This window comes from Streptomyces sp. WMMC1477 (assembly GCF_027460245.1).
GTDB lineage: Bacteria > Actinomycetota > Actinomycetes > Streptomycetales > Streptomycetaceae > Streptomyces.
On the sequence record NZ_JAPZBD010000003.1, the window covers coordinates 3,247,814 to 3,301,524 of the forward strand.

Annotated in this window: 62 protein-coding genes and 3 pseudogenes (2 of these 65 running past the window's edge); 55 read left to right on the plus strand and 10 right to left on the minus strand. The window is 70.9% G+C overall.

Going from position 1 to position 53,711, the window contains the following annotated elements; genetic code table 11:
* From O7609_RS14860 to O7609_RS14900, 9 genes are all read left to right on the plus strand, one after another.
* Positions 1-958, plus strand: partial view of a DNA-directed RNA polymerase subunit beta' gene (locus tag O7609_RS14860; RefSeq protein ID WP_269737251.1) — the 3' portion only. Its footprint begins 2,942 nt before the window's first position; the window shows 958 of its 3,900 coding nt (coding positions 2,943-3,900); the start codon falls outside the window, past its left edge; the stop codon is at positions 956-958.
* A gap of 254 nt (positions 959-1,212) precedes the next feature.
* Positions 1,213-1,782, plus strand: coding sequence for a DUF1707 and DUF4190 domain-containing protein (locus tag O7609_RS14865; protein ID WP_332328081.1), 570 nt, complete (start codon positions 1,213-1,215; stop codon positions 1,780-1,782).
* A 366-nt stretch (positions 1,783-2,148) separates the two neighbouring features.
* Positions 2,149-2,520, plus strand: coding sequence for a 30S ribosomal protein S12 (rpsL, locus tag O7609_RS14870; RefSeq protein ID WP_003948652.1), 372 nt, complete (start codon positions 2,149-2,151; stop codon positions 2,518-2,520).
* A 2-nt stretch (positions 2,521-2,522) separates the two neighbouring features.
* Positions 2,523-2,993, plus strand: a complete 471-nt coding sequence (gene rpsG / locus O7609_RS14875) for a 30S ribosomal protein S7 (protein WP_219091037.1) — start codon at positions 2,523-2,525, stop codon at positions 2,991-2,993.
* Positions 2,994-3,032: 39 nt separating this feature from the next.
* Entirely contained in the window at positions 3,033-5,156 is a 2,124-nt protein-coding gene (gene fusA, locus O7609_RS14880; RefSeq protein WP_269736472.1) for an elongation factor G, read from the plus strand.
* A 229-nt stretch (positions 5,157-5,385) separates the two neighbouring features.
* Positions 5,386-6,579: an elongation factor Tu gene (gene tuf, locus O7609_RS14885; protein ID WP_219091039.1), complete on the plus strand. Its 1,194-nt coding sequence runs from the start codon at positions 5,386-5,388 to the stop codon at positions 6,577-6,579.
* A gap of 191 nt (positions 6,580-6,770) precedes the next feature.
* Positions 6,771-8,138, plus strand: a complete 1,368-nt coding sequence (locus O7609_RS14890) for a rhodanese-like domain-containing protein (RefSeq protein ID WP_269736471.1) — start codon at positions 6,771-6,773, stop codon at positions 8,136-8,138.
* 49 nt (positions 8,139-8,187) lie between these two features.
* The gene (locus O7609_RS14895; protein WP_269736470.1) at positions 8,188-8,547 is read left to right on the plus strand and encodes a rhodanese-like domain-containing protein; all 360 of its coding nucleotides are present in this window, start codon (positions 8,188-8,190) and stop codon (positions 8,545-8,547) included.
* Positions 8,544-9,311, plus strand: a complete 768-nt coding sequence (locus tag O7609_RS14900; RefSeq protein ID WP_269736469.1) for a sulfite exporter TauE/SafE family protein — start codon at positions 8,544-8,546, stop codon at positions 9,309-9,311. The genes O7609_RS14895 and O7609_RS14900 overlap by 4 nt, the downstream gene beginning before the upstream one ends.
* A 31-nt stretch (positions 9,312-9,342) precedes the next feature.
* On the opposite strand, the gene O7609_RS14905 is transcribed toward O7609_RS14900, so the two are convergent.
* Positions 9,343-9,624 carry a metal-sensitive transcriptional regulator gene (locus tag O7609_RS14905; protein ID WP_219091043.1) on the minus strand — a complete coding sequence of 94 codons (282 nt, stop codon included), beginning with the start codon at positions 9,622-9,624 and terminating at the stop codon, positions 9,343-9,345.
* 78 nt (positions 9,625-9,702) lie between these two features.
* Here O7609_RS14905 and O7609_RS14910 point away from each other — a divergent pair, with 78 nt between their 5' ends.
* Positions 9,703-10,263 carry a rhodanese-like domain-containing protein gene (locus O7609_RS14910; RefSeq protein ID WP_443072129.1) on the plus strand — a complete coding sequence of 187 codons (561 nt, stop codon included), beginning with the start codon at positions 9,703-9,705 and terminating at the stop codon, positions 10,261-10,263.
* 21 nt (positions 10,264-10,284) lie between these two features.
* Here the strand turns inward: O7609_RS14910 and O7609_RS14915 are convergent, their stop codons facing one another.
* On the minus strand, positions 10,285-10,725 hold the full coding sequence (locus tag O7609_RS14915; protein ID WP_269743696.1) for an SDR family NAD(P)-dependent oxidoreductase: 441 nt from the start codon (positions 10,723-10,725) through the stop codon (positions 10,285-10,287).
* A gap of 73 nt (positions 10,726-10,798) precedes the next feature.
* Between O7609_RS14915 and O7609_RS14920 the strand changes: the two genes are divergently transcribed.
* Both O7609_RS14920 and O7609_RS14925 read left to right on the plus strand, forming a co-directional pair.
* Positions 10,799-11,137: an ArsR/SmtB family transcription factor gene (locus tag O7609_RS14920; RefSeq protein ID WP_269743697.1), complete on the plus strand. Its 339-nt coding sequence runs from the start codon at positions 10,799-10,801 to the stop codon at positions 11,135-11,137.
* A gap of 118 nt (positions 11,138-11,255) precedes the next feature.
* Positions 11,256-11,432, plus strand: a pseudogene (locus O7609_RS14925) (RNA polymerase subunit sigma-24); the annotation flags it as partial.
* A 66-nt stretch (positions 11,433-11,498) separates the two neighbouring features.
* On the opposite strand, the gene O7609_RS14930 reads toward O7609_RS14925, so the two are convergent.
* The gene (locus O7609_RS14930; RefSeq protein ID WP_269743698.1) at positions 11,499-12,380 is read right to left on the minus strand and encodes a peptidase S1; all 882 of its coding nucleotides are present in this window, start codon (positions 12,378-12,380) and stop codon (positions 11,499-11,501) included.
* Positions 12,381-12,611: 231 nt separating this feature from the next.
* On the opposite strand from O7609_RS14930, the gene O7609_RS14935 reads away from it, so the two are divergent.
* The 5 genes from O7609_RS14935 (at position 12,612) to O7609_RS14955 (ending at position 16,282) form a co-directional block, all read left to right on the plus strand.
* Positions 12,612-13,322, plus strand: a complete 711-nt coding sequence (locus tag O7609_RS14935) for a DUF4232 domain-containing protein (protein ID WP_269743699.1) — start codon at positions 12,612-12,614, stop codon at positions 13,320-13,322.
* Between the two features lie 21 nt (positions 13,323-13,343).
* Positions 13,344-13,742 carry a RidA family protein gene (locus tag O7609_RS14940; RefSeq protein WP_269743700.1) on the plus strand — a complete coding sequence of 133 codons (399 nt, stop codon included), beginning with the start codon at positions 13,344-13,346 and terminating at the stop codon, positions 13,740-13,742.
* A gap of 65 nt (positions 13,743-13,807) precedes the next feature.
* Positions 13,808-14,380, plus strand: coding sequence for a TetR/AcrR family transcriptional regulator (locus O7609_RS14945; RefSeq protein ID WP_269736463.1), 573 nt, complete (start codon positions 13,808-13,810; stop codon positions 14,378-14,380).
* A gap of 117 nt (positions 14,381-14,497) precedes the next feature.
* Entirely contained in the window at positions 14,498-15,673 is a 1,176-nt protein-coding gene (locus tag O7609_RS14950) for an acyl-CoA dehydrogenase family protein (protein ID WP_269736462.1), read from the plus strand.
* Positions 15,674-15,895: 222 nt separating this feature from the next.
* Positions 15,896-16,282 carry a VOC family protein gene (locus O7609_RS14955; RefSeq protein WP_269736461.1) on the plus strand — a complete coding sequence of 129 codons (387 nt, stop codon included), beginning with the start codon at positions 15,896-15,898 and terminating at the stop codon, positions 16,280-16,282.
* A gap of 261 nt (positions 16,283-16,543) precedes the next feature.
* On the opposite strand, the gene O7609_RS14960 is transcribed toward O7609_RS14955, so the two are convergent.
* Together O7609_RS14960 and O7609_RS14965 are read right to left on the minus strand one after the other, a co-directional pair.
* Positions 16,544-17,341, minus strand: coding sequence for a hypothetical protein (locus O7609_RS14960; RefSeq protein ID WP_269736460.1), 798 nt, complete (start codon positions 17,339-17,341; stop codon positions 16,544-16,546).
* A 74-nt stretch (positions 17,342-17,415) separates the two neighbouring features.
* Positions 17,416-18,402, minus strand: coding sequence for a LuxR family transcriptional regulator (locus O7609_RS14965; RefSeq protein ID WP_269743701.1), 987 nt, complete (start codon positions 18,400-18,402; stop codon positions 17,416-17,418).
* 202 nt (positions 18,403-18,604) lie between these two features.
* Here O7609_RS14965 and O7609_RS14970 point away from each other — a divergent pair, with 202 nt between their 5' ends.
* Positions 18,605-20,017 carry an aminopeptidase P family protein gene (locus O7609_RS14970; RefSeq protein WP_269736458.1) on the plus strand — a complete coding sequence of 471 codons (1,413 nt, stop codon included), beginning with the start codon at positions 18,605-18,607 and terminating at the stop codon, positions 20,015-20,017.
* Between the two features lie 16 nt (positions 20,018-20,033).
* On the opposite strand, the gene O7609_RS14975 is transcribed toward O7609_RS14970, so the two are convergent.
* From O7609_RS14975 to O7609_RS14985, 3 genes are all read right to left on the minus strand, one after another.
* Positions 20,034-20,297 carry a type II toxin-antitoxin system RelE family toxin gene (locus O7609_RS14975; RefSeq protein WP_269736457.1) on the minus strand — a complete coding sequence of 88 codons (264 nt, stop codon included), beginning with the start codon at positions 20,295-20,297 and terminating at the stop codon, positions 20,034-20,036.
* Positions 20,290-20,556 carry a type II toxin-antitoxin system Phd/YefM family antitoxin gene (locus O7609_RS14980; RefSeq protein ID WP_269736456.1) on the minus strand — a complete coding sequence of 89 codons (267 nt, stop codon included), beginning with the start codon at positions 20,554-20,556 and terminating at the stop codon, positions 20,290-20,292. Before O7609_RS14980 ends, O7609_RS14975 begins: the two co-directional genes overlap by 8 nt.
* Before the next feature lie 332 nt (positions 20,557-20,888).
* Complete coding sequence (locus O7609_RS14985) at positions 20,889-21,401, minus strand: GNAT family N-acetyltransferase (RefSeq protein ID WP_269736455.1); 513 nt, start codon at positions 21,399-21,401, stop codon at positions 20,889-20,891.
* Between the two features lie 91 nt (positions 21,402-21,492).
* Between O7609_RS14985 and O7609_RS14990 the strand changes: the two are divergent.
* The 7 genes and pseudogenes from O7609_RS14990 to O7609_RS15020 all read left to right on the plus strand — a co-directional run.
* Positions 21,493-21,810: pseudogene (locus O7609_RS14990) on the plus strand (Scr1 family TA system antitoxin-like transcriptional regulator); the annotation flags it as partial.
* Between the two features lie 82 nt (positions 21,811-21,892).
* A pseudogene (locus tag O7609_RS14995) lies at positions 21,893-22,413 on the plus strand (DinB family protein).
* Between the two features lie 95 nt (positions 22,414-22,508).
* Positions 22,509-22,745 (plus strand): hypothetical protein, encoded by a 237-nt coding sequence (locus tag O7609_RS15000; RefSeq protein WP_269736453.1) that lies wholly within the window; start codon positions 22,509-22,511, stop codon positions 22,743-22,745.
* Between the two features lie 262 nt (positions 22,746-23,007).
* On the plus strand, positions 23,008-24,132 hold the full coding sequence (locus O7609_RS15005; RefSeq protein WP_269736452.1) for a UDP-glucuronic acid decarboxylase family protein: 1,125 nt from the start codon (positions 23,008-23,010) through the stop codon (positions 24,130-24,132).
* A 105-nt stretch (positions 24,133-24,237) separates the two neighbouring features.
* Positions 24,238-26,121 carry a glycosyltransferase family 2 protein gene (locus tag O7609_RS15010; protein WP_269743702.1) on the plus strand — a complete coding sequence of 628 codons (1,884 nt, stop codon included), beginning with the start codon at positions 24,238-24,240 and terminating at the stop codon, positions 26,119-26,121.
* 41 nt (positions 26,122-26,162) lie between these two features.
* On the plus strand, positions 26,163-27,185 hold the full coding sequence (galE, locus tag O7609_RS15015; RefSeq protein ID WP_269736450.1) for a UDP-glucose 4-epimerase GalE: 1,023 nt from the start codon (positions 26,163-26,165) through the stop codon (positions 27,183-27,185).
* A 142-nt stretch (positions 27,186-27,327) separates the two neighbouring features.
* The gene (locus O7609_RS15020; protein ID WP_269743703.1) at positions 27,328-28,842 is read left to right on the plus strand and encodes a UDP-glucose dehydrogenase family protein; all 1,515 of its coding nucleotides are present in this window, start codon (positions 27,328-27,330) and stop codon (positions 28,840-28,842) included.
* A 1,934-nt stretch (positions 28,843-30,776) separates the two neighbouring features.
* Here O7609_RS15020 and O7609_RS15030 read toward each other — a convergent pair.
* Entirely contained in the window at positions 30,777-31,733 is a 957-nt protein-coding gene (locus O7609_RS15030; RefSeq protein WP_269736448.1) for an esterase/lipase family protein, read from the minus strand.
* A gap of 397 nt (positions 31,734-32,130) precedes the next feature.
* Between O7609_RS15030 and O7609_RS15035 the strand changes: the two genes are divergently transcribed.
* Complete coding sequence (locus O7609_RS15035; RefSeq protein ID WP_269743704.1) at positions 32,131-32,394, plus strand: hypothetical protein; 264 nt, start codon at positions 32,131-32,133, stop codon at positions 32,392-32,394.
* A 21-nt stretch (positions 32,395-32,415) separates the two neighbouring features.
* Here O7609_RS15035 and O7609_RS15040 read toward each other — a convergent pair whose 3' ends face one another.
* The gene (locus O7609_RS15040; RefSeq protein ID WP_269736446.1) at positions 32,416-32,784 is read right to left on the minus strand and encodes a YybH family protein; all 369 of its coding nucleotides are present in this window, start codon (positions 32,782-32,784) and stop codon (positions 32,416-32,418) included.
* A gap of 103 nt (positions 32,785-32,887) precedes the next feature.
* Between O7609_RS15040 and O7609_RS15045 the strand changes: the two genes are divergently transcribed.
* The 29 genes from O7609_RS15045 to rpmD form a co-directional block, all read left to right on the plus strand.
* Entirely contained in the window at positions 32,888-33,763 is an 876-nt protein-coding gene (locus O7609_RS15045; RefSeq protein ID WP_269743705.1) for a LysR family transcriptional regulator, read from the plus strand.
* 47 nt (positions 33,764-33,810) lie between these two features.
* Complete coding sequence (locus O7609_RS15050) at positions 33,811-34,353, plus strand: hypothetical protein (protein ID WP_269743706.1); 543 nt, start codon at positions 33,811-33,813, stop codon at positions 34,351-34,353.
* A 114-nt stretch (positions 34,354-34,467) separates the two neighbouring features.
* Positions 34,468-38,244, plus strand: a complete 3,777-nt coding sequence (locus O7609_RS15055; protein ID WP_269743707.1) for an RHS repeat-associated core domain-containing protein — start codon at positions 34,468-34,470, stop codon at positions 38,242-38,244.
* Entirely contained in the window at positions 38,225-38,824 is a 600-nt protein-coding gene (locus tag O7609_RS15060) for an SMI1/KNR4 family protein (RefSeq protein WP_269736442.1), read from the plus strand. Before O7609_RS15055 ends, O7609_RS15060 begins: the two co-directional genes overlap by 20 nt.
* A 191-nt stretch (positions 38,825-39,015) precedes the next feature.
* The gene (locus O7609_RS15065; RefSeq protein ID WP_269743708.1) at positions 39,016-40,365 is read left to right on the plus strand and encodes an AAA family ATPase; all 1,350 of its coding nucleotides are present in this window, start codon (positions 39,016-39,018) and stop codon (positions 40,363-40,365) included.
* Positions 40,366-40,388: 23 nt separating this feature from the next.
* The gene (locus O7609_RS15070; protein ID WP_269743709.1) at positions 40,389-40,871 is read left to right on the plus strand and encodes a hypothetical protein; all 483 of its coding nucleotides are present in this window, start codon (positions 40,389-40,391) and stop codon (positions 40,869-40,871) included.
* Positions 40,872-40,962: 91 nt separating this feature from the next.
* A complete protein-coding gene (locus tag O7609_RS15075; RefSeq protein ID WP_269736439.1) occupies positions 40,963-41,361 on the plus strand; it encodes a hypothetical protein in 399 nt (132 codons plus the stop codon).
* Positions 41,358-42,701 (plus strand): hypothetical protein, encoded by a 1,344-nt coding sequence (locus O7609_RS15080; RefSeq protein WP_269743710.1) that lies wholly within the window; start codon positions 41,358-41,360, stop codon positions 42,699-42,701. The genes O7609_RS15075 and O7609_RS15080 overlap by 4 nt, the downstream gene beginning before the upstream one ends.
* 152 nt (positions 42,702-42,853) lie before the next feature.
* Entirely contained in the window at positions 42,854-44,050 is a 1,197-nt protein-coding gene (locus O7609_RS15085; protein WP_269743711.1) for a hypothetical protein, read from the plus strand.
* 494 nt (positions 44,051-44,544) lie between these two features.
* Positions 44,545-44,853 (plus strand): 30S ribosomal protein S10, encoded by a 309-nt coding sequence (gene rpsJ, locus O7609_RS15090; protein WP_016473429.1) that lies wholly within the window; start codon positions 44,545-44,547, stop codon positions 44,851-44,853.
* Between the two features lie 13 nt (positions 44,854-44,866).
* Positions 44,867-45,511: a 50S ribosomal protein L3 gene (rplC, locus tag O7609_RS15095; protein WP_219091090.1), complete on the plus strand. Its 645-nt coding sequence runs from the start codon at positions 44,867-44,869 to the stop codon at positions 45,509-45,511.
* A 5-nt stretch (positions 45,512-45,516) separates the two neighbouring features.
* Complete coding sequence (gene rplD / locus O7609_RS15100; RefSeq protein ID WP_219091091.1) at positions 45,517-46,191, plus strand: 50S ribosomal protein L4; 675 nt, start codon at positions 45,517-45,519, stop codon at positions 46,189-46,191.
* Positions 46,191-46,532: a 50S ribosomal protein L23 gene (gene rplW, locus O7609_RS15105; protein WP_269736435.1), complete on the plus strand. Its 342-nt coding sequence runs from the start codon at positions 46,191-46,193 to the stop codon at positions 46,530-46,532. Before rplD ends, rplW begins: the two co-directional genes overlap by 1 nt.
* Positions 46,533-46,572: 40 nt before the next feature.
* Positions 46,573-47,409, plus strand: a complete 837-nt coding sequence (gene rplB, locus O7609_RS15110; RefSeq protein WP_219091093.1) for a 50S ribosomal protein L2 — start codon at positions 46,573-46,575, stop codon at positions 47,407-47,409.
* A 12-nt stretch (positions 47,410-47,421) separates the two neighbouring features.
* Positions 47,422-47,703 carry a 30S ribosomal protein S19 gene (rpsS, locus tag O7609_RS15115; protein ID WP_143616895.1) on the plus strand — a complete coding sequence of 94 codons (282 nt, stop codon included), beginning with the start codon at positions 47,422-47,424 and terminating at the stop codon, positions 47,701-47,703.
* A gap of 43 nt (positions 47,704-47,746) precedes the next feature.
* Positions 47,747-48,094, plus strand: a complete 348-nt coding sequence (rplV, locus tag O7609_RS15120) for a 50S ribosomal protein L22 (protein WP_219091126.1) — start codon at positions 47,747-47,749, stop codon at positions 48,092-48,094.
* Positions 48,094-48,912 carry a 30S ribosomal protein S3 gene (rpsC, locus tag O7609_RS15125; protein ID WP_219091094.1) on the plus strand — a complete coding sequence of 273 codons (819 nt, stop codon included), beginning with the start codon at positions 48,094-48,096 and terminating at the stop codon, positions 48,910-48,912. The genes rplV and rpsC overlap by 1 nt, the downstream gene beginning before the upstream one ends.
* 5 nt (positions 48,913-48,917) lie before the next feature.
* A complete protein-coding gene (rplP, locus tag O7609_RS15130) occupies positions 48,918-49,337 on the plus strand; it encodes a 50S ribosomal protein L16 (RefSeq protein WP_219091095.1) in 420 nt (139 codons plus the stop codon).
* Entirely contained in the window at positions 49,337-49,561 is a 225-nt protein-coding gene (gene rpmC, locus O7609_RS15135; RefSeq protein WP_219091096.1) for a 50S ribosomal protein L29, read from the plus strand. The genes rplP and rpmC overlap by 1 nt, the downstream gene beginning before the upstream one ends.
* Positions 49,561-49,845 carry a 30S ribosomal protein S17 gene (rpsQ, locus tag O7609_RS15140; RefSeq protein WP_191209737.1) on the plus strand — a complete coding sequence of 95 codons (285 nt, stop codon included), beginning with the start codon at positions 49,561-49,563 and terminating at the stop codon, positions 49,843-49,845. Before rpmC ends, rpsQ begins: the two co-directional genes overlap by 1 nt.
* A 153-nt stretch (positions 49,846-49,998) precedes the next feature.
* Positions 49,999-50,367: a 50S ribosomal protein L14 gene (gene rplN / locus O7609_RS15145; RefSeq protein ID WP_219091097.1), complete on the plus strand. Its 369-nt coding sequence runs from the start codon at positions 49,999-50,001 to the stop codon at positions 50,365-50,367.
* A gap of 2 nt (positions 50,368-50,369) precedes the next feature.
* Complete coding sequence (gene rplX, locus O7609_RS15150) at positions 50,370-50,693, plus strand: 50S ribosomal protein L24 (RefSeq protein WP_269736434.1); 324 nt, start codon at positions 50,370-50,372, stop codon at positions 50,691-50,693.
* Positions 50,693-51,253 (plus strand): 50S ribosomal protein L5, encoded by a 561-nt coding sequence (gene rplE, locus O7609_RS15155; RefSeq protein WP_219091099.1) that lies wholly within the window; start codon positions 50,693-50,695, stop codon positions 51,251-51,253. The genes rplX and rplE overlap by 1 nt, the downstream gene beginning before the upstream one ends.
* Position 51,254: 1 nt before the next feature.
* On the plus strand, positions 51,255-51,440 hold the full coding sequence (locus tag O7609_RS15160) for a type Z 30S ribosomal protein S14 (RefSeq protein WP_003948630.1): 186 nt from the start codon (positions 51,255-51,257) through the stop codon (positions 51,438-51,440).
* Between the two features lie 235 nt (positions 51,441-51,675).
* Positions 51,676-52,074, plus strand: coding sequence for a 30S ribosomal protein S8 (gene rpsH / locus O7609_RS15165; RefSeq protein ID WP_219091100.1), 399 nt, complete (start codon positions 51,676-51,678; stop codon positions 52,072-52,074).
* 23 nt (positions 52,075-52,097) lie between these two features.
* The gene (rplF, locus tag O7609_RS15170; protein ID WP_269743712.1) at positions 52,098-52,637 is read left to right on the plus strand and encodes a 50S ribosomal protein L6; all 540 of its coding nucleotides are present in this window, start codon (positions 52,098-52,100) and stop codon (positions 52,635-52,637) included.
* A gap of 3 nt (positions 52,638-52,640) precedes the next feature.
* On the plus strand, positions 52,641-53,024 hold the full coding sequence (gene rplR, locus O7609_RS15175) for a 50S ribosomal protein L18 (RefSeq protein ID WP_269736432.1): 384 nt from the start codon (positions 52,641-52,643) through the stop codon (positions 53,022-53,024).
* A 43-nt stretch (positions 53,025-53,067) separates the two neighbouring features.
* On the plus strand, positions 53,068-53,673 hold the full coding sequence (gene rpsE / locus O7609_RS15180; RefSeq protein ID WP_191209731.1) for a 30S ribosomal protein S5: 606 nt from the start codon (positions 53,068-53,070) through the stop codon (positions 53,671-53,673).
* Positions 53,673-53,711: the 5' end (the start) of a 50S ribosomal protein L30 gene (gene rpmD / locus O7609_RS15185; protein WP_219091103.1), read on the plus strand. 144 nt of this gene lie beyond the right edge of the window; the window shows 39 of its 183 coding nt (coding positions 1-39); its start codon is at positions 53,673-53,675; its stop codon lies beyond the right edge, outside the window. Before rpsE ends, rpmD begins: the two co-directional genes overlap by 1 nt.

The window sequence follows — 53,711 nt, forward strand, 5'->3', positions numbered from 1 at the left end:
GCTGGTGGACATCGGCGAGGCCGTCGGCATCATCGCCGCCCAGTCCATCGGTGAGCCTGGCACCCAGCTGACGATGCGTACCTTCCACACCGGTGGTGTGGCCGGTGACGACATCACCCAGGGTCTGCCGCGTGTCGTCGAGCTGTTCGAGGCGCGCACCCCGAAGGGTGTCGCCCCGATCACCGAGGCGGCCGGCCGGGTGCGCATCGAGGAGACCGAGAAGACGAAGAAGGTCGTCGTCACGCCGGACGACGGCAGCGACGAGACGGCCTACCCGGTCTCCAAGCGCTCCCGTCTGCTGGTGGGCGAGGGCGACCACGTCGCCGTCGGCCAGCCGCTGACCGTCGGTGCGGCCAACCCGCACGACGTGCTGCGCATCCTCGGCCAGCGCGCCGTCCAGGTCCACCTGGTCGGCGAGGTGCAGAAGGTCTACAACAGCCAGGGCGTGTCGATCCACGACAAGCACATCGAGATCATCATCCGGCAGATGCTGCGCCGTGTGACGATCATCGAGTCCGGTGACGCCGAGCTGCTGCCCGGTGAGCTGGTCGAGCGCTCGAAGTTCGAGGGCGAGAACCGCCGCGTCGTGCAGGAGGGCGGCCACCCGGCCTCCGGCCGTCCGCAGCTCATGGGTATCACCAAGGCCTCGCTGGCGACCGAGTCGTGGCTGTCCGCGGCCTCCTTCCAGGAGACGACCAGGGTCCTCACCGACGCGGCGATCAACGCCAAGTCGGACTCCCTGATCGGCCTCAAGGAGAACGTCATCATCGGTAAGCTCATCCCGGCCGGTACGGGCCTGTCCCGCTACCGCAACATCCGGGTCGAGCCGACCGAGGAGGCGAAGGCCGCGATGTACTCGGCCGTCGGGTACGACGACATCGACTACTCGCCGTTCGGCACCGGCTCCGGCCAGGCCGTTCCGCTGGAGGACTACGACTACGGCCCCTACAACCAGTAAGGCGCCCGGGTCCCTCCGCGCGAGCCGCGCGGCGGCTCGCAGGGCCTCGCAGAACCATCCGCAGGGCGGTACCCCGAACGGGGTGCCGCCCCGCGGCGTTTCCCGCACCCCGCCGGGCCGTCCGGTCCGGGGGCCGGGGATCATGGCCGGACAGCAGGAGCGCGATCCGTGGAACTCGCGCGGCGGCCCGAACGTCGTGGATGATGGGGAGTGTTGCTCCGGGACACGTTCCGGACGCGGGGAGGAGTCGGGCGATGTCACTGAACTGGCAGGGCGGTAACCAGCCCTTCGCAGGCCAGCCGTACGGTGCCCAGCCCTACGGCGGGCAGCCGTTCATGCGCGCCTCCGACGCGGACCGGGAGCGTGCCGCCGACGTGCTGAAGGCCGGGTACGCCGAGGGCCGGCTGGGCAAGGACGAGTACGACGCCCGGCTGAACCGGCTGCACCAGGCGTTGACGTACGCGGAGATCCAGCCCGTCATCGCCGATCTCCCGCAGGGCCCGGTGCCGGCGCAGCCGGCGGTGCGGCACCCGGAGCCGATGGTCCACATCACGCCGCCGCGCTACGTCGCGCCGATGCCCCCGCCCCCGGCGCCGCCGTACAGCGGGGTGGCCGTCGCGGCCCTGGTCCTGGCCATCCTGACGCCCATGACGTACGGGGTGTGCGCGATCCCGTCGGTCATCCTGGGCCACATCGCCAAGGCGGACGTCCGCAAGACGGGCAAGCAGGGCGACGGCTTCGCCACGGCCGGGCTGGTCGTGGGGTACCTGGCGCTCGGCCTGATCGCCCTGGTCGTCCTTCTCGGGGTCACCCTGGCGGGGTAGCCGTGCCGAGCCCGGGCAGGGTCTCTCCAGCGCGCGTCCGCAGGCCCTCTGGTCGTCGTCGGCGACGGCGGCTACCGTGAGGGCAGCCGGGTGAGGGCGCCCGGTTTTCCGTGCCACCGCCCGCGTGCCGTTCGCTTTTGACCGGAGCGGATGCGGTAGGTACGCTCTGACCTTGTGCCTGGGGTGTCCCCTGCGCTGCTTCGGCCGCTCGTGTGACACCAGGATCTGCACACGCTTCTCCCTCCAGAGGAGTCACCCCGTCCCCGTGACGGGGGTCTGCAGCCTCCGACACACCCGACCGCGTGGGTCGGACAATGTGGCCCAGGTTAGCTTTACCGAGACTGGCACACAGAAACCGGAGAAACTGTGCCTACGATCCAGCAGTTGGTCCGCAAGGGCCGACAGGACAAGGTCGAGAAGAACAAGACGCCGGCACTGGAGGGCTCTCCCCAGCGTCGTGGCGTCTGCACGCGCGTGTTCACCACCACTCCGAAGAAGCCGAACTCGGCCCTGCGTAAGGTCGCGCGTGTGCGTCTGACCAGCGGGATCGAGGTCACGGCCTACATTCCGGGTGAGGGTCACAACCTGCAGGAGCACTCCATCGTCCTCGTGCGCGGTGGCCGTGTGAAGGACCTGCCGGGCGTTCGCTACAAGATCATCCGTGGCTCGCTCGACACCCAGGGCGTCAAGAACCGCAAGCAGGCTCGCAGCCGCTACGGCGCCAAGAAGGAGAAGTAAGCATGCCTCGTAAGGGCCCCGCCCCGAAGCGCCCGGTCATCGTCGACCCGGTGTACGGCACTCCTCTGGTGACCTCCCTGATCAACAAGGTGCTGCTGAACGGCAAGCGCTCCACCGCCGAGCGCATCGTCTACGGCGCCATGGAGGGCCTGCGTGAGAAGACCGGCACCGACCCGGTCATCACGCTGAAGCGCGCTCTGGAGAACATCAAGCCGACGCTTGAGGTCAAGTCCCGCCGCGTCGGTGGTGCGACCTACCAGGTTCCGGTCGAGGTCAAGCCCGGCCGTGCCTCCACGCTCGCTCTCCGCTGGCTCGTCGGCTACTCCCGCGCCCGTCGGGAGAAGACGATGACCGAGCGTCTGATGAACGAGCTGCTCGACGCCTCCAACGGTCTCGGTGCGGCCGTGAAGAAGCGCGAGGACACCCACAAGATGGCCGAGTCCAACAAGGCCTTCGCGCACTACCGCTGGTAGTCGCTACCCCTATCGAGACCGAGAGAAGACTGAAGCCTTATGGCTACCACTTCACTTGACCTGGCCAAGGTCCGCAACATCGGGATCATGGCCCACATCGACGCGGGCAAGACGACCACCACCGAGCGGATCCTGTACTACACCGGCGTCAGCTACAAGATCGGTGAGGTCCACGACGGCGCGGCGACGATGGACTGGATGGCGCAGGAGCAGGAGCGCGGCATCACCATCACGTCCGCCGCGACGACCTGCCACTGGCCGCTGGACAACATCGACCACACGATCAACATCATCGACACCCCGGGCCACGTCGACTTCACCGTCGAGGTGGAGCGCTCGCTGCGCGTGCTCGACGGTGCCGTGACCGTGTTCGACGGTGTCGCCGGTGTGGAGCCGCAGTCCGAGACGGTGTGGCGTCAGGCGGACCGCTACGGCGTGCCGCGCATCTGCTTCGTCAACAAGCTGGACCGGACGGGCGCCGAGTTCCACCGCTGCGTCGACATGATCGTCGACCGGCTGGGCGCGACGCCGCTGGTCATGCAGCTGCCGATCGGTGCCGAGGCCGACTTCAAGGGCGTCGTGGACCTGGTCCGCATGAAGGCCCTGGTCTGGTCCGCCGAGACGAAGCTGGGCGAGGCCTACGACGTCGTCGACATCCCCGACACCCACCAGGAGGCCGCCGAGGAGTACCGCGGCAAGCTCCTGGAGGCCGTCGCGGAGAACGACGAGGAGATGATGGAGCTGTACCTGGAGGGCCAGGAGCCCACCGAGGAGCAGCTCATCGCCGCCATCCGTCGCGTCACCCTGGCGTCCACGGGCGCCGAGGGCACCATCACGGTCACCCCGGTGTTCTGCGGTACCGCGTTCAAGAACAAGGGTGTGCAGCCCCTGCTCGACGCGGTCGTGCGGTACCTGCCGTCGCCGCTGGACGTCGAGGCCATCGAGGGCCACTCGGTCAAGGACAGCGAAGAGGTCATCAAGCGCCGCCCCTCCGAGGAGGAGCCGCTGGCCGCTCTCGCGTTCAAGATCGCGAGCGACCCGCACCTCGGCAAGCTGACCTTCGTCCGGGTGTACTCGGGCCGCCTGGACGCCGGCACGCAGGTGCTGAACTCCGTGAAGGGCAAGAAGGAGCGCATCGGCAAGATCTACCGGATGCACGCGAACAAGCGTGAGGAGATCGCCTCGGTGGGCGCCGGCGACATCGTCGCCGTCATGGGTCTGAAGCAGACCACCACCGGTGAGACCCTCTGCGACGCGGGCAGCCCGGTGATCCTGGAGTCGATGGAGTTCCCGGCTCCGGTCATCCAGGTCGCCATCGAGCCCAAGTCGAAGGGCGACCAGGAGAAGCTGGGCGTCGCGATCCAGCGGCTGGCCGAGGAGGACCCGTCCTTCCAGGTCAACACCGACGAGGAGACCGGCCAGACGATCATCGCGGGCATGGGCGAGCTGCACCTGGACGTGCTGGTCGACCGCATGAAGCGCGAGTTCAAGGTCGAGGCGAACGTCGGCAAGCCGCAGGTCGCCTACCGCGAGACCCTGCGCAAGTCGGTCGACAAGCACGACTACACGCACAAGAAGCAGACTGGTGGTTCCGGCCAGTTCGCCAAGGTGCAGATCCAGATCGAGCCGCTGGAAGGCGACGGCTACGAGTTCGTCAACAAGGTCACCGGTGGCCGCATCCCCCGGGAGTACATCCCCTCGGTGGACGCCGGCTGCCAGGAGGCCATGGAGTTCGGCGTCCTGGCGGGCTACCCGCTCACCGGCGTCCGCGTGACGCTGCTCGACGGTGCCTTCCACGAGGTCGACTCCTCCGAGATGGCCTTCAAGATCGCCGGTTCCATGGCCTTCAAGGAGGCCGCCCGCAAGGCCAGCCCGGCCCTGCTGGAGCCGATGATGAAGGTCGAGGTCACGACGCCCGAGGACTACATGGGCGACGTGATCGGCGACATCAACTCGCGCCGTGGTCAGATCCAGTCCATGGAGGACCGCGGTGGCGCCAAGCTCGTCACGGGCCTGGTGCCGCTCTCGGAGATGTTCGGCTACGTCGGCGACCTGCGGAGCAAGACCTCCGGTCGCGCGAGCTACTCCATGCAGTTCGACTCCTACGCCGAGGTTCCCAAGAACGTCAGCGAGGAGATCATCGCGAAGGCCCGGGGCGAGTGACGACGGTTCGCCGTCGTAATCTCACCCCTTAGGCTGTAGCACAACGGCATTCCGGGGCATCCGGCGCAGATCGCTGCAAAGCGGTCTGGGCCGGGCCCCGGTGGCCAGCCCTTAAGAACGAACGGGTCAAGGGCGTCCCCCTCGGGGTCCTGGCTTGTTCGGTACGACCACCTGAACCCTTCCCGCAGAGTGCGGGGGGCGTACAGCACCAGTCCACAGGAGGACCCCAGTGGCGAAGGCGAAGTTCGAGCGGACTAAGCCGCACGTCAACATCGGCACCATCGGTCACATCGACCACGGTAAGACCACCCTCACGGCGGCCATTACCAAGGTGCTGCACGACGCGTACCCCGACCTGAACGAGGCGTCGGCGTTCGAGAACATCGACAAGGCTCCCGAGGAGCGCCAGCGCGGTATCACCATCTCCATCGCGCACGTCGAGTACCAGACGGAGTCCCGTCACTACGCCCACGTCGACTGCCCGGGTCACGCGGACTACATCAAGAACATGATCACCGGTGCCGCCCAGATGGACGGCGCCATCCTCGTGGTCGCCGCCACCGACGGCCCGATGCCGCAGACCAAGGAGCACGTGCTCCTGGCCCGCCAGGTCGGTGTTCCGTACATCGTCGTCGCCCTGAACAAGGCCGACATGGTGGACGACGAGGAGATCCTGGAGCTCGTCGAGCTCGAGGTCCGTGAGCTCCTCTCCGAGTACGAGTTCCCGGGCGACGACGTCCCGGTCGTCAAGGTCTCCGCGCTGAAGGCGCTGGAGGGCGACGCCGAGTGGGGCAAGTCCGTCGTGGACCTGATGAAGGCCGTCGACGAGGCGATCCCGGAGCCGGAGCGCGACGTCGAGAAGCCGTTCCTGATGCCCATCGAGGACGTCTTCACCATCACCGGTCGCGGTACGGTCGTCACCGGCCGCATCGAGCGTGGTGTCCTCAAGGTCAACGAGAACGTCGACATCATCGGCATCAAGCCGGAGAAGACCTCCACCACGGTCACCGGCATCGAGATGTTCCGCAAGCTGCTCGACGAGGGCCAGGCCGGTGAGAACGTCGGTCTGCTGCTCCGCGGCATCAAGCGCGAGGACGTCGAGCGCGGCCAGGTCATCATCAAGCCGGGCTCGGTCACCCCGCACACGGAGTTCGAGGCCACGGCGTACATCCTGTCGAAGGACGAGGGCGGCCGCCACACCCCGTTCTTCAACAACTACCGCCCGCAGTTCTACTTCCGTACGACCGACGTGACCGGCGTCGTGACCCTCCCCGAGGGCACCGAGATGGTCATGCCGGGCGACAACACCGACATGAAGGTTGAGCTCATTCAGCCTGTCGCCATGGAAGAGGGCCTGAAGTTCGCCATCCGTGAGGGTGGCCGGACCGTGGGCGCCGGCCAGGTCACCAAGATCCTCAAGTGACCTGACGGTTCCTGGCGGAACCAGCTCCACGTGAGGGGCCCGTACGACCACCCGGTCGTACGGGCCCCTCACGCGTGTCCGGGGCCTGGGTGCCGGAGGCTCGCCGTGTGGTTCGGATACCCCCCTAGGTATGTCTGCTACGGTGGAGGCAACCGATACCCCCCGGGGTAAACACCCGAAGGAGAGTGACCGTGTACTTCGTCGACACCTTCGAGACCGAGGGGCTGGGCAACCGCAGCTATCTGGCCGGCGGGCCCGGCGGCGCGGTGGCGGTCGATCCGCCGCGCGACATCGAGCGGGTGCTCGCCGCTGCCGCCCGGCGCGGCGTGCGCGTCGTGTTCGTGGCGGAGACGCACGTGCACAACGACTACGTCACCGGCGGCCTGGAGCTGGCCCGGCTGACGGGAGCCCGCTACCTGGTCCCGGCCGGTGCCCACGTCTCCTTCGCCCGCACCCCCGTCGCCGACGGTGACGCCGTCACGGTGGACGACGGCCTGCGGCTGCGGGCCCTGGCCACTCCGGGGCACACCCCGCACCACACCTCCTACGTGCTGGAGGACGAGGGCCGGGCCGTGGCCGCCTTCACCGGCGGCTCGCTGCTCATCGGTTCGGTGGGCCGTCCCGACCTCGTCGAGCCCCGGCTGACCGAGCGGCTGGCCCGCGCCCAGCACGCCTCCGCCCACCGTCTCGCCGAGACCCTGGACGACGAGGTGCCGGTGCTGCCCACCCACGGGTTCGGCAGCTTCTGCGCCTCGGCCCAGTCCGACGGCGACGCGACGACGATCGGCAAGGAGCGCACCGCCAACGAGGCCCTCACCCTGGACGTGGACACCTTCGTCGAGCGGATGCTGGCCGGGCTGGACGACGTCCCCGCGTACTACGCGCACATGGGCCCGATCAATGCCGCGGGGCCCGCCCCCGTCGACCTCACCCCGCCGGAACCGGCCGACGCCGAGCGGATCGCCGAGCGGCTGGCCGCCGGTGAGTGGGTGGTGGACCTGCGCAGCCGCGTCGCCTACGCCGCGGGCCACGTGGCCGGCTCGGTCAACTTCGAGGGCGAGGGCAAGCTCGCCACCTACCTCGCCTGGCTCATGCCGTGGGGCAAGCCCGTCACCCTGCTCGCCGACACCCCGGAGCAGCTCGCCGAGGCGCAGCGCGAGCTGGCCCGCGTCGGCATCGACCGCCCGGCCGCGGCCGCCACCGGCGACCCGGCCGGCTGGGTCCGCGAGGGCGAGACGCTCGCCTCCTTCCCGCGCGCGACGTTCGCCGAGCTCGCTCAGGCCCGTGGGCGGGGCGAGGACCTGGTGGTGCTCGACGTGCGGCGCGACTCCGAGCGCGCCGGCGAACACGTCCAGGGGTCGGTGCACATCCCGATCCACGAGCTGCACGCCCGTCTCAAGGAGGTCCCGGACGGCACGGTGTGGACGCACTGCGCCAGCGGGATGCGTGCGGCGATCGCCGCCTCCCTCCTCGACGCCGCCGGCCGCCGCGTCGTCGCCGTCGACGACCCGTTCGACGCCGCCGCCCGGGCCGGGCTGACGGCGGCCTCCCGCTCCTGAGCGGCCCGTCCACTCGCCCCTGACCACCCCGTACAGCGAAGGCAGAGCCATGTCCCTCTTCCGGCGCGGCCGAGACCGCCTCACCCCCGAACAGGCCCACGCCCGAACCGGCGACGGCGCCGCCGTCCTGCTGGACGTGCGGGAGGCGCCCGAGTGGGCCGCCGGGCACGCTCCCGCCGCCGTCCACCTGCCGTTGACGCGGCTCACGACCGGGGCCGCCCTGCCCGACGAGGCGCGGGGCCGGCCGGTGGTGGCGATCTGCCGCTCCGGGAACCGCTCTCAGCAGGCCGCCGAGCTGCTCGCCGCCCGGGGCGTCGACGCCGTCGACGTCGCGGGCGGGATGGCGGCCTGGGCGCGTGCCGGACTGCCCGTCGTCGACGCGCGTGGGCGGGACGGCCGGATCGCGTGAGCTCCCTGGTCCTGGCCCTGCTGGCGGGGGCCGTGGTCGGTCTGGCGCTCGGGGCGCTCGGTGGCGGCGGGAGCGTCCTGGCCGTGCCGGCGCTGATCTACCTGCTGGGCTTCAGCCCGGTGGCGGCGACGAGCGCCAGCCTGCTGATCGTCTCCGCCACCTCGCTGACCGCCCTGTACGCCCACGCCAGGGCGGGCAACGTCCGGTGGCGGGCGGGTGCGGCGTTCGCCGCGGCGGGCCTGCTGCCGGCGGCCCTCGCCGGGGCCGCGGCCGCCCGGCTGCCGCAGGTCGCGCTCACGCTGGCGTTCGCCCTCGTCGCGGCCCTCGCCGCGCTGCGCATGCTGCGCCCGGCCCCGGCCGAGACCGGTGCCGGTACGCCGCCGGTGCGGCCGGTGAAGGCGGCGGGAACCGGCGCGGGGCTGGGCGCGCTGACCGGTCTGCTGGGCGTGGGAGGTGGCTTCCTCGCCGTCCCGGCCCTGGTCACGGTGCTGGCCTTCGAGATGCAGGCAGCCGTGGGCACGAGCCTCCTGGTGATCTCGGCGAACTCCCTGACGTCCCTGGTCACCCGCGCGGGCGTCGCCGTCCCCCTGGACTGGGCCGTCGTCGCCCCGTTCACCGCGGCCGCCGTCCTGGGCGCCTGGGACGGCAGGCGGCTGGCGGCCAGGGTCTCGGTACCCCGGCTGCAGCGGCTGTTCGCGGTGGTGCTCCTGGCCGTGGCCGCCTTCATGCTCGTCGACGTCGTCCGCGTCGGCGTCTTCGGCTGAGCGGGAGGGACGTGTCGTGCGCCGGGGCGGGTCAGGCCAGGGAGAGGAACAGTTTCTCCAGCCGGGCCCGCATCTGCTCGCGGTCACCGGACTCGGCCATGTCCGCGTCGGTGAGGCAGTGCTGAAGGCCCGTCGCGATGATCGCGAACCCCGCCCGGTCCAGCGCACGGGAGGCCGCGGCGAGCTGGGTGACCACGTCCTCGCAGTCCCGCCCCTCCTCGATCATCCCGATCACACCGGCGATCTGGCCCTGCGCCCGGCGCAGCCGGTTGACCACCGTCTTCAGTTCCTCGGCTGCCATCGCCAGCTCCATGATCCACTCCTGTCCGTATATACCCCACTGGGTACCCTATCCAGGGTGCCACCCGAAATGAAAAGCGGAGAAATCACCATGACCAGCGCCATCGCCCCCGAGCAGGTCCACAGCCGACTCGCCGAGCTGACCGTCATCGACGTCCGCACGCCCGGCGAGTACGCCTCCGGCCACCTGCCGGGCGCCCACAACATCCCCCTCGACGACCTCGACCGCGCCCTGCCCGCGCTCAAGACCGCCGCCGGGCGCGGGGACCTGCTCGTGGTGTGCGCCTCCGGCGCCCGCTCCGCGACGGCCTGCCGGCGGCTGGCCGAGAACGGCGTCACCGCCGCCAGCCTCACCGGGGGCACCACCGCCTGGACCCAGCTCGGCCACGACGTGCACCGCCCCGTCGGCGTCCGCGCCCCCTGGGCCATGGAACGGCAGGTGCGCCTGGCCGCCGGCGGACTCGTCCTGACCGGGCTGCTCGCCGGCCTCCGTGCGCCGCACGCCCGGTGGATCTCCGCCGGGGTCGCGGGCGGTCTGGTGTTCTCCGCCCTCACCGACACCTGCGGCATGGCCCGCGTCCTCGCCAGGCTTCCCCACAACCGGCCGCGCGGCACCGACCTCGACGCGACACTCGCCGCCCTCGAAGGCTGACCCCGGAGGCGGCCGGGGCGCTCAGGCCAGCTCCAGGCCGCCGTCGACGGTGAGGACCTGCCCGGTGAGCCAGCCCGCCTCCGGACCCGCCAGGCGCACGATCCAGGCGGCGACGTCCCCGGCCTCGCCACGGCGGCCCAGGGGTACGCGCTCGGCCTCCCGCGCCGTGATCTCCGCCACGGCCTCCCCGGGCAGGCCGGACGCCGTCAGCGCCTCGCTCTCCGTCGGGCCGGGCGCGACGGCGTTGACGCGGACGCCCTCCGGCGCCAGCTCCAGTGCCCAGCTCCGGGTGAGGCTCTCCAGGGCCGCCTTCGAGGCGCCGTAGTACCCGGCACCCGGTGCCGGGCGGTGGCCGAAGGTGCTGGACACGTTGACGACGGCCCCGCCCGAGGCCGCGAGGTGCGGCAACGCCGCCCCGGCCAGCAGGCCCGGCGCCGTGACGTTGACGACACGCTCGCTCATGCGTGGTTCCCCCCTGTTCGATGTGCGAAATGTTCGAAGTTCGCCGAACATCGAATCACGGTAGCATGGGCCCATGAAGGACCCGCGGCACCCCGCCACCGACGAGATCGTCCTCACCCGGGTCCTGGCCGCCCTCAGCGACCCCGTCCGGCTCGGCGTCGTCCGCCTCCTCGCCGGCGGCGGCGAGCGCGGCTGGGGCGAACTCCGGGCCCCCGTAGCCAAGTCGACGCTCAGTCACCACATGAAGGTGCTGCGGGACGCGGGCATCACCCGCACCCGCCAGGAGGGCACCCGCTGCTACGTCCGGCTCCGCCGCGCCGACCTCGACGCCCGCTTCCCGGACCTGCTTCCGGCCGTCCTCGCCGCCGCCGGCACCGACGACGTCGGCGCCGAGGTCACCGCGGCACCCTGAGCCCCTCCCGCGTCAGTCGACGGTGAACAGGGTGCCGGTGAGCGTCGGGCCCAGCTCGTCGCCGGTGTCCGTGAGGAACGCGAGCAGCATCGGCGAGGCTCCGGCCAGGGCCGTGTCCTTGGTCGAGTTCAACGGCGGTCCGGGCCTGGTGTTCCGCGGCCCGGACCGGGTGATCGCCGCGGTGACGTTCGACTTCGACGCGGAGGGCCGCATCGCCGCCATCCACAACGTGGCCAACCCGGACAAGCTCCGGGCCGTCACCGGCGGCACCGCCCACGCCGTCGGGACGCGGTGAGCCCGGTTCCCGCTTCCGGTGGGCCGGGCCGCGTGCGGTTCAGCGCGCGGCCCGGCCCACGGGACGTCAGGAGAGGGACAGCTCGGTGACGTCGGTGGCCTCCAGGACCCACCTCGCGCTGAGCCCGCCCTCCTTCACGTGGGCGTCGCCGTTGGCCTTGAGGACGCCGATGCGGTCGCCGGAGAGGGCGATCTGGATGATGTCGGTGGCTTCCTTGACCCACCGGGCGCTGAGGCCGCCCTCCTTGACGTAGGCGACGCCGTCGTCCTTCAGGACGCCGATCCGGTTCTTGGACAGTTCGAGCTGGATGATGTCGGTGGCTTCCTTGACCCACGTCGCGCTGAGCCCGCCCTCCTTGACGTGGGCCACGCCCCGGCCGGTGAGGACGCCGATCCGCTTGCCCGCGAGGTCGATGTCGGTGACGTCGCGTGCCTCCAGGACCCAGTTCGCGCTGAGGCCGCCCTCCTTGACGTACGCGTCGCCGTTGCCCTTGACGATGCCGATGCGGTCACCGGAGAGCTCCAGCTCCTTGACCTTCGTGGCTTCCTTGACCCACGTCGCGCTGAGCCCGCCTTCCTTGACGTAGGCGTCGCCGTTGGCCTTGAGGACGCCGATGCGGTCGCCGGAGAGGGCGAGCTGCTTGATGTCGGTGGCTTCCTTGACCCACCGGCCGCTGAGGCCGCCTTCCTTGACGTAGGCGTCGCCGTCGACCTGGAGGATGCCGATGCGGTCGCCGGCCAGCACGATCTGCTTGACGCCGAGGGCCTCCTCGACCCACGTCGCGCTGAGGCCGCCCTCCTTGACGTAGGCGGTGCCGTCGGCCCGCAGCGTGCCGATGCGGTCGCCGCCGTCGCCCGACACCGTCGCGCTGGCGGTGGTGGCGGTGCCGACGCCCACCAGGCTCGCGGCGGCCAGCAGGGCGATGGCGGACGGGATCTTGCTGTGCATTCGATGCTCCGTTCTGGCAGTTCTGGCATATGCCCGAGGATGATTCCGATCGGCCCCAACACCGCCCTGCCGGCGATGGTCACGCAGTGTCACCCGGATGCCCGACGCGGTGTACCGGAGTGGCGGCGTCGCCCCTCACCGCGCCTCTCCGGCGGCAGGGGTCTGGTGTTCGCTCGGGCGTACGTGCGAACATCCCGCGATGTGGACACCAAGCGGGCCGGGCGCGGCCGAATGACGATCCAGCGGCTGGGCGTGCTGCTCGCCGCCGGCGCACTGCTGGCGGCCGGGTGCAGCAGCGAGGACGCCGGGAAGCCGAAGGCCGAGGGCGGCGGCTCGTCGCAGGACGAAGGCTCCGCCACGGGCGGCGGTGACGGCTCCGATGCCGAGGGCGGCGAGGGCGGCGAAACCTCCGGGGGCGGCGGCGAGAGCGGTGACGGCGGCACGGGGGGCGAGGGCGACGGCGGTGACGGTGGCCAGGACGGCGACGGCGAGCCGGCCACCCCGGGCGACGCCCCGGCGGACCCCGACTGTCCGGAGCCCGGGGTGCGCGTCATGCCCGGGCCCGTGGACGGCGACGACGGGCTGCGCCTGGTGCGGCTGATGATGATCAACTGCGGAACCGAGGACTTCCCGGTGAGCGGGTACCCGGACGTCCGGGTCCTCGGTGAGGGTGGCAAGGAGCTGGACGTCGAGCTGCACCAGGGCGTCTCCGCCGTGTACGACGTGCGCGGCCACACGGGCAAGCCGCAGCGGTTCACGTTGAAGCCTGGGCAGACGGTGGAGTCCGTCGCCGTGTGGCGTCCCGCCGGCGGTTCCGGCGGCCGGGCGCTGAAGGTGGCGCCGTCCGAGGGCGACCCGTGGCAGAAGCTCAGCCCCGGCGGCCTGGAGTTCGGCGGGGTGGGGGAACTCGCCGTCAGCCCGTGGAAGACGCTCGGTGCGTAGTCGGTCACGTACCGTGCGCACATGAGTGAGCGAAGTGCGATCCTCAGCGGCTCGACGTTCGAGGAGCGGATCGGGTACGCGCGGGCCGTGGTGGAGGGGGACCGGGTGCACGTCTCGGGCACCACGGGCTTCGACTACGCGACGATGACGATCTCCGACGACGTCGTCGAGCAGGCCGAGCAGTGCCTGCGCAACGTCGAGGAGGCGCTGAAGGAGGCGGGGTGCACGTTCGACGACGTCGTGCGCGTCCGGTACCTCCTGCCCCGGCGGGAGGACTTCGAGCCGTGCTGGCCGGTGCTGCGGCGGTGCTTCGGCGAGGTGCGCCCGGCGGCGACGATGATGGTGTGCGGGCTGGCCGACCCCCGGATGAGGTTCGAGGTCGAGGTCGACGCCCGCCGTCCGCCGTTCACCGGCGGCTGATCCGCGATCGTCCGGTTCGTGACGGCGGTGCCGGTGGCGCGGCGCCGCGTCGATAGGCTGCCGTCATGTCGTCCCGTCGTCTCACCGCACGCCAGACCGACCTGCTGGAACGGCTGGTGGCGCTGCTGCTGGCGGAGGGTTTCTCCGCCTTCACCCTCGACGGCCTGGCCGAGCGCCTGCGCTGTTCGAAGACGACGCTCTACCAGCTCGCGGGCAGCAAACAGGATCTGGTCGTCGAGGCCGTCAAGCACTACTTCCGCGGGGCGACCGAGGCCGTCGAGAAGCGGGTGGCGGAGACGGTCACGCCCAGCGACCGGGTGCACGCCTACCTGAACGCCGTGGCCGAGCAGCTTCGGCCGCTGTCCCGGCACTTCCTCGACGACATGGCCGCGTTCCCGCCCGCGCGGCAGGTGTACGAGGCCAACACCCAGCGGGCCGCCGAGCGGGTGCGGCAGCTGATCGCCGAGGGTGTGACGGCCGGGGTCTTCCGGCCGGTGGACGCGGCCTTCGTCGGTGAGGTGGCCGCGGCGACGATGCGCCAGATCCAGCAGGGCGAGCTCGCTGCCCGCACGGGGCTGAGCGATTCCGAGGCGTACGCCCAGCTGGCGTCGCTGATCGTGCACGCCGTCTCGCCCTGAGTCGATCTCCGTAGGTCCGGTGTCCCGAATGCGGACGCCGGACCCCGTCTTGCGCTCACTGGGTACTCGGACTGATACTTTCGTACTGTTGCCAGTATCGTTCCGGGAGGTGCTCCGATGCCAGCAACCCGCACCGTGCCGACGCGGGAAGCCGCCGACCTCATCGACCTCACCCGCACCTTCGCGGTGAGGGAACTCGCGCCCCGGGTCACCGAGGCGGAGACGAACGAGGAGTTCCCCCGCGACGTCTTCGCCCTGCTCGGCCGCAGCGGGCTCCTCGGCCTGCCCTACGACGAGGAGTACGGCGGCGGCGGTCAGCCCTACGAGGTCTACCTCCAGGTGCTGGAGGAGATCGCCTCGGTGTGGTCCAGCGTGGCCGTGGGCGTCTCCGTCCACGCCTTGTCCTGCTTCGCCCTCGCCGCCTACGGCACCGAGGAGCAGAAGCGCGAGTGGCTCCCCGACCTGCTCGGCGGCGACCTGCTCGGCGCCTACTGCCTCTCCGAGCCGCACGCCGGCTCCGACCCGGCGGCCATGCGCACCCGGGCCGTCCGGGACGGCGACGACTACGTCATCGACGGCGCCAAGGCGTGGACGACGCACGGCGGCCACGCCGACTTCTACACCGTCATGGCGCGCACCTCCGAGGACCGCACGCACGGCGTCTCCTGCTTCCTCATCCCCGCCGACACCCCCGGCCTGACCGCCGACCCGCCCGAGCGCAAGATGGGCCTCACCGGCTCCGCGACGGCCACCATGCGGTTCGACGGCGTCCGCGTCCCGGCCCACCGCCGCATCGGGGCCGAGGGCGAGGGCCTGCGCATCGCCCTGGCCTCCCTCGACTGCGGCCGGCTCGGCATCGCCGCCGTCGCCACCGGCCTCGCCCAGGGCTCCTTCGACCACGCCCTGCGCTACGCCCAGGAACGCGAGACCTTCGGCAAGCCGATCATCGAGCACCAGGGCCTGGCCTTCGTCCTCGCCGACATGGACGCCGCCATCGCCTCCGCCCGCGCCGCCACCCAGTCCGCGGCCCGGCTCAAGGACCTGGGTCTGCCCTTCACCCACGAGGCGTCCATCGCCAAGCTCGTCGCCACGGACAACGCGATGAAGGTGACCACCGACGCCGTCCAGGTCCTCGGCGGCTACGGCTACACCCGGGACTTCCCCGTCGAGCGGCACATGCGCGAGGCCAAGGTCATGCAGATCTTCGAAGGCACCAACCAGATCCAGCGCCTGGTCATCAGCCGCGCGCTGACCCGCGAGGCCGCCGGCGCCGTCACCGTCGCCGCCCGCTGACCCCACGGCGGGCGGCCCCACGGCGGGTGGCCCTGCGCGGGTGTCTCTCCGCGAGCGGCCCTCCGCGGATATTCGCGCGCCCACCTGGCCGAACGCCGGGCGTCCGTTAGCGGGCGTTCGCGTCCCCGGACGCCCGGCGCACCGCCCGGGGCGCCGCCCGGTGCCGATAATCGGACCCGCACCCACGCACCCACCGGCACCGGGCGGAAGGAACAGCTGGTCATGTTCGGGAACTCGAAGGCGTTCAGCAGCTTCGCCGTCAAGGACATCCAGCAGGCCGAGGACTTCTACGCGAACACCCTCGGCCTGCGCGTCACCTGGGACATGGAGGCCCCCGGCGGCGGCCTGCTGACCCTCCACGTCGAAGGCGGCACACAGGTCCTCGTCTACGGCAAGCCGGACCACGTCCCGGCGGTCTTCACCGTCCTGAACTTCCCCGTCGACGACGTCGACCAGGCCGTGGACGAGCTCACCCGCGGCGGCGTCACCTTCGAGCGGTACCCCGGATTCGACCAGGACGAGAAGGGCATCGACCGCGGCGAGGGCCCGAAGATCGCCTGGTTCACCGACCCCTCGGGCAACATCCTCAGCGTCTTGCAGGTCGACTGACGCTCCCGCCGCCCGCCCCGACCGGAGCCCCTCACCCCGAGGCGGGTCCCGCCCCGCCCGCGCCCTCGGCGGGCGGCGGCAGCACGGCGCGGACCCCGTGGGTGCCCAGCACCACACCTGTCGACCGGCGGTCAGGGGGCTTGCGACGACGGCCCGCCCCGGGACCGGGGCCACACCGTCGCGACGGGCCCGGCGTCGCTCCCGCACGGGCCCGGCGTCAGTCCCGCACGGGCCCGGCGTCAGTCCCGCACAGGCCCGGCGTCAGTCCGGTGCCGGGCCCGTCGGCTGCTCCGCCGACGCCGCGGGGGACGCGGAGGTCGCCGCCGGCTGCGTGGGCCGCCCGGCGATGGCGTTGTAGACGCGGATGCGCAGGGTGCGGCGCCAGCCGCCGCGCCGCTCGCGGACCTGGGCCCGGTGCGCCCTGTGCGAGCCGGGACGGTAGAAGCGACGCGCCCAGGGCGAGGCGGGATGGGCCAGCCGCACCGCGCCGACCAGCGCGAACAGCGGCACCATGATCCCCACCAGCCCGGTGAACACCTTGCCCTTCACCAGCGTGACGACGGCGAGCGAGCCGTTGGCGAGGATCACGAGCACGCCCGACCAGCCGCTGCCCCCCTCCTCCCCGAGCCCGAACGGGGTGAGGCCGACGAGCAGCAGCCCGCAGGCCGCCACCCCGAGGACCACGGCGTCCACGGAAAGCCTGCCCTGCTCCTGCCAGTAGACGTCCTGGAGGTGCAGGATGAGCGCGAACTCGTCCAGCACCAGCGCCGTCCCGACGCCGAAGAGCGTGGCGAGGATCTCCGCCCAGGGTCGGTCGTCACCCACCGGGGCGGACAGCCCGAGCCCCGCGACGATCATGAAGACGACGCCGAAGACCACGTGGTGGATGTGCATCCCGCCGGTCTCGACGTTCTTCGGCCACCACCGCACGTCCGCCCGGATCAGCCGCACGCTGACCCGGATGAACAGGAACGCGACGAGCAGCCCCAGGAAGGCGCAGAGCAGCGGCTGCTTCCCGGTGTCGAGGATCTCCCGCTGGTACCAGTCCGCGAACGACATGACCGCATCCTGGCAGCGCGCCGCCCTCGTCCCCGGGAGCCCGCACCGTAGGGTCCCCGGTTCGGCGCGACCGGTCAGAGCCAGCCGTGGCGCTGGGCCTGGAGGGCCATCTGGAAGCGGCTCCGGGCCCCCAGCCGGGCCATCAGGACCTCCATCCGGCGGAACAGGGTGCGGCGGCTGATCCCGAGCTCCCGTGCGACGACCTCGTCGCGCGCACCGCCCGCGAGCAGCCACAGCAGCCGGCGGTCGGCGGGCAGCAGCCCGCCCGGCCGGGGAACGGCGCGCCCGTGGAAGGGCAGCGCGCTCTGCCAGGACTGCTCGAACAGCGCGACCAGCGCGGAGAGCAGCCCGCACGGCTGCACGATCAGCAGCGTGTTGTGGACGTCGGCCTCCTTGATCGACAAGGACACGAGCGCGTACGCGTCGTCGATGATCAGCAGCTTGACCGGGACCGACGGCAGCACCCTGGCCTGCTCGCCGGCCTCGACGCACGGCTCGATGGCATCCTCCAGGTTCCCCGGTAGCTCGATCGACGCCTGCGAGTACACGACGCGCTGCCTCACCCCGCGGGTCAGGGTGGCCAGCGCGTCCTCGGTGGCGCCGGAGAGGGGGAAGTACGGCGGGGAGTCGAACTGCCGGATCTGCTCGCGGGCGCTGGCCCACGCCTGCCGCAGCCGGGGCCCGACGGCCTCGCCGGTGACGACCTCGACCAGGTCGTCGTTGTACGCGGCGAGCCGCTGCCGCCGGAACGACTCGAACGCGCCGCCGACGGTCAGCCGCGACACGTCGACCTCGGCCGCGCGGTGCCGGCCGAGGATCTCCAGGCCCGCGGCGGGCGGGATCGGGGCCACCACGTCCTGGTCGTCGGCGGCCGCGCTCGCCAGGCCGACGGCGACCAGCTCGGCGTAGGCCGACGTGAGCTCCGGGCCCGTCAGCCCGGCGGCGGCCCCGATCTCGCCGAGCGGAGCGGGCGCCAGCTCCAGCAGTACCGGATAGACGCGCGCCGCGGCGTGCCCGATCCCCAGCAGCCCCAGCGCCTCACCGAGCCTCGCGTTCGTCATGTGCCGCATTATCCGGCGCCCGGGCCCGGTCCGGACGGGTCGGGTGGTCACGCGATGGCCGATCGGTGCCGGTGGCGGATTGCGGACACCGGAAGCCTCCGTGCGGCGTACCGTTCGGGTCCGTCGCAGACCGCGGGCAGCGCACGCCCGGGCCGAGCCCGGTCGCGGACGCGTGCGCCCGATCGAGAGAAGGGCACCCGACATGACCAAGGGCAGGAAGAACGGCCTCTACGGAGGCATCTCCGCCGAGCTGTCCGCCCTGATGCGGACGGGATGGGCCGACACCGAGCGGCGCGACCTGACGCTCAGCGCGCAGGCCCCGTACGCGGCCCGCCGGCGCGCGGCGCTCTCTGCGCGCTTCACCGGCGAGCGGCTCGTCATCCCGTCCGGCAACCTCAAGGTCCGGGCGAACGACGACACGTACCCCTTCCGGCCCTACTCGGGCTACGTGCACATGACCGGCGACCAGGCCCGCGACGGCGCCCTCGTCCTGGAACCCCGCTCCGACGGCGGCCACGACGCCTACTGCTACCAGCTGCCCCGGGACAGCCGGGACAGCGACGAGTTCTGGACGGGTCCCACGGCCGAGCTGTGGATGGGACGCCGCCGTTCCCTCGACGAGTCGGAGCGCGTGCTCGGCCTGCCCTGCCGCGACGTGCGCACCGCGGCCGAGGACCTGGCGGCCGGCCCGGCGATCCGCACCCGCATCGTCCGCGGCCACGACCCCGCCCTGGAGGCCGCCGTCACGACCGACGCGGAGCGCGACGCCGAACTGGAGGAGGCCCTCGACGACCTGCGCCTCGTCAAGGACGCGTGGGAGCTGGCGGAGATGCGCAAGGCGGTCGACTCCACCGTCCGCGGCTTCGTCGACGTCGTGCGCGAGCTGTCGCAGGCCGTCGCCTCGTCCGAGCGGTGGATCGAGGGCACCTTCTTCCGCCGCGCCCGGCTGGAGGGCAACGCCGTCGGCTACGGCACCATCTGCGCCGCGGGCGAGCACGCCACGATCATGCACTGGACGGAGAACGACGGCCCCGTGCGCCCGGGCGACCTCCTCCTGCTCGACGCCGGGGTGGAGACGCACACCCTCTACACCGCCGACGTCACCCGCACCCTGCCGATCAGCGGAACGTTCACGCCGCTGCAGCGCACCGTCTACGACGCGGTGTACGAGGCCCAGGAAGCCGGCATGGCCGCCGTCAAACCCGGCGCCCACTACCGCGACTTCCACGAGGCCGCCCAGCGCTCCCTGACGGCGCGGCTGGTCGAGTGGGGCTTCGTCGAGGGCCCCGTCGACCGCGCCTACGAGCTGGGCCTGCAACGCCGCTTCACCATGGCGGGCACCGGCCACATGCTCGGCCTCGACGTCCACGACTGCGCGCAGGCCCGCACCGAGGGGTACGTCGACGCCCTGCTGGAGCCGGGCATGGTCCTCACCGTCGAGCCCGGCCTGTACTTCCAGCCGGACGACCTGACGGTGCCGGAGGAGTGGCGCGGCATCGGCGTCCGGATCGAGGACGACGTCGTCGTCACCGAGACCGGCCACGAGAACCTGTCGGCGGGCCTGCCGCGCTCGGCGGACGACGTCGAGGCCTGGATGACCGAGTTCGCGGGCTGAGCCGGCCTGGTGACCGTCAGGCCTCGTAGCTCGTGGACCGGTGCCCGACGTGGACCACCCAGATGGTGAGCTCGCCGTTGTCGATGGTGTAGATGATCCGATAGTCGCCGACTCGCAGGCGGCGGCGTTCGGGTTGCGACACGAGTGCGGTGGTGTTGAAGCCGAGGGGATCGCTCTCGAGCTCCGTGAGTTTGGCCAGGATGCGCAGAGCCATGGCCCGGGGGATCTTGCGGAGCTCGGCCTGAGCCTCGGGCCGGAAGACCGTGCGGTAGTCACTCACTGCGAGCCAGCGTCTCCCTCATCACTTCTTCGATGGGAACGCCCGCAGCGCGGTTCGCCATGCGTTCGTCGATGATGCGGTTGATCTCGCGCTCTTCCCACTCCTGGTACTTGCGGAGCGTGTCGATCGACACCACGGCTGCGACCTCCTTGCCCCGGCGGGTGATCACGGTCGGCACGTCATCCCGATCAGCCCGCTCCACGACCTCGGCAAGATGGGCTCGAACATCGCGAATGGACTCTATGGGCATCTCAGTCATGCCCCAAAAGTACCAGGTGTTCAATGTGTACACATGGGCTCCGGTCATTCATGGGGCGGGACTCCCGCTTCGGCCAGGCAGATCGGGCAGGGGCCGGCGGGGGTCAGGTCCGGGGCGCGGTAGACGCGGTGGCAGGTGGTGCAGTTCTGGAACGGGTCCGGGTGCGGCGGTGGCGGGGGAGCCGGGGGGAGCGGCGGACGGTGTGCCGGGCGGCGCGCTAGGCTGCGCTGAGGCCATGGGGAAGCTCTCTTCTTCCTTGTTGGTCAGGCCCTCGTCCGGGGTACCAGCCCGGCGGGGGCCGACGCATGTGCGGCAGGGTGATTGCCGCGAGCTTATGCCCGCCAACTCCACGCCTGTCCAGCCCGATTGGCCCCCTTTAACCCGTCTGGGTGGGCTGTGCTCAGGGGGAACGGTTTGCGCACCATGAACACGTCCACGGCGTCCTCGGACTCGACGGTGAACCCGTGCCGTTCGTACAGCCGCCGGGCCGGACTGCCCCGGAGCACGTTCAGCCGGACGAGGACGCCGTCGCCGTCGCACCGGTCCAGCAGTTCGCGCAGCACGGCCGCGCCGACGCCGTGGCCCTGGAAGCCCGGGGCCAGGTAGAAGTGCTCCAGCCAGTGAGCGTCCTCGGCCGCCCGCAGGGCCACGCAGCCCGCGACCGCGCCGCCCACCTCGATCACCCAGGTGTGGGCGGGCTCGAAACCGTCACGCAGCCGCTGCCGCACCCGGTGCGCGTCGTACCGCCCGAGCCGCTCCAGATCCGCCCGCAGGACCACCGCCCGCAGTTCGGCCACGGCCTCGACGTCCGACTCCGCCGCCGGCCGGAGATCCCAGTCCGCCATGATCGCCACGCTACTTGGCTGAGGCACGGGGCGGGGCGCACCGGGACGGGCGGGGCGTCTCAGCCGGGGGTGAGCCGGGTCCCGCCGTGCGCTGTTCGAGATGCGGCGCCACATGCTTGACGAGGAGATCATCGAGCGCAGCGTCGCCGCACGGCTCGCCCGTCAGGGGATCTTCGAGCAGCGCGGGGCGCCGATCTTCAGCTTCGTGCAGGAAGAGGTGACGCTCCGTCGTCCGCTCGGGGGCGTGGTGGCCCACCGTGAGCAGTTGCGGAGGGTCCTGGAACTGGGACGCCTCCGGAACGTCGAGATCCAGGTCATGCCGACGGACCGCGAGGATCACGCCGGGATGAGTGGTCCCTTCCAGCTAGTGAAGCTGCGTAGCGGCACGACCCCGGGGCAGGTGGAGGTGCAGGGACGTGGGCGCCCCGCGGCTCGCGGTGACGTCGTCGGCCTGGGACGCGTTCGTCGGGTTCGCCGCGCGGGCCTGAGGCGTGGGGGACGAGCGCGTAGGGCCGCCGCTCGCCGGGGGCGAGCGGGAGACGCTGCGGGGGTTCCTGGACTACCAGCGGGCGACGCTGGCCCTGAAGTGCGAGGGGCTGTCGGACGAGGAGTTGCGGCGCCGCTCGATGCCGCCGTCGACGTTGACGCCGCTGGGCCTGGTGCGGCACATGGCCGAGGTGGAACGCGCCTGGTTCCGTCGGACGATCAACGCGGAGGACGTGCCGCACGTCTGGTCGGACAGGGGTGACTACCAGGAGGCGTACGACGCGAGCCGTTCGACGCGAGGCGTACGACGCGCGCGGAGGCGTTCGCGGCCTGGCGGGCGGAGGTGGAGCACGCGCGCCGCATCGAGCGGGAGGCGGGCTCACTGGACGTCACCGGCAGGATGGTGAAGTGGGACGCGGCCGTGTCGCTGCGCATGGTGATGGTGCACGTCACCCTTGAGTACGCTCGGCACAACGGCCACGCGGACTTCCTGCGCGAGGCGATCGACGGCTCGGTCGGAGCCTGAGTACGCTTCCGGGCCCGACGCGGGACACGTCCGCGAAAGAGCGTCCTCGCGCCCTCGGGTGCAGCAGACTCGGGGCACCGATATAGGAGGTTGTCATGGCGGGATTCCTCGACCGGGCCAAGGAGCAGGCGCAGCAGGCCCTCAACCAGGGCAAGCAGAAGGTGGACGAGGTCCAGCAGCAGCGGGCCGGGAACGACCTGCTGAAGAAGCTGGGCGCGGCGTACTACGCGGAGCGGCGCGGCTCAGGCTCGGAGCAGGCCACGCAGAGCGCGCTCAACGCGCTCGAAGCCCATATCGCCACTCACGGGGACAGCTTCCTGCGCGGGGTCTGACGCCCGGTAAGGAGCACGGACGCGGGTGCCGGCCCGGCGGTGAGGACCGCCGGGCCGGCACCCGCGTCGCGTTCGGGTGGCGGAGGGCGGCCGGTTCCGCCGGTCAGGGCATGTATGTGTGGTGATGAGCAGAAAATCCTACCTATATCCATATTCTTGCCCTGCGGTTCGACGGCGGACCGTCTCCGCGCCAGGTGTGCCGTGCGGCGGCAGGGCACGCGTGGGCGGTGGCCATTTGTTGCCCTGAATCACGGAGAAGCCCATGCGTGTTGCCGTCACCGGTGGGGCCGGGTTCCTCGGGTCGCACCTGTGTGAGGCCCTGCTGCGGCGCGGCGACGAGGTCATCTGTGTGGACGACCTCTCGACCGGTACGCCGGACAACATCGCCCACCTCACGTCGTACTCCACCTTCACCTTCCTCCGCGCGGACGTCAGCGCGGACCTGGACGTTCCCGGGGCGTTCGACCTCGTCGCGCACCTGGCGAGCCCCGCGTCGCCGCCCGACTACCTGCGGCTGCCCCTCCAGACCCTGGCCGTCGGCAGCCGGGGGACCGAGAACGCGCTGCGGCTGGCGGCGCGCAACGGTTGCCGGTTCCTGCTGGCGTCCACGAGCGAGGTCTACGGCGACCCGCTCGTCCACCCGCAGGACGAGGAGTACTGGGGGAACGTCAACCCCAACGGACCGCGCAGCGTGTACGACGAAGCGAAACGGTTCGCCGAGGCCGTCACGCTCGCCCACCACCGCACGCACGACCTCGACGTCGGCATCGTGCGGATCTTCAACACCTACGGCCCGCGGATGCGCCCGCACGACGGGCGCGTGGTGTCCAGCTTCATCGCCCAGGCGCTCACCGGGGAGCCGCTGACCGTCTACGGCGACGGCAAGCAGAGCCGGAGCTTCTGCTACGTCGACGACCTCGTGCGCGGGCTCGTCGCGATGGCCGACTCCGACGAGATCGGGCCCGTCAACCTCGGCAACCCCGTCGAGCTGTCCGTCTCCGACCTCGCCGACCTCGTCGTGCGCCTCACCGGCTCGGCGTCCGAGGTGCGGTACCACCCGCTGCCCGTGGACGACCCCGTCCGCCGCCGGCCCGTGATCACCCGGGCGGCGGAGCGGCTCGGCTGGCTCCCGGAGGTGGACGTCGAGGACGGTCTGCGGCGCACGATCGAGTGGTTCGCCGCCCGTCCGCAGGACGTCGCCGCCGGGGCTGCCGCGATCCGGGGCGGCCAGGAGGACGGCGGGGGCGTCGGCGACCCGCTCCGGCCCGCGGCGCCCATGGCCGGCGCGGCGTCCCGGGCCCCCGCGGCGCCCCCGGCCCCCGCGGCCTCCGGTGCGCCGACGGCATCGCGGGCGTCCGCCGTCCCGGTGGAGTCCGCGCCGTCCTGAGATCCGAGGCACCTTCCCCGCACCTCGTCCGGCCCCTCGCGCCCGGGCCCCGCCCGCACCGGTCGCCGCATCCCCGCCCCGCCCCCGCCACGGAGCACGCCTTCCATGACGCAGGCCGAGCCCGCCCTCCTCCCTCCGACGCCCCCGACCTCCCCGACGTCCACCACCGCCCCGCACCCCGCCGACGTCGAGGAGTCCCTGCGCGACCAGCTCCTCGGCCTGTCCGACGGCAACGTCGTCGCCCTCACCCCCGACGGGCCCGTCTTCGGCCGCCCGCGCCGCCGGCTCGCCACGCGGCCGACCGCCTTCGTGCGGCAGCTCTCCGGCGCCACCCGCGTCAAGGCGACGCTGCTCAGCGCCGCCTGGGTGGCCTGCCTCGTGTGGTTCTGGTCCTGGTGGCTCCAGCCCGAGCACCGGGTCGGCTGGGTCGGCCTGATCGTCAACAGCGCGCTGCTGGCGTACCTCGCCCTGCTGCCGGTGCACTTCATCGTCGCCGTCATCCGGCTGCGCCGCTTCGACCCGAAGACCGAGGTGCCCGAGCTGCGCGTCGCCTTCGCCGTCACCCGGGCACCCTCGGAGGGGTGGGCCATCGCCCGCGCCACGCTGCGGGCCATGCTCGACCAGGAGTACCCGCACCCGTACGACGTCTGGCTCTGCGACGAGGACCCCACGCCGCGCATCCGGCGCTGGTGCCGGCGCAACGGGGTGCGGATCTCCTGCCGCAAGGGGGTGGCGGAGTACCACCGCGACACCTGGCCGCGCCGCACCCGCTGCAAGGAGGGCAACCTCGCCTACTTCTACGACCACTGGGGCTACGCCGAGTACGACGTCGTCGCCCAGCTCGACTGCGACCACGTGCCGCGGCCCGGCTACCTCGCCGAGGTGGTGCGGCCCTTCGCCGACCCGGCCATCGGATACGTCGCCGCGCCCTCGGTGTGCGACGCCAACGCCGACGCGTCCTGGTCCGCCCGGGGCAGGCTGCACCGGGAGGCGATCTTCCACGGGCCCGTCCAGCTCGGCCACTCCGCCGGGCTGGCGCCGGTGTGCATCGGCTCGCACTACGCCGTCCGCACCGCCGCGCTGAAGGACATCGGCGGCCTCGGGCCCGAGCTGGCCGAGGACTTCACCACCACGTTCCTGCTCAACTCCGCGGGCTGGCACGGCGCCTTCGCCATCGACGCCGAGGCCCACGGGGAGGGGCCCATCACCTTCTCGGCGATGGTGACGCAGGAGTTCCAGTGGTCGCGCAGCCTGGCGGCGTCGCTGATGGGCCTGCTGCCCAAGCACGTGAGACGGCTCCCCGCGCTGCTGCGGCTGCGCTTCACCATCGTCCTCGTCTACTATCCGCTGCTCGCGCTGACGACGACGGCCGGGCTCACCCTGCCGCCCGTCGCCGCCGTCACCGGGCTGGCCTGGATCAACGTCAACTACTTCGCGTTCCTCGGCCACTTCTGGGCGATGTCGATCTGTCTCATCCTCCTCGCCCTCCTGCTGCGCCGCCGCGGGCTGCTGCGGCCGCCGAGGGCGCCCGTGGTGAGCTGGGAGGGCTGGCTGTTCGCCCTCGCCCGCTGGCCCTGGGTCGCCTGGGGCGTCGGGGCCGCCGTCCTCCAGCGGCTCCGGCCGCGCACGGTCACCTTCAAGGTGACGCCGAAGTCCCGCGACGGCCTCGAACCCCTCGCGCTGCGGCTCGTCGCGCCCTACCTGCTCATCACCGTCGCGCTCTCCTCGGCGGCCGTCGTCGGCGAACTCACCGGCCCGGCGGTCGGCTACGTCTTCCTGTGCATCGTCGCCGCCTCCTCCTACGCCGTCGTCACCCTCGCCGTCTCCTGGCTGCACGTCTGCGAGACGGCACGCGCGAACGGCGTCCGCCGGCACCGGGCCCTGCGCACCGCCCGGCTGCCGCTGCTCGCCGGCACCCTCGCCCTGGCGCCACTGGCCCTGGCCTACGCCCTGTACCCCGTCTATTTCACGAACGTCCTGCGCTGGTGACGACGTCCCCCGGCCCCGCCCGTTCCCGAAGGAGCACCCCCATGCCCACGACCGTCCTGGTGACCGGCGGCGCCGGATTCATCGGCAGCCACACCTGCGTCGAACTCCTCACCCACGGCTACGACGTCGTCGTCGTGGACGACCACTCCAACAGCTCGCCGCACGCCCTCGAACGCGTCGCCAAGACCGCGGGGCGGCCCGTCACCGCCGCCTACGAGACCGACCTGCGCGACCGCCGCGCCCTGAACGCCGTCTTCGACGCACACCGCGTCGACGCCGTCATCCACTTCGCCGCAAAGAAGGCCGTCGGGGAGTCCGTCCAGATCCCCGTCGCCTACTACGACACCAACGTGGGCGGTACCACCGCCCTGCTGGCCGCCATGGAACAGCACGACGTGCGGCGGCTCGTCTTCTCCTCCTCCTGCTCCCTCTACGGCGACGCGACCAAGGTGCCGCTCACCGAGACCGACCCCGTCGCCCCCACCAACCCCTACGCCACCAGCAAGCTGCTGTGCGAGCGGATCATCGGCGACGTCTGCCGACGGCTGCCCGGCCTCAGCGTCCTCGCCCTGCGCTACTTCAACCCCGTCGGCGCCCACCCGAGCGGCCACCTCGGCGAGGACCCGCGCGGCGTGCCGAACAACGTCATGCCCTACCTCGCCCAGGTCGCCGTCGGCCGCCGCGCGAGGCTGCGCGTCTTCGGCGACGACTACCCCACCTTCGACGGAACCGGCGTCCGCGACTACATCCACGTCATGGACGTCGCCGAGGGCCACCGCGTCGCCCTCGAACACCTCGACGACGAGCACGGCATGCGGGTCTTCAACCTCGGCACCGGCACCGGCACCTCCGTCCTCGAACTCCTCGCCGCCTTCTCCGCCGCCTGCGGCCGGGAGATCCCCCACGAGATCACCGGGCGCCGCCCCGGCGACGTCCCGGCCCTCATCGCCGACCCCGGCGCCGTGGCCCGCGCCTGGGGCTGGACCACCCGTCGCGACCTCGCCGACATGTGCCGCGACGCCTGGCGCTTCCAGGAACTCAACCCCTCGGGCTACCCGGACTGACCCCTCCCGCCCGGGCCCCGCAGACCGCGCCCTCCCCGCGCCCGCCCTCCCCGCGCCCGCCGCCCTCGCGGCCCAGCAGCCCTCCCGGCCCCGCCGCCCTCGCGGCCCTCGTGACCTTCACGGACAGACAGGAGACACCAGCATGCGGTTGACCGTCATCGGTACGGGATATCTCGGAGCCGTGCACGCCGCGTGCATGGCCGAACTCGGACACGACGTCCTCGGCGTCGACGTCGACACGCGCAAGATCAGCGCGCTCGCCGAGGGCAGACCGCCCTTCTACGAGCCCGGCCTGCCCGAACTGCTCACCCGCACCCTCCACTGCGGGCGGCTGCGCTTCACCACCTCGCTGCGCGAGGCCGCCGAGTTCGGTGACGTCCACTTCGTGTGCGTCGGCACCCCGCAGCAGCCCGACTCCGACGCCGCCGACCTGCGGCAGGTCGAGGCCGTCGTCCACGGCCTCGCCCCACACCTGCGCCGGCGCTGCCTCATCGTGGGCAAGTCCACCGTCCCCGTCGGCACCTGCGACCGGCTCGCCGCCGAGGTCGCCGCCCTGCTGCCCGAGGACGGCGACGCCGAACTCGCCTGGAACCCGGAGTTCCTGCGGGAGGGCTTCGCCGTCCAGGACACCCTCCGGCCCGACCGGCTCGTCATCGGCGTCCGCTCCACCCGGGCCCACGACGCCCTCGCCGAGGTCTACGCCACCCCGCGCGCCGCCGGGGTGCCCTTCATCAGCACCGACCCCGCCACCGCCGAACTCGCCAAGGTCGCCGCCAACTCCTTCCTCGCCACCAAGATCTCCTTCATCAACGCCATGTCCGAGGTCTGCGACGCCGCCGGGGCCGACGTCGTCACCCTCGCCGACATCCTCGGCCACGACACCCGCATCGGCCGCCGCTTCCTGGCCGCCGGACTCGGCTTCGGCGGCGGCTGCCTGCCCAAGGACATCCGCGCCTTCACCGCCCGAGCCGCCGAACTCGGCGCCGAACCCGCCGTCGACTTCCTGCGGCAGATCGACACCATCAACACCCGGCAGCGCCGACGCACCGTCGAGGCCGCCCGGGACCTCGTCGGCGGCTCCTTCCTCGCCCGCCGCGTCGCCGTGCTCGGCGCCACCTTCAAGCCCGACAGCGACGACGTCCGCGACTCGCCCGCCCTCGCCGTGGCCGGCGCCCTGCACCGCGAAGGCGCCGAGGTCTGCGTCCACGACCCGCGCGGCACCGAGAACGCCCGCGCCGCCCACCCCGCCCTCCTCTACACCACCGACGCCACCGCGGCCTGCCGGGACGCCGACCTCGTCCTGCACCTGACCGAGTGGCGCGACTACCGCGAGCTGCGGCCCTCCGCGCTCGCCGAGGTCGTGCGCACCCCGCGGCTGCTGGACGCCCGCAACGCGCTCGACGCCGGGCTGTGGCGCTCGGCGGGCTGGGCCGTGCGGTCCCTCGGACGGCCCGCGCCCGCCGTCGTCCCCTCGGCCCTGCCCCTCCAGCCCGCGCTCGTCGGCACCGGCGCGGCGGAGGGTCAGCCCCCGGCGTCCGCCTCCGCGTCCCCCTCCGCGGCGTCCGCGGCGTCTTGTTCGGCGGCCGCCTCCGCGTCTTCCGGGCGGCCCTGCAGTGCCCCGACCGTCAGCGGGCTCCTCAGCGGCGTCCCCGAGTAGTCCACGCGGCCCGGACCGCGGACCCCGGCCTCGCGCAGGTCGACGCCCGCGCCCTCCAGGTCCGCCGGGCACCCGGAGCGCAGCAGCGCGGCCTCGGCCACCTCGGTGACCGGGGCCGCCGCCGCGTCCAGGCACGGGTCCTCGTCGGTGCCGGTGTCCTCGCCGTCCCGCCGCTCGTGGCCCGTCCCCGCGCGCCACGCGTCCAGCGCGTCGTACCGCGCCTTGCCCCAGCGCACCGTCCAGTCGTCCGTGCTGTGGTAGGCGTTGCCCTGGAGGGCCACCTCGTCCGGGTCGAAGTCGCCGTCCGCGTCGACCACGGGCGCGCCGTCGGTATGGAAGACGTTGTTGTGCACGCGGACGCCCTCCAGGTCCTCCTGAAGCCGCAGCGCGGGCGCCTTCACCGGCCCGTTCGCCTTCATCACCACGGTGTTGTGGTAGACGTCCAGATCGCGCAGCTTCACCCCGTAGACGACGATGCCGCCGTAGACCTCCAGCCTGCGGGCGTCGTTCGCACTCAGGTTGAACCGCAGGACGTTGTCGCGGTGCGCGCCCGTCGGCTTCCCGGAGTAGACGAGGTAGCCGGGGCCGTCGTTGCCGAACGACAGGTTGTACTGGACGACGGACTCCGAGACGTTGTTGTCCAGGCCGAACCCGCCGCCGTCCACCCGGGACCCGGTGTGATTGCCGTGCGAGACGTTGTTCTGCACGACCAGCTTCGTCGAGTCGTACATCCAGATGCCCTCCGGACCCTCCACCGCCGACGCCGACGACCGCTCCCCGTTGTCGAACGCCACCGAGTCCTCGATCCGGCCCGCCCGCACACTGCCGAAGACGATCCCGCTGCCGGTGTTCCGGTCGCTCGCCGAAGGATCGCCCTGGTTCCCGAACGCCCGCACCCCCGAAGCCCGCACGTCCGCGTGCGCGTAGGCCGGTGCCTCCGCGTCGAACTCCGGCCCGCTCGTGACGAGCCCCGCCTCCAGGTTGCCGTGCAGCTTCGCCCGGCTCACCCGCACGTCGCGGAAGCCCACGCCGTCCTCCGCGCCGATCCCGACGCCGTTGCGGAACCCCGACACGTCGACGTCCGAGATCCGCACGTGCCCGAACCGCTCCCCGTCCGCCACGTCACTGAAGACGTGCACGCCGTCATACTCCCGGCGCGTGCCGCCGCTCCCGCGCAGGACCAGGTCGCGGATCACCACGCCACCCGTGTTGTAGACCGTCACCCCGGCCTGGGACGCCGACCGGATCACCGCCCGGCCCTTGCCGAACGACTCCACCACCACCGGGTGCTCCGCGTCCCCCGCCTCCCCGGCCGCGATGTCCAGCCCGCCGCGGAACTTCGCGCCCCCTTGCAGGCGCAGGCGGTCACCGGGTCGGAACTTCATCGCGTCCGCCCGGTCCAGCGTCCGCCACGCCGTCTCCGGTGACGTGCCGTCGGCTGCGTCGTCACCCTCCGGGCTGACGTAGTACGTGAACCCGTCGGCCGCGTTCTTCCCCGGCGGCGCGTACGGCTCCGGCAGCGCGCACCCGGCGGCCGGCAACAGCACCGCGGCCAACAGCCCGCCCGCCACCCCCGGGCCCCTTGCGCCCCGGCCGCCCGCCGTGCCCCCGGCGCCCGCGCCTCCCACGCCGTCCCGGGTGCCCCGGCTCTTCCGGTGTCCCATCCGCACACGCACTCCCTGCTCACGGTGAGGAATCCGTACGAAACAGGACGAATGATCCCAGACGTCTACCGCGGTACCCGCTTCCCCGCCCGGCGTTTCGGCCCCCACTCACCGCAGCGCAACTCCTGAGCCGGGCGCGCTCGGGCCCGGGGACGCGTTCGGACACGGAGCCGGGTCGGGCCGTCACGACGTCCTCATGCCCTCGGCCCCGCCAACGTGGCCGGCGGGGCCGAGGGCACGAGGGGTGTCACGCCCTCGCCGGGAGTGGGATCAGAGCAGCGGGACCCCGTAGTCGCGGCACTCGGGCTGGAAGTCCGCGGGGCCGTCGGCCAGCGCGTTCAGGGTCAGCTGGAGCGTCGGCTCGTCGTTGAACAGCCCGAGGTGCCCGGCCAGGTCGAACGGGCACCTGTCCTGCAGGAGCACGTTGTTCACGTCCGCGCCCTGGAGCGCCTGACTCCGGTACGGCGTCACGACCTTGTCGTACTTGGTCATGATGACGGTGTAGTCCGGGCCCGCCGGGACCTCGTCACCGTCCGCCCACAGCTCGGCCGTGTAGTCGCTGGTGGCCGCCTGGTCCAGGACGCCGGGGAACTGGCCGACCTCCGACAGCCCCGTCGCGAACCCCATGAGGTTCAGCGCGTCGGCGAGCGTCACCAGGCCGTTCAGATCGGTGCCGTTCGAGCTGGGCGCCCAGCCCACGTAGTGGGCGACCTGTGCGGCCCCGCCCATCTTCTTCATCCACCACATCGGCACGTTGCCGCCCTGCGAATGGCCCACGATGTCCACCTTCGCCGCGCCGGTGGCCTCCCGGACCTTCGTCACGAAGGCGTCCAGCTCGGCCGCCGAGTCCGTGATGTGGCCGAGGCCGCCCACGCGGTCGAGTGAGGCGGCGGTGAAGCCGTAGTTCGTCGCGAAGACGCAGTACCCCTCGTTCTTCAGGCGGGGCGCGGTCTTGACGAAGTTGGCCCCGAGGTTCGCGAACGTCCCCGGCAGCAGGATCACCGGGTTGGGATGCCCGGCGTCGGGCACGCAGGACCAGTCGTTGGCCCCGGCGACGGCGTCGGGGGAGTGCACGTAGTTCGACAGCGCCTTGAGCAGCCCGCCCTCGGGCAGCGGCTCCTCCGCGGCCTGGGTCGGAGCGGCGGCGGTGAGGACGAGCGCGACGGAAGCCGCGAGCGACGTCACGGCGAGACGGGTCCGTTTGGTGGTGCGCGAGATCCACGACATGGGCTCTCCTGCGGGTCGCCCGGCCCTCTGCCTGAAGAGGACCAGTGGGGGAGCGGCACCGTGGGGGTGCCGCAATGGGGGGCTGCCTGCCCTTCGGGCCAGCGTGAAGCCACGGCAACGCCCCGACCCCTGTGAGGAGAACCGGAATTCACGCCCTGATGTGATGACCCGTCACAGCACCGCGTCCCGCAGCACGCGAACCGCACTCCCCGCCCGACACGCGTCGGGCGGCAGTGTCACGATCACGTCATGCGGCGACCCAGAATTCGTGCCCGCCCTGTTCTCGGTGGCGGTCCTCCGCCTGGCTTCCGGTTGCCCCTCGGCCCTCGGGGAGCCCGATCGGCCGTCACGCGAACCCGGACCGACCGTCACCTCGACGGTCGCTCCGGACCCGGCGGTGGCGCTGGCCGAACGCTACCGCCGGGCCGGCGGGTTGGAAGACGTCTACGGGATACGGCACACCTCCGGCCCCGACGGCGTTCCTCTGTTCATCGTGTGGACCCACTACCCGGACGACGATGCCCAGCCGTTCGAGCGACTGAAGCGCTCGGTCACCGCGTTCATGCGGCACAGGGAAGGTCTCTCCCTGAGCCGCGGCTACCTCATGGACGTCTTCGGCCCGGACGGAACCCTCCAGCACCGCCTGGACGTCTGCCTCTGAGGGGGAGGAGGCGGAGCCGCGTCAGGGCCGGAGGAACTCCGGTTGGTCGAGGACGCGGAGCCAGCTGCCGTCGGGCTGACGGCGCACGACCTGGGCGCGGGCGCCCGCGCCGTCCCGGGGCGGGGTAGAGGTGAGCGCGAGGTCGCCGCTGACCAGGGTGGGCAGCGGCTCCTCCGCCTCGAAACGCGGGCCCGAGGCCAGCACCCTCGCCCACAGGGCGCGGATCGCCTCCCGGCCGACCGTCGTCTGGCCGGCCGGGTAGGCCATCACCGCGTCCGCCGCGTACAGCGCGGCGACCCCGGCCGCGTCCCCCGCGTTGGACCGTTCGACGAACAGTCGCGTGATGTCCTCCGGCCGCATCGCCTTCTCGTACGTCTCGTATCCCGTCATGGGGCGCCTCCTGTCGCGCGTGGCCCGGCCTGCCCCTCCAGGGTGGCCACGTGCCGATCAGAAGTCCAACAGCTGGAAATGCTGAGAATTAGAATCAATGGTTATGGAGCTTCGTCAGCTGGAGTACTTCGTGGCGGTCGCCGAGGAGCGGAACTTCACCCGCGCTGCCGAGCGCGTCCACATCAGCCAGTCCGGCGTCAGCGCCCAGATCCGGCAGCTGGAGCGGGATCTCGGCACGGAGCTGTTCGACCGCTCGGCGCGCGGCGTCACGCTCACCGCCGCCGGAGAGGCCGCCCTCACCCACGCCCGTGCCGCCCTCGCCGCCGCCGAGGCGATCGGCCAGGCGGTCGGGGAGGTGGCGGAGGTGCTGCGGGGGCGGCTGACGGTCGGCATGGTCACCGGCTGCACGCTCACCCCGCTGTTCGACGCCCTCGCCGCCTTCCACCGGACCCACCCCGGGGTCGAGCTCTCGCTCGTCGAGGGCCACTCGCTCCAACTCCTGGACGCCGTGCGCTCCGGTACCGTGGACGTGGCCCTCGTCGGCACCGCGACGGCCTCCCCCGAGGGCCTGGAGGCGCTTCCCGTCGTCGCCGAGCGGCTCGTCGTCGCCGTCCCGCCGAGCCATCCACTGGCGCGGCGGAAGCGGGTCACCCTGCGCGGCGTGTGCGAGCACCCGCTCGTGTGCATGCCGCCCGGAACCGGCCTGCGTGCCGTCTTCGACCGGGCTTGCGCCGCGCGGAACCTGCGCCCCTCGGTCACGCTCCAGGCGAGCGCGCCGGAGGCCGTCGCCGACCTCGCCGCCCGGGGGCTGGCCGTGGCCGTCCTCAGCGCCTCGACGGTCGGGACCGACGGGGAACGCCTCGTGGCCCGCACGATCGACGACGCGGAGGACCTCGCCTACCTCACCCTGGCCTGGCGCCCCTCACCCAGCCCCGCGACCCGCACCCTGCTACACCACGCCCGCCCGGCGTTCGCGTAACCGTTCCGCGCAAGCCCCGCCCCCGCGCTGCGCGGCCGGCACTCGGTATGGGACGACCGGGACAACGACGTACCCGCACCTACGACGTGCACGGCCGCCTCGCCACGCTCACCGACCCCGAGAACGGCGAGGAGAGCTACGCCTACGACGTCTACGGCAACCAGACGTCGCGGACGATGCCGACGGGCGAGCAGTTCACCTACGCCTACACCCCGCTCGGCCAGCTCGCCGAGGTCACGCTGAAGGGCTACGACGACGGCGGCGGGACACCGGCCGACGTCGTCCTCGACTCCTACGCCTACGACCCCACCGGCCGGCTCGCCGAGCACACCGACGCGATGGGCCGCACCACGCGGCAGACCTACTACGACGACGGCCTCCTCGCCCAGACGATCCTGGCTGGGTTCCAGGACTCCGACGGCACCACACGGGACCTCGTCCTGAGTGAGCGTCAGCACGACGCCGCCGGCCACCTCGTCACGGAGATCACCGGCAACGGGACCGTCACCACCACGTACGACGTGGACGCCGCCGGGCGCACCACCGCCGAGACCCTCGACCCGGCAGGGCTGGCCCGACGCACCGCCTAAACCCACGACGCGGGCGGGGCCGTCCTCACCGAGACCCACACCGGGGCGGGCGGTACGCGCACCGAGCGCGTCACCTTCGAGCGCAACATCGCGGGCGACCTCGTCCGCCAGACCGTGGAGAACGGCACGGAGGACCTCGTCACCACCTACCAGGTGGACGACCGGGGTCTGGTCACGGCCGAGACCTCACCCCTCGGCAACGCGACCGGAGGCGACCCGGCCGCTCACACCACCGACTTCGCCTACGACGTGCTCGGCCGCCTCACCGAGTCGGCCGCGCCTCCCGTGACCGTCGAGGAGTACGGAACCCAGACCGCCGTCGCCCGGCCCACCGCCTCCACCGGGTACAACACCTTCGGCGAGGTCACGGACGCGCGGGACGCGAACGGCGAGGTCACGCACACGTCCTACGACGCGGCGGGCAGGCCGGTGAGCACCACCCTGCCCTCCTACACCCCGCCCGGCACGACCACCCCGCAGACGGCGACGCTGCGGAGCACGTACGACGCCGCCGGCCGGCCGGTCACCGAGACGGAACCGCTCGGCAACGTCACCTCCTACACCTATGACCAGCTTGGCCGGCTCACGGCCGTCACCGAGCCCGCCCCCACCGAGGGAGCCGAGCAGCCGGTCACCCGGTACACCTACGACCTGCTGGGCGAACGCCTGTCCACCACGGACCCGACGGGTGCCCGTACCGAGGCCACGTACGACGAGCTGGGCCGCCAGATCACGTCCACGGTTATCGAGCGTCAGCCCTCGGCGGGCGTCTACACGACCCATCTGACCTACGACGACGCCGGGAACCTGACCTCAACCACGAGCCCCACCGGCATCGTCACCACCACCGACCACAACGCGGCAGGCCAGCCGACCTCCTCCACGGACGCGGCAGGGAAGACGACGACGTACGACTACGGCCCGACCGGCCTGCCCGTCGCCGTCACCGACCCCCTCGGCCGCACGGTGCGCAGCACCCACGACCTCGCGGGCCGCGTCACGGCGGTGACCGACCTGGCGCCCGACGGAACCGAACTGCGCACCCGTAGCTCCGCCTACGACGCCGTCAGCAACCCGGTCGCCGTGACCAACCCGCTGGGCCATACCGTCCAGCAGACGTTCGACGCCCACGGACGGCTCACGGAGCTGGTGGAGCCGGTGGACGCCGAAACGTCCCTCACCACCACCTTCGGCTACGACGCGGCGGGCAACCGCACCCGGCTCACCGACGGGCGCGGCAACGTCACCTGGTACACGTTCACCAGCCGCGGCCTGCCCGAGTCCGTCATCGAACCGGCCACCGCCGCCCACCCCGACGCCGCCGACCGCACGTTCACCACGGTGTACGACGCGGCCGGGCAACCGGTGCGCGAACTGCAGCCCGGCGGCGTCGAGCAGACCCGCACCTTCGACGCCCTCGGCCGCGTCGTCTCCCTCACCGGAACCGGTGCAGAAGCCGCCACGGGCACCGACACCTTCGACTACGACCTGGCCGGACGCGTCACCTCCGTGAGCGCGCCCGGCGGCACGAACGCCTACACCTACGACGACCGCGGCAACCTGCTCAGCTCGTCCGGGCCCTCCGGCACCGCCACCTTCACCTACGACGCGGAAGGACGCCTCGCCGGACGCACCGACGCCGCGGGCGCCGCGACCTTCGGCTACGACAACGCGGGCCGCCTCGCCTCGGCCGCCGACCCCCTGACAGGAGCCACCCAGAGCTACACCTACGACGCCCTCTCCCGACCGTCCGCCATCAGCTACGGCAGCCCCTCGGCGACCCGATCCTTCGGCTACGACGCTCTGGGCCGCCTGGCCTCCGACACGCTCAAAGCCCCGGACAGCACGACGACGGCCGAAGTCACCTACACCTTCGACGAGGCCGACCAGCTCACCGGCAAGACGACCACCGGCACGGCGGGCGCCGGACAGCACACCTACGCCTACGACCAGGCCGGCCGCCTGACCAACTGGACGGCACCCGACGCCACCGATACGTCCTACACCTGGGACGCCTCCGGCAACCGCGTCACGGCCGGCGCGAAGACGGCGACCTACGACGAGCGCAACCGCCTCCTCACCGCCGACGGCGTCACCTACAGCTGGTCGGCCCGAGGCACCCTGCTCGGGACGACCGGCGGCCCGGACGGCGACACCACCGCGGCCTACGACGCCCTGGGCCGCCTGCTCACCGACGGCACGACGACCTACGCCTACGACGGCCTGGGCCGCCTGGTGAAGCGCGGCGAGACAACCCTCGCCTACGCCGACCACTCCAACAACGCGGTCTCCACGGCAGGCGAGCTGGTCTTCCGCGACCCGGCGGGCAACCCCCTGTCCACCGCGGCGCCGGACGGCTCGGGTGCCCAGGCCGTACTGGCCGACGCCCACGGCGACGTCACCGGCACCTTCGCCCCCTCCACGGGCACCCTGGCCGGCTCCTCCGCCTACTCCCCGTTCGGCAACGTCACCGACCAGGCCGGAGCCCGCGGGTCCCTCGGCTATCAGGGCGAGTACACCGACTCGGACACCGGCAAGGTCAACATGCACGCCCGCTGGTACGACCCCAGCACCGGCGCCTTCGCCTCCCGCGACTCCTGGACCCTCAACCCCACCCCTTCAATCCAGGCCAACCGCTACACCTACGGCAACGGCTCCCCGCTGATCCACACGGACCCCTCCGGCCACCGTGCCGTCCCGCCTGGTGGCGCCGGATGGGGGTCGCTGAACCCCTACCGTGCACCGAGCGGCGGCGGCCGTGGCAGCGGACCGAGGAGCGGCGGCGGCAGTGCACCTCGGGGCGGGACACGACCCCCGGGCAAGGTCAAGGATCGCCGAAACCACCCGCGTAGCAGGGGCCTCAACTCCACGCGTCGTACCAGTCATCGCGGCCAGGCGAACCGCCTGCAGCGTGAGTTCCGCCGGATGGACCAGGCACGCACCAACGGCCGGGGCTCAAGGCCCAGCACCACCCCGACGTACAGGTGCACATACAACTGCGGCGGTGGAAACAGCCCAGTCGGCGGGCGCGTGGCTCCGTCCACGCGCGCACTCTCCACCGGTCCCCGTGCCTCCGCACCGCCGCCTCCGCCCATGTGGTCGATTATCCTTCCGAAGATCATCGCCAAGGCGCATCCGCGCCCGCCTTCCGTGGCAGTCGTGGACTTCGACTTGGAACGCCGCGTCGAGGACTCCTTCACCCAGGCCGCTAAAGATCTGGAACTTACAGACGCAGAACTGCGCGGATTCTTCAAAGTATTTCCGATTCTCGAGAGTGATGAAGATTTCCGTGAAGAATTCGAGAGCTTCTTGATTAGCGGTAGGGGCAACCAAGGACGTTGCCATGAGGGGAGTGGGACTTCCTGGGTCCACTATATGCCGCGGGACAGCGCCAATGGGGGCCGCGCAACCGGTGTAATTGCCTGCTTGCGGGATGAAGGAATTGACTACAAGGGGCGAGGGAAGAGGCTTGACCCCGACAAGGAAACGGAAATTGTGGGAAGCGACACAATCCGCAGTTCTCGCGTGCTGCCGTCCGATCCGGCTGGTTGGCAAGACAACGACTCTCGAAGAGGTTTTCAGCGAGGCCACCTCCTGGCTCGATCACTTGGTGGTAGCGGCACAGAGCCACGCAACCTGGTCAAGTTGTACAAGAAGGCCAATAGTCCGGTAATGCGAGACTTCGAGGGGGCGGTGAGAGATCGAGTGAGTGCGGGCGAGGCGATTTTCTACACCGCTATACCGTCATACAGTGGGCGCCAGGTGATCCCCGATAGGGTGGAGTTGTTCGCCTTCGGCAGCAACGGCTATGTAGGACGGTGTACGGTCCATAATACGCCGACTGCCTTGTCGGTGGTCGATGGAAGGCTTGATGCGAGGTGCAGTGAATAGTATTCAAGAATTGGCTCGCAATCTCGGACTTGTTGAGCCGCGTCGATATATTGTTGACTGGGATCGCGCAGAGAGAGATGTTGGTGTGCGTTTTCCTTCGGATTACAAGGAGTACGTCTATTGGTTCGGCCCTGGCGGATTTGAGGATAGCTTCTTTGTGAGCATTCCAGGAGTTGAGAACTCCAATGTTGAGCTCCTCAGTAATTTTCGCGACGAAGTCGAAGATCTGCGGAGTTGGAATTCCGGTGACCGGGGGCCGGCGATTATTAAGCTCTTCCCTGAGTCTGGGGGTTGGCTGCCCTTTGCGGTCAGTGTCGAGGGGTGTGGAATATTCTGGATTACGGAAGGGGGTGATCCAAATTGTTGGCCGGTCGCAGCTCGCACGAGATTTTGGGAGCCGGAGTATTTCCGCGGTGGTTTTGCGGAGTTCCTGTGTGCCGCTGTGTACGGGGCCGTCGAGTTTGAGGCCCTACCTGAACTAGAGCATGATCCTCCGCTGGAGTTCTGGCCAGATGATGGTTCCTGGCTGGGCGGCGCTGGAACTCGTCTAGATGGGTACGGCTTTTTTGAGGTGACTTGATCCTTCTCGTCGCCGGATGGCGGGTTCAGATCGCGGTGCTCTCGACCAGAGGTGTGAGGACCACGACCGCATGGCGCCGTTGGCGGTGGAGCTTCTCCTGACGCCGAGTGGGCCGTTGGACCGGGGTCGGGGGTGCTGGTTAGCTGGGCTCACACGGAGTGAGCGGCGTCCAGGCTGAGAAGGGAAGTGAGGTGCCGGTGGAGGCTTCGCGGCTGGAAGAGGTGCGCCTGACCTCCTTCAAGAGCTTCACCGGCCAGTGCTTGCCGCTCCAGGACCTGACGGTCCTGATCGGCCGCAACGGCAGCGGCAAGTCCAACGCGCTCGACGCACTGCTGGTGCTGTCCCGGCTTGCGCTGGGCGAGCCGGTGAGGGACGCATTGGACGGGCCCCGAGCCGCCGAGGAGCCGATCCGTGGCGGGGCCGCCGGGTGCGCACCCCTCGGTGCGGACGAGTTCACCGTCGGGTGCCGGGTCCGCTCGCCGCTGGGCGTCTTCGATCTCGATGTGAGGCTCGCGGTCTTCCCCGAGGTGCGGGTGCTGCGGGAGACGCTGACCGCTGTGGAGGGTGTGCGGTACGCCGGGCGGCGGCTCGGTCAGGAGCGTGTCCTGCTCGCGAGTGACCCGCCCGACAAGCGGCGCGGCGACCTGAACGTGCGGTACTTCAATGGCCGCCGAGGTGTGGACCCGGCTGTCCCGTTCCTCTCCGACCGGCTCCTGACCAGCCAGGCTCCCGTGCGGGTCCCGGCGACCAGTGAGGCCACCCGGCTCGTCCACATGGCTGCCCGCGAGGTGCTCGGCGTGCTGCGGGAGGTCTTCCTCCTCGACCCGGTGCCGCATCTCATGCGGCAGTACGTCAACCGTCAGGACTCCGAGCTACGCCGCAACGCCGACAACCTCAGCGCCTCGGTGGCCGCGCTCGAGGCCGACGACCCCGGTGCCTTCGCCCGGCTGACCGAGCTGATCGGCGGTATGCCGGAGTACCCCGTCCGGGCGATCAGCAGTGTGGGAACGCCTCTGGGTGACGTGCAGGTGGTCCTCCGCGAAGCCGGATTCCACGGCAGCGAGCACGATGTCCCCGCCCGGCTGGTCAGTGACGGCATGCTTCGCTTTCTGGCCTTCGGCACCGCACTGCTGAGCGCGCCCACGATGGCTGACGGGGATGGCGGGGACATCGCCGCGGTTCAGCGGCACCTGGTGATCGAGGAGGTCGAGAACGGCCTCTACCCCACACAGGCGGCGCGGGTGCTGCGCCTGATGAAGGAGGAGTCGCGCCGCCGTCGTATCGACGTCCTGTTCACCACGCACAGCCCCGCCCTGCTCAACTCGTTGGAGGCGGCCGACCACTCGGGGGTCGTCGTCTGCACCCGGGATGGAGAGTCGGGGGAGAGCCGTCTGACGCCGCTGCCCGAACTTCCCGGCTATGTGGAGCTCATGGCGGCGGGTGATCTGGGGGACGCCGTCACCAAGGGGCGGTTGGCCGACGCGACCGAGCCGCGTACCGGTGAGACGGTCAGCATCGAGGACTTCCTGGGGAGCCTGTGACCCAACGACGCTTACGGACACCCATGGCGCGGCAGGTCGTCGACTTCCTCGACACCTCGGTCTTCGTGGAGATCCTCGACGTTCCGTTCATGAACGACCATCGCGCGGAGATCGTGGCGGAGATGCAGGACCGACTGAGTCAGGGAGTTCGCTTCGTCCTTCCGACGGCGACGATCGTCGAGACCGGCAACCACGTCTTCCAGGTCAAGGCCGGAACCGCGCGGGGCAGGTGCGCTCAGATCTTCCAGAGGATGCTGGAGAAGACCGCGAGCGGGGAAGCTCCGTGGGTGCTGCATGAACGGCAGTGGAGCGGTGAATTCCTAGCCGCCCTGAGCGCGGGCGGTCGCACGGGCATGAGCCTGGCCGAGCACGCCGTCCGACAGCAGCTCGGTACGGGGGATCTCAGCATTGTGGCTGAGCGTGACCTCTACGCCTCCCGTACGCAGGCGACGGTACGGATCTGGACCCGGGAGGCCACGATGGACACCTGGGCCACGCTCGGCTGAGCGGGCGGCCCGGCGGGGTGCGGGTGCTTGGGCGGGGTAGGGAGGGGGTAGGGGGCTGGCGGGTGGTCGTCCGAGGTGGGGGGTCGGTGCGGTGGAGCAGGACAAGGTGTACGTGGGTTTCCCGGGGGCGAGCGCGGCCGAGGCCAACGGGCTGGCGGCGGAGCTGGTGGAGTTCCTGCATGCGCAGGTGCCGCAGGTGACGGCGGTTCAGGAGCGGGAGGACCCGAGGCGGCAGGACGCGGGCATAGTCGTGGCGCTGGTCGGGATGCTGTCGCTCGGGGTTGCGCCGGCTCTGGCGCGAGGGGTCGCCACGTGGATGGCCAAACGGAGCCTTGCGGAGCTGCACCTCTCCCGGCGTCGCAAGGATTCCGGAGAGGTCGTCACCGAGCTGAAGCTGGAGGGTCGCCCCTCGGCTCGGACGATGCGGGTCATCGAGGGCTTCTTCGAGGAGACCCGGGACACCGACGGCACGGGGGACGTCCAGGGGTGACGCTTGACCCGCGTCGCACGCTGGCGATCGTGTGTGGGGCCGACTCCTGGCCGAAGTTGCGGGAGTTCGAGGACGCGGAGGCGTTTCGTACGACGGCGACGGCGTTTCGCGATTACCTGACGGAGGAGGGGCTTGGGCTTCCGGAGGGGCATGTGCTGTGGCTGTTCGGCGAGTCGGACGTCCAGCGGCATCTGGATCGGATCGCTGGCTTCCTGCGGGCGGCATTTGGGGAGGGGTCTCCGCGGGGCGGTGGCTGGACGGTGTTGTTCTTCTACACGGGGCACGGTTTCTTTCCGTCGTCTCCGACCGAGTACTGCTTGGCGTTGCATGACACTCGGCCGCCGTTGAGGGAGGAGACGAGTCTGCGGGCGAATTCGCTGGGGCGGTTGTTGCGGGCGGTGGCTCCGGACAGTGACCGTGTGCTGGTGGTGGACGCGTGCTTCGCGGCGGCTGCGGTGCGTTATATGCAGGCGTCGTTGGACGACGTCGTGGAGCGTCGGGTGCGGACGGTGCTGGATGAGGAGCCGGTGGCCGGGCCGGGGAGTGTGGCGGTGTTGTGTGCCTCGGACCAGAACACCTGGGCGGAGCTCGACGGTTCGTTGAGGTGGACGACATTCGGGCGCAGCCTGCTCGACGTTCTCACCGGGGGTCGGCGCGGTGGTCCGGCGGCACTGTCGCTGCGCGAAGTGTGCGAGGGCGTGAGCGGGCTGCAACGGAGCAAGGCGGCGCCCGCGCCCGAGCTGCACGTGCCGGTACAGGCGGCGGGCGATCTTTCCAAGGTGCCGCTGTTCCCGAACCCCGCGTGGGACGGGATCACGCCTGGTCCTGCCCCGGAGCCGGTGCCCCGCTCACCACTGCCGGTGCCCGATGGCCCCGTGATGTCCGTGGACTCCGTGCGGCGGAGTGTGCTGGACGTCCTGGCCACGCAGCCGGACAGCCTCGTGCGCAGCGGGACGCGGATCTCGCCGCGGCTCATGGCGACCGTGCGGAAGCGGTGCGGGCTGGCCGAGGGGGACGAGGTGCACGCGGTCCTGAAGCCCCGGGTGGCGGTGCGGGGCGGTTCCTGGGCGCACGTGATCGCGTTCACGGACTCGGGGATGCATGCCACCACCGGGGATCCCGCGCAGTTCCGCTGTGGCTACGACGCTTTGCACGAACTGGGGCTTGAGATGCGCGTTTCATGGTTCTACCCCGGGCCCGGACACAGTCGGTCGGACTACTACCTGGAGCTGAGCGCCGCCGGCGCGAGCATCTCGTACGGCCCCTGGAGCGGCGGCTGCGCGAAGAAGCTCCGGGCGGTGCTCGGTGCCGTCCGGGCGGCGGCGGGCCGGACGGGCTGACGGGGCCCGGCCATCGGCGCTTCGTGCCCCGCCGCACGGTCGGCGGTGCCGGAGTGACGGGACCGTCATGTTGCCGATCTTGGACGGTGACTTGGCGTTGCTAGCGTCGCCGCTCGTTTGATCAGCACAACCAAGTGAAGAGGCGTTGGGACGTGGCGGAGGAGCCGGGGCGCGACTCGGGGAAGTCGGATGAGGAGTGGACGGCCTTCCTGCGGGACTCCGCGAGCGGGCAGGGGAGCGAGGCCGCGCCGAAGGAGCCGTCGGCGCGGGCGCGGATGGTCGCCGGGCGGCTGCGGGAGATGGACGAGGCGGCTGAGCGGCAGCAGCCGAAGCGGCGGTGGTGGGGCGGGAAGCGGGAGCCGGAGCCCTGGCAGCCGGAGGGGTGGCGGACCGGTTCCGCCTGGCGGGAGATGCAGGGCGGTCGGCGTGGCGGCCGGTCGGTGCGTTGGGTCGCGGGGTTCGTGGCGTTGTGCGCGGTGTGCTGGGGAGCCGTCCACTACCTCGACGACGCCAGGGTCGGCCTCGACACCGTCCTGTCCGGCGGCCCGAAGGAACCGCTGCCCGCGGAGACGGGCGCCCCGAGCGCGGCCCCGGAGCACGAGCTGCTGAGTGACCTGCCCACACTGGCGGAGCCGTTCACGGGGTCGCCCGCCGAGCGCTGGGCGGGCGGGGCGGAAGCGATCGTGCTGCCGGAGGCCCGGGCGGTCGGAGGCGTGTCGGCGGAGCGCGTGTCGGCCAAGCTGGTCACCCTCAAGAAGTTCCTCGTCGCGGCCAACCTCGACCCCGCCGTCGTGAACGGTGGGAGCCCCGAGGGCGCCATCGCGCTGATCGACCCGGACCAGGAGGAGATGGTCGACCGCATCGAGGCGGCGTTCGAGGACCCGAGCCGGGAGAACGACCCGACGGACTGGTTCTCGCGCTTCGACCCGGGCGAGGCCCGGCTGATCGGCGACACCGTGAAGGTGCGGGGCCGGATGGAGTTCTCCGAGACGGGCGAGGGCAGGGCCGCGATCCGGGCCGACTACACCTTCGTCTATCCGGTGGAGAGCGTGAAGCGGCCGGGGGAGGTGACGCGTACCGTGGTGCGCCGCGTGCTGGAGGTCGAGGTGCTCGACCCGCGGCGCTGGGCGGCGTCGCCGGACAGGCTCTGGGTGACCGAGTACATACGGGACGTGGGGAACACGGCGTGCGGCGTCCACGACGGTCTGCTGCATCCGGAGTTCCTGTCCGAGCTGATGGACAACCCGCAGCCCACGGGCCCGACCACCGACCCGTACGACCGCAGCAAGTCCCTGGACGAGCTGCGGCGCGTCCAGGGCGGTGAGTGCGGAGCGGTCAGCCGCGTCTGACGAGCCCCGGGGATCTCCCCGTGTCCCTCGTGCGGCCCGTGGGGGACGTCACCGCACCGGCCGGGGGTGCGTCCCCGCGTCGGCGTGGTATGGGTCCGGTGTGACGGGTTCCGACGACGGCCCGGAGCCGCTTCGGGAGGCCGTCAAGGGTGGCCCGGGGCCGATTGGCGGGGGCTCTGTCCTGTATGGCACACTGTTCCGGTTGCTCGGTTGAGTGCCGATGCTGTGCGCCTCCCGCCGGGAGGACCGGAAGCGAGTCCCAGGTATTCGTCGCCCCTCGTCAGGGGCGGAAGTACGGGAATCTTCCGGGAAGCGCAGGAGGGGCTTTTAACCAGGCGCCCGGTGGGTTTCTTCCCCCGGTTCCCCCCTTCGAGGGCTTTCTCCCTGTGGAGAAGTACGAGGAGGGGTGCGACACGCCCGACCGCGTGGGTCGGGGGTGAGGGCGGAGCCACCGGGACCAGAGCGTTTACGAGAGACAGGACTACGAAGTAGCCATGGCGGGACAGAAGATCCGCATCCGGCTCAAGGCCTACGACCACGAGGTCATCGACAACTCGGCGAAGAAGATCGTCGAGACGGTGACCCGCACTGGTGCGTCGGTCGCGGGCCCGGTGCCGCTGCCCACTGAGAAGAACGTGTACTGCGTCATCAAGTCGCCGCACAAGTACAAGGACTCGCGCGAGCACTTCGAGATGCGCACCCACAAGCGTCTGATCGACATCCTCGACCCGACGCCCAAGACCGTTGACTCGCTGATGCGCCTGGACCTCCCGGCCGGCGTTGACATCGAGATCAAGCTCTGAGGGGTGCGGGAAGATGGCTAAGCAGATCAAGGGCCTCCTGGGCGAGAAGCTCGGCATGACCCAGGTCTGGGACGAGAACAACCGTGTCGTCCCGGTGACCGTGGTGAAGGCCGGCCCCTGTGTCGTGACCCAGGTGCGTTCCGATGACCGTGACGGCTACGGAGCCGTCCAGATCGCCTTCGGCGAGATCGACCCGCGCAAGGTGAACAAGCCCCTCAAGGGCCACTTCGCCAAGGCCGACGTGACGCCCCGGCGCCACCTCGTCGAGCTGCGCACCGAGGACGCTTCCGAGTACACCCTGGGCCAGGAGATCACCGCCGAGGTGTTCGAGTCCGGCGTCAAGGTGGACGTGACCGGTAAGTCCAAGGGCAAGGGCACCGCCGGTGTCATGAAGCGCCACGGCTTCCACGGCGGCAAGGCCTCGCACGGTGCGCACCGCGTGCACCGCAAGCCGGGCTCCATCGGTGGCTGCGCCACGCCGGGCCGCGTCTTCAAGGGAATGAAGATGGCGGGCCGCGCGGGCAACGAGCGGGTCACCACCCAGAACCTGACCGTCCACGCCGTTGACGCGGAGAAGGGACTGCTGCTCATCAAGGGCGCCGTCCCCGGTCCGAACGGCGGCCTCGTCCTGGTCCGTACCGCGGCCAAGGGGGCCTGAGGTAGATGAGCACCATTGACATCCTTTCGCCGGCTGGCGACAAGGCCGGGTCCGTCGAGCTCCCCGCGGAGATCTTCGACGCGAAGGTCAGCGTTCCGCTGATCCACCAGGTCGTCGTCGCCCAGCTCGCGGCGGCCCGCCAGGGCACGCACAAGACGAAGACCCGCGGCGAGGTCCGCGGTGGCGGCAAGAAGCCGTACCGCCAGAAGGGCACCGGCCGGGCGCGTCAGGGCTCGACCCGCGCCCCGCAGTTCGCGGGCGGTGGCGTCGTGCACGGTCCCGTGCCGCGTGACTACTCGCAGCGGACCCCCAAGAAGATGAAGGCCGCCGCCCTGCGTGGCGCCCTCTCCGACCGGGCCCGCCACAACCGCGTCCACGTCGTCACCGGCGTGGTCGAGGGCGAGGTGTCCACCAAGGCCGCCAAGACCCTGTTCGGCAAGATCAGCGAGCGCAAGAACGTGCTCCTGGTCGTCGACCGGGCCGACGAGGCCGCGTGGCTGTCCGCCCGCAACCTGCCCCAGGTCCACATCCTGGAGCCGGGCCAGCTGAACACGTACGACGTGCTCGTCTCCGACGACGTGGTCTTCACCAAGGCCGCCTACGACGCCTTCGTCGCCGGGCCCGCCAAGGCCGCCAAGGCCGTCGCCTCCGAGGCTGAGCTCGAAGGGAGCGAAGCCTGATGAGCGAGGCAACCGCCACCGCGGCCACCGCGGTCACCAGCTCCACGTACACGGACCCCCGTGACGTGCTGCTGAAGCCCGTGGTCTCGGAGAAGAGCTACGCGCTGCTGGACGAGAACAAGTACACGTTCATCGTCGACCCGCGCGCCAACAAGACCCAGATCAAGCAGGCCGTCGAGGCGGTCTTCTCGGTCAAGGTCACCGGGGTCAACACGATCAACCGGCAGGGCAAGCGCAAGCGCACCCGCACCGGTTACGGCAAGCGCGCGAACACCAAGCGCGCCATCGTGACCCTCGCCGAGGGCGACCGTATCGACATCTTCGGCGGCCCGGTCTCCTAACGGAGACAGGAGCCGTCCGATATCGGACGAGGACTGAGAAATGGGTATCCGCAAGTACAAGCCGACGACTCCTGGCCGTCGTGGCGCCAGCGTCGCCGACTTCGTCGAGGTCACGCGGTCCACGCCGGAGAAGTCGCTGGTCCGCCCGCTGCACAGCAAGGGCGGCCGTAACAACGCCGGTCGTGTGACCGTCCGCCACCAGGGCGGTGGCCACAAGCGCGCCTACCGCGTGATCGACTTCCGTCGTCACGACAAGGACGGCGTGCCGGCCAAGGTCGCGCACATCGAGTACGACCCCAACCGCACGGCGCGTATCGCGCTCCTGCACTACGCCGACGGCGAGAAGCGTTACATCCTCGCGCCGCGCGGCATCCAGCAGGGCGACCGGGTCGAGAACGGCCCCGGGGCCGACATCAAGCCGGGCAACAACCTGCCGCTGCGCAACATCCCGGTCGGTACGACCATCCACGCCATCGAGCTGCGGCCGGGCGGCGGTGCGAAGTTCGCCCGCTCCGCCGGTGCCGCTGTACAGCTCCTCGCGCGTGAGGGCTCCATGGCCCACCTGCGCATGCCGTCCGGTGAGATCCGCCTGGTCGACGTCCGCTGCCGCGCCACCGTCGGCGAGGTCGGCAACGCCGAGCAGTCGAACATCAACTGGGGCAAGGCGGGCCGCAAGCGCTGGCTGGGCGTTCGCCCGACCGTCCGCGGCGTCGTGATGAACCCGATCGACCACCCGCACGGTGGTGGTGAGGGCCGGACCTCCGGTGGTCGGCACCCGGTGTCGCCCTGGGGTCAGAAGGAAGGACGTACTCGCTCGCCGAAGAAGGCCAGCAACAAGTACATCGTCCGCCGCCGCAAGACGAACAAGAAGCGCTAGGAGCGGGTTTAGATGCCGCGCAGTCTCAAGAAGGGGCCCTTCGTCGACGACCACCTGAGCAAGAAGGTGGACGCACAGAACGAAGCCGGCACCAAGAACGTCATCAAGACCTGGTCCCGCCGCTCCATGATCGTCCCGGCCATGCTCGGCCACACGATCGCGGTGCACGACGGCCGCAAGCACGTCCCGGTGTTCGTCACCGAGTCGATGGTCGGCCACAAGCTCGGCGAGTTCGCGCCGACCCGCACCTTCCGCGGCCACGTGAAGGACGACCGCAAGTCGCGTCGTCGCTGATCGGCTGGGTGCATCGACTATGACTGACACCGAAGGGACAACCATGGAAGCCAGGGCCCAGGCGCGCTACGTGCGTGTCACGCCCATGAAGGCCCGCCGGGTGGTGGACCTTGTCCGTGGCATGGATGCCACGGAGGCTCAGGCGGTCCTGCGTTTCACCCCGCAGGCCGCGAGCGTGCCGGTGGGCAAGGTGCTGGACAGCGCCATCGCCAACGCCGCGCACAACTACGACCACACCGACGTGACCACCTTGTTCGTCAAGGAGGCCTACGTCGACGAGGGCCCGACCCTGAAGCGTTTCCGTCCGCGCGCCCAGGGCCGCGCCTACCGGATTCGCAAGCGGACCAGCCACATCACGGTGGTCGTCGGCACCAAGGAAGGAACCCGGTAATGGGCCAGAAGGTTAACCCGCACGGGTTCCGGCTCGGCATCACCACCGACTTCAAGTCCCGGTGGTACGCCGACAAGCTGTACAAGGACTACATCAAGGAAGACGTCGAGATCCGCCGCCTGCTCACGCAGGGCATGGAGCGGGCCGGCATCTCCAAGGTGGAGATCGAGCGCACCCGCGACCGCGTCCGGGTCGACGTCCACACCGCTCGTCCGGGCATCGTCATCGGCCGCCGCGGCGCCGAGGCGGAGCGCATCCGCGGCCGGCTCGAGAAGCTGACCGGCAAGCAGATCCAGTTCAACATCCTTGAGGTGAAGAACCCGGAGCTGGACGCGCAGCTCGTCGCGCAGGCCGTGGCCGAGCAGCTGTCCTCCCGCGTCTCCTTCCGTCGCGCCATGCGCAAGAGCATGCAGTCGACGATGAAGGCCGGCGCCAAGGGCATCAAGATCCAGTGCGGTGGCCGTCTCGGCGGTGCCGAGATGTCCCGCTCGGAGTTCTACCGCGAGGGCCGCGTGCCCCTGCACACGCTCCGCGCGAATGTCGACTACGGCTTCTTCGAGGCCAAGACCACCTTCGGCCGCATCGGCGTCAAGGTGTGGATCTACAAGGGCGACGTGAAGAACATCGCCGAGGTCCGCGCCGAGAACGCCGCCGCGCGCGCCGGCAACCGTCCCTCCCGCGGCGGCAGCGACCGTCCGCGCCGGGGCGGCGGCGAGCGCCGTGGCCGCAAGCCGCAGCAGCAGCAGGCTCCCGCCGAGGCCCCCAAGGCCGAGGCCGCTGCCGCCGCTCCGGCTGAGAGCACCGGACAGGAGGCCTGACCGCCATGCTGATCCCCCGTAGGGTCAAGCACCGCAAGCAGCACCACCCGAAGCGGAACGGTATGGCCAAGGGCGGTACCGAGGTCGCGTTCGGCGAGTACGGCATCCAGGCCGTCACCCCCGCGTATGTGACGAACCGGCAGATCGAGGCAGCTCGTATCGCCATGACCCGTCACATCAAGCGTGGCGGCAAGGTCTGGATCAACATCTACCCGGACCGCCCGCTCACCAAGAAGCCGGCCGAGACCCGCATGGGTTCCGGTAAGGGTTCGCCGGAGTGGTGGGTCGCGAACGTCAAGCCCGGCCGGGTGATGTTCGAGCTGTCCTACCCGAACGAGAAGATTGCTCGTGAGGCGCTCCTCCGCGCTGCTCACAAGCTTCCGATGAAGTGCCGGATCGTGCGGCGCGAGGCAGGTGAGGCGTGATGTCGGCCGGTACCAAGGCCAGCGAGCTGCGTGAGCTGAACAACGAGGAACTCGTTGCGAAGCTGCGCGAGGCCAAGGAGGAGCTTTTCAACCTCCGTTTCCAGGCGGCGACCGGTCAGCTGGAGAACAACAGCCGACTGAAGGTCATCCGCAAGGACATCGCCCGGATCTACACCCTGATGCGGGAGCGCGAGCTCGGCATCGAGACGGTGGAGAGCGCCTGATGAGCGAGACGAATGTGACTGAGAAGAACGAGCAGCGCGGCTTCCGCAAGACCCGTGAGGGTCTGGTCGTCAGCGACAAGATGGACAAGACCGTCGTCGTCGCCGTCGAGGACCGCGTCAAGCACGCGCTGTACGGCAAGGTCATCCGCCGTACCAACAAGCTCAAGGCGCACGACGAGCAGAACGCCGCGGGTGTCGGCGACCGCGTCCTCCTCATGGAGACCCGGCCGCTGTCCGCGACGAAGCGCTGGCGCGTCGTCGAGATCCTCGAGAAGGCCAAGTAACCGGCGGGGGCCCGGCCCCCGTCACGCCCCCGCTGGGGGCTCCGCCCCCGGGCCGCACGGTCCGGGCGGCGGGCGCCCGGCATCAGTTCCGCCAGGCTCGGTGGGCCGCCCGAGGGCGCCCACCGGGAACCGGCAGACGATCAGGAGATAGACGTGATCCAGCAGGAGTCGCGACTGCGTGTCGCCGACAACACGGGTGCGAAGGAGATTCTTTGCATCCGTGTGCTCGGCGGCTCGGGTCGCCGCTACGCGGGTATCGGCGACGTCGTCGTCGCCACCGTCAAGGACGCGATCCCCGGTGGCAACGTGAAGAAGGGTGACGTCGTCAAGGCCGTCATCGTGCGCACCGTCAAGGAGCGCCGGCGTCCCGACGGCTCGTACATCCGCTTCGACGAGAACGCCGCCGTCATCCTCAAGGGTGACGGCGACCCCCGCGGCACCCGAATCTTCGGTCCGGTGGGCCGTGAACTGCGCGAGAAGAAGTTCATGAAGATCATCTCGCTCGCGCCGGAGGTGCTGTGAGCATGAAGATCAAGAAGGGCGACCTGGTCCAGGTCATCACCGGTAAGGACAAGGGCAAGCAGGGCAAGGTCATTCAGGCCTACCCCCGCGAGGACCGCGTCCTGGTCGAGGGTGTCAACCGGGTCAAGAAGCACACCAAGGCCGGCCAGACCGCTCGCGGTTCGAAGACCGGCGGCATCGTGACGACCGAGGCCCCCATCCACGTGAGCAACGTGTCGCTCGTGGTGGAGAAGGACGGCAACAAGGTCGTGACGCGCGTCGGATACCGCTTCGACGAGGACGGCAACAAGATCCGCGTTGCCAAGCGGACCGGTGAGGACATCTGATGACGACCACCACCAACGCCCCGCGCCTCAAGCAGCGCTACCGCGAGGAGATCCAGGGCAAGCTGCGTGAGGAGTTCTCCTACGAGAACGTCATGCAGATCCCGGGTCTCACCAAGATCGTGGTCAACATGGGTGTGGGCGACGCAGCCCGCGACTCCAAGCTGATCGAGGGCGCCATCCGCGACCTCGCCACGATCACCGGCCAGAAGCCGGCCGTGACGAAGGCCCGCAAGTCCATCGCCCAGTTCAAGCTGCGCGAAGGCCAGCCGATCGGTGCGCACTCGACGCTGCGCGGCGACCGGATGTGGGAGTTCCTCGACCGCCTGCTGTCGCTCGCGCTGCCGCGCATCCGCGACTTCCGCGGTCTGTCCCCGAAGCAGTTCGACGGGCGCGGGAACTACACCTTCGGTCTGACCGAGCAGGTCATGTTCCACGAGATCGATCAGGACAAGATCGACCGGGTCCGGGGCATGGACATCACCGTGGTCACCACGGCGACCAACGACGAAGAGGGCCGCGCCCTGCTGCGTCACCTCGGCTTCCCGTTCAAGGAGAACTGACATGGCGAAGAAGGCTCTGATCGCCAAGGCCGCCCGCAAGCCGAAGTTCGGTGTGCGCGGTTACACCCGCTGCCAGCGCTGCGGCCGTCCGCACTCCGTCTACCGCAAGTTCGGCCTGTGCCGTGTGTGCCTTCGCGAGATGGCGCACCGCGGCGAACTGCCGGGCGTGACCAAGAGCTCCTGGTAATCCCGCACCCGCGGGCTGACCAGGACTCTCGGTAAGCATCCTGGACGGCGGGTGCCCGGCCCCCATGGCTTAGGCTGGTGGGGTTGGGCGTCCGCCGCCCACGACCGTCCGCGGGTCCAGCCCGCGATAGACGCTTACTACGCCGTAGGTCCCCGCGCCACACCTGCCCCGCCACGCGTGGGGAGAAGGACGGCGCAGACAGGAAACCCCGGCGAGAGAGGCCGAAGGCCATCACATGACCATGACCGATCCGATCGCAGACATGCTGACACGTCTGCGGAACGCGAACTCGGCGTACCACGACACCGTCGAGATGCCGCACAGCAAGATCAAGTCGCACATCGCGGAGATCCTCCAGCAGGAGGGCTACATCACCGGCTGGAAGGTCGAGGAGGCCCCCGTGGGCAAGAACCTCGTCCTGGAGCTGAAGTTCGGCCCGAACCGCGAGCGCTCGATCGCCGGCATCAAGCGGATCTCGAAGCCGGGTCTTCGGGTCTACGCAAAGTCCACCAACCTGCCGAAGGTGCTCGGCGGCCTGGGCGTGGCGATCATCTCCACGTCGCACGGGCTCCTCACCGACAAGCAGGCCGGCAAGAAGGGTGTGGGCGGGGAAGTCCTCGCCTACGTCTGGTAACGGAAGGGAACGGAGGAAAAGCCATGTCGCGAATCGGCAAGCTCCCCATCACGGTTCCCGCCGGTGTGGACGTCACCATCGATGGCCGGACGGTCAACGTGAAGGGCTCCAAGGGCGCCCTCTCGCACACCGTCGCCGCGCCCATCGAGGTCGCCAAGGGCGAGGACGGCGCCATCGTCGTGACCCGCCCGAACGACGAGAGCCGGAACAAGGCCCTGCACGGCCTGTCCCGCACGCTGGTGGCGAACATGATCACTGGCGTGACCGAGGGCTACGTCAAGAAGCTCGAGATCAGCGGTGTCGGTTACCGCGTCCAGGCGAAGGGCTCCAACCTGGAGTTCTCGCTCGGGTTCAGCCACCCCGTGCTGGTCGAGGCCCCCGACGGCATCACCTTCAAGGTCGAGGCCCCGACCCGCTTCTCGGTCGAGGGCATCGACAAGCAGAAGGTGGGCGAGGTCGCGGCCAACATCCGCAAGCTGCGCAAGCCCGACCCGTACAAGGCCAAGGGCGTCAAGTACGAAGGCGAAGTCATCCGCCGCAAGGTCGGAAAGGCTGGTAAGTAAGCCATGGCATTCGGCGTGAAGATCGCCAAGGGCGACGCCTACAAGCGCGCCGCCATCAAGCGGCGTCACATCCGCGTCCGGAAGAAGGTCTCCGGCACCGCCGAGCGTCCGCGTCTGGTCGTGACGCGTTCCAACCGGCACATGGTGGCGCAGGTCATCGACGACATCCAGGGCCACACGGTGGCCTCGGCCTCGTCCATGGACAGCTCCATCCGCGGCGTCGAGGGCGACAAGAGCGCCCAGGCGAAGCAGGTTGGCGCCCTCGTGGCCGAGCGGGCCAAGGCCGCCGGTGTCGAGGCCGTCGTCTTCGACCGCGGTGGCAACAAGTACGCCGGGCGCATCGCCGCCCTGGCCGACGCCGCCCGCGAGGCCGGGCTCAGGTTCTGAGCCGGTCCCCACGCACAGCGGATCAACGAGAGAGGTAATTCCAATGGCTGGACCCCAGCGCCGCGGTGGCGGCGCCGGTGGCGGCGAGCGGCGGGACCGTAAGGACCGGCGGGACGGTGGCGCTGCCGCCGACAAGACCGCGTACGTCGAGCGCGTCGTCGCGATCAACCGCGTCGCCAAGGTTGTGAAGGGTGGTCGTCGCTTCAGCTTCACCGCGCTGGTCGTGGTGGGCGACGGTGACGGCACCGTGGGTGTCGGATACGGCAAGGCCAAGGAGGTGCCGGCCGCCATCGCCAAGGGCGTTGAGGAGGCCAAGAAGCACTTCTTCAAGGTCCCCCGCATCCAGGGCACCATCCCGCACCCGATCCAGGGTGAGGAGGCGGCGGGTGTCGTGCTGCTCAAGCCGGCTTCGCCCGGTACCGGTGTGATCGCCGGTGGCCCGGTGCGTGCCGTGCTGGAGTGCGCGGGCATCCACGACGTGCTGAGCAAGTCGCTCGGATCGTCGAACCCGATCAACATCGTGCACGCCACGGTGGCAGCTCTGCGGGGCCTCCAGCGCCCCGAGGAGATCGCCGCCCGCCGTGGCCTGCCGCTCGAGGACGTCGCGCCCGCCGCCCTGCTGCGGGCCCGTGCCGGGGTGAGCGCGTGATGGCTCAGCTCAAGATCACCCAGACCCGTTCCGTGATC

What these genes read in the sequence shown, in the direction of transcription:
- O7609_RS14865 (WP_332328081.1), top strand. Translation starts at nt 1,213, where the DNA reads ATGTCACTGAACTGGCAGGGCGGTAACCAGCCCTTCGCAGGCCAGCCG.
- rpsG (WP_219091037.1), top strand. Translation starts at nt 2,523, where the DNA reads ATGCCTCGTAAGGGCCCCGCCCCGAAGCGCCCGGTCATCGTCGACCCG.
- fusA (WP_269736472.1), top strand. Translation starts at nt 3,033, where the DNA reads ATGGCTACCACTTCACTTGACCTGGCCAAGGTCCGCAACATCGGGATC.
- O7609_RS14895 (WP_269736470.1), top strand. Translation starts at nt 8,188, where the DNA reads ATGTCCCTCTTCCGGCGCGGCCGAGACCGCCTCACCCCCGAACAGGCC.
- O7609_RS14905 (WP_219091043.1), bottom strand. Translation starts at nt 9,624, where the DNA reads ATGGAGCTGGCGATGGCAGCCGAGGAACTGAAGACGGTGGTCAACCGG.
- O7609_RS14910 (WP_443072129.1), top strand. Translation starts at nt 9,703, where the DNA reads ATGACCAGCGCCATCGCCCCCGAGCAGGTCCACAGCCGACTCGCCGAG.
- O7609_RS14915 (WP_269743696.1), bottom strand. Translation starts at nt 10,725, where the DNA reads ATGAGCGAGCGTGTCGTCAACGTCACGGCGCCGGGCCTGCTGGCCGGG.
- O7609_RS14920 (WP_269743697.1), top strand. Translation starts at nt 10,799, where the DNA reads ATGAAGGACCCGCGGCACCCCGCCACCGACGAGATCGTCCTCACCCGG.
- O7609_RS14930 (WP_269743698.1), bottom strand. Translation starts at nt 12,380, where the DNA reads ATGCACAGCAAGATCCCGTCCGCCATCGCCCTGCTGGCCGCCGCGAGC.
- O7609_RS14935 (WP_269743699.1), top strand. Translation starts at nt 12,612, where the DNA reads ATGACGATCCAGCGGCTGGGCGTGCTGCTCGCCGCCGGCGCACTGCTG.
- O7609_RS14940 (WP_269743700.1), top strand. Translation starts at nt 13,344, where the DNA reads ATGAGTGAGCGAAGTGCGATCCTCAGCGGCTCGACGTTCGAGGAGCGG.
- O7609_RS14945 (WP_269736463.1), top strand. Translation starts at nt 13,808, where the DNA reads ATGTCGTCCCGTCGTCTCACCGCACGCCAGACCGACCTGCTGGAACGG.
- O7609_RS14950 (WP_269736462.1), top strand. Translation starts at nt 14,498, where the DNA reads ATGCCAGCAACCCGCACCGTGCCGACGCGGGAAGCCGCCGACCTCATC.
- O7609_RS14955 (WP_269736461.1), top strand. Translation starts at nt 15,896, where the DNA reads ATGTTCGGGAACTCGAAGGCGTTCAGCAGCTTCGCCGTCAAGGACATC.
- O7609_RS14960 (WP_269736460.1), bottom strand. Translation starts at nt 17,341, where the DNA reads ATGTCGTTCGCGGACTGGTACCAGCGGGAGATCCTCGACACCGGGAAG.
- O7609_RS14965 (WP_269743701.1), bottom strand. Translation starts at nt 18,402, where the DNA reads ATGACGAACGCGAGGCTCGGTGAGGCGCTGGGGCTGCTGGGGATCGGG.
- O7609_RS14970 (WP_269736458.1), top strand. Translation starts at nt 18,605, where the DNA reads ATGACCAAGGGCAGGAAGAACGGCCTCTACGGAGGCATCTCCGCCGAG.
- O7609_RS14980 (WP_269736456.1), bottom strand. Translation starts at nt 20,556, where the DNA reads ATGACTGAGATGCCCATAGAGTCCATTCGCGATGTTCGAGCCCATCTT.
- O7609_RS14985 (WP_269736455.1), bottom strand. Translation starts at nt 21,401, where the DNA reads ATGGCGGACTGGGATCTCCGGCCGGCGGCGGAGTCGGACGTCGAGGCC.
- O7609_RS15000 (WP_269736453.1), top strand. Translation starts at nt 22,509, where the DNA reads ATGGCGGGATTCCTCGACCGGGCCAAGGAGCAGGCGCAGCAGGCCCTC.
- O7609_RS15005 (WP_269736452.1), top strand. Translation starts at nt 23,008, where the DNA reads ATGCGTGTTGCCGTCACCGGTGGGGCCGGGTTCCTCGGGTCGCACCTG.
- O7609_RS15010 (WP_269743702.1), top strand. Translation starts at nt 24,238, where the DNA reads ATGACGCAGGCCGAGCCCGCCCTCCTCCCTCCGACGCCCCCGACCTCC.
- galE (WP_269736450.1), top strand. Translation starts at nt 26,163, where the DNA reads ATGCCCACGACCGTCCTGGTGACCGGCGGCGCCGGATTCATCGGCAGC.
- O7609_RS15020 (WP_269743703.1), top strand. Translation starts at nt 27,328, where the DNA reads ATGCGGTTGACCGTCATCGGTACGGGATATCTCGGAGCCGTGCACGCC.
- O7609_RS15030 (WP_269736448.1), bottom strand. Translation starts at nt 31,733, where the DNA reads ATGTCGTGGATCTCGCGCACCACCAAACGGACCCGTCTCGCCGTGACG.
- O7609_RS15040 (WP_269736446.1), bottom strand. Translation starts at nt 32,784, where the DNA reads ATGACGGGATACGAGACGTACGAGAAGGCGATGCGGCCGGAGGACATC.
- O7609_RS15045 (WP_269743705.1), top strand. Translation starts at nt 32,888, where the DNA reads ATGGAGCTTCGTCAGCTGGAGTACTTCGTGGCGGTCGCCGAGGAGCGG.
- O7609_RS15050 (WP_269743706.1), top strand. Translation starts at nt 33,811, where the DNA reads ATGGGACGACCGGGACAACGACGTACCCGCACCTACGACGTGCACGGC.
- O7609_RS15060 (WP_269736442.1), top strand. Translation starts at nt 38,225, where the DNA reads ATGCGAGGTGCAGTGAATAGTATTCAAGAATTGGCTCGCAATCTCGGA.
- O7609_RS15070 (WP_269743709.1), top strand. Translation starts at nt 40,389, where the DNA reads ATGGCGCGGCAGGTCGTCGACTTCCTCGACACCTCGGTCTTCGTGGAG.
- rpsJ (WP_016473429.1), top strand. Translation starts at nt 44,545, where the DNA reads ATGGCGGGACAGAAGATCCGCATCCGGCTCAAGGCCTACGACCACGAG.
- rplC (WP_219091090.1), top strand. Translation starts at nt 44,867, where the DNA reads ATGGCTAAGCAGATCAAGGGCCTCCTGGGCGAGAAGCTCGGCATGACC.
- rplD (WP_219091091.1), top strand. Translation starts at nt 45,517, where the DNA reads ATGAGCACCATTGACATCCTTTCGCCGGCTGGCGACAAGGCCGGGTCC.
- rplW (WP_269736435.1), top strand. Translation starts at nt 46,191, where the DNA reads ATGAGCGAGGCAACCGCCACCGCGGCCACCGCGGTCACCAGCTCCACG.
- rplB (WP_219091093.1), top strand. Translation starts at nt 46,573, where the DNA reads ATGGGTATCCGCAAGTACAAGCCGACGACTCCTGGCCGTCGTGGCGCC.
- rpsS (WP_143616895.1), top strand. Translation starts at nt 47,422, where the DNA reads ATGCCGCGCAGTCTCAAGAAGGGGCCCTTCGTCGACGACCACCTGAGC.
- rplV (WP_219091126.1), top strand. Translation starts at nt 47,747, where the DNA reads ATGGAAGCCAGGGCCCAGGCGCGCTACGTGCGTGTCACGCCCATGAAG.
- rpsC (WP_219091094.1), top strand. Translation starts at nt 48,094, where the DNA reads ATGGGCCAGAAGGTTAACCCGCACGGGTTCCGGCTCGGCATCACCACC.
- rplP (WP_219091095.1), top strand. Translation starts at nt 48,918, where the DNA reads ATGCTGATCCCCCGTAGGGTCAAGCACCGCAAGCAGCACCACCCGAAG.
- rpmC (WP_219091096.1), top strand. Translation starts at nt 49,337, where the DNA reads ATGTCGGCCGGTACCAAGGCCAGCGAGCTGCGTGAGCTGAACAACGAG.
- rpsQ (WP_191209737.1), top strand. Translation starts at nt 49,561, where the DNA reads ATGAGCGAGACGAATGTGACTGAGAAGAACGAGCAGCGCGGCTTCCGC.
- rplX (WP_269736434.1), top strand. Translation starts at nt 50,370, where the DNA reads ATGAAGATCAAGAAGGGCGACCTGGTCCAGGTCATCACCGGTAAGGAC.
- rplE (WP_219091099.1), top strand. Translation starts at nt 50,693, where the DNA reads ATGACGACCACCACCAACGCCCCGCGCCTCAAGCAGCGCTACCGCGAG.
- O7609_RS15160 (WP_003948630.1), top strand. Translation starts at nt 51,255, where the DNA reads ATGGCGAAGAAGGCTCTGATCGCCAAGGCCGCCCGCAAGCCGAAGTTC.
- rpsH (WP_219091100.1), top strand. Translation starts at nt 51,676, where the DNA reads ATGACCATGACCGATCCGATCGCAGACATGCTGACACGTCTGCGGAAC.
- rplF (WP_269743712.1), top strand. Translation starts at nt 52,098, where the DNA reads ATGTCGCGAATCGGCAAGCTCCCCATCACGGTTCCCGCCGGTGTGGAC.
- rplR (WP_269736432.1), top strand. Translation starts at nt 52,641, where the DNA reads ATGGCATTCGGCGTGAAGATCGCCAAGGGCGACGCCTACAAGCGCGCC.
- rpsE (WP_191209731.1), top strand. Translation starts at nt 53,068, where the DNA reads ATGGCTGGACCCCAGCGCCGCGGTGGCGGCGCCGGTGGCGGCGAGCGG.